A 57,671-nucleotide genomic window follows, 5' to 3' on the forward strand; every position below is an offset into this window, starting at 1 on the left:
GTTTTTTCGGATTCAGACTCGCACCCGAATCTTGAAAAATCATCTGGACATTGCGTTTGTGGGCTGACTTCCGCTTTCCTATCGCAGCGGTTACGTCAGTGCCTTCATAAATGATTTTGCCGGCAGTGATCCGTTCCAATCCGACGATTGCTCTTCCGACAGTTGATTTTCCGGACCCTGATTCGCCCACTAGACCGTAATTTTTCCCTTCTTCCAGGGACAGACTGATGCCATCGACGGCTGCAAGGCTCTTTTTGCTGGATAAGAAGCCGCTCTTAAGCGGGTAGTGAACCTTCAAATCTTTGATTTCCAAAAGTCCCATCCTATTCACTCTCCCCTTCAAAACGGAACGACTCATGGCACGTGCACCTGACAAAATGTCCCTTAGAAATCTCGTGTATTTTTGGTGATTGTTCATGAGCGGAAAAGGGAATCCATGGAATCCGTCCGGCAAAACGACAACCTTGCTTAGGCAATTGCTGCAAGGAAGGAACATCGCCTTGAATCACATACAGTTCCCCGGAATCCGAGTCGAGTGCGCTATTCGCTTGCGGCATTGAACGCAACAATGAACGAGTATACGGATGCTTCGGATCCGTGAATAGATCAACGACATCAGCTGTTTCGACAATCTGTCCCGCATACATAACGGCTACTCTGTCCGCAATTTCGGCTACGACACCCAAATCATGGGTGATCAGGATGATGCCGGCACCCGTGTCGTCCCTCACTTCGCTCAACAGATCCAATATTTGAGCTTGAACAGTGACATCCAAAGAGGTCGTCGGTTCATCGGCAATGATGATCGGCGGAGCACAGGCGACAGCAATGGCAATGCCGACCCGTTGGCGCGCTTCACCGGACAGCTCATGCGGGTAGCTTGCGGCTGTTCCTTCCGGATCCTCCACTTTAACTTGGACCAATAATTCGCTCACACGCAGTGAACGTTCCTCTTTTATCATCCTGGAATGGTAAAGCAGCACTTCTTCTATCTGTTCACTTACCGTCATCAAGGGATTGAGGGCCGAAAGGGGATCTTGAAAAACCATCCCGATATCGTTTCCTCTTATGCGGTTATAAAGAGCTTCATTCAGATCGATGAGATTCAGGTTCTGATAGATGATCTCTCCCGAAATTCGGGTATTCGCCTTGTTGTGGAGTCCGACGATTGTGGTTGCCAGTGTACTCTTCCCACAGCCGGACTCTCCGACAATCGCCAAAATTTCATTTTTTTCCAGACTGAAGGAAACATCGTCCACTGCATCGTAATAGTTCTCCTGCATCCGGAATGCGGTGTGCAATGCGTTTATCTCCAGCAAAGGTCTTCCAAGTCCCATCGTGCGCCTCCTTCCATGCTTATATAACTAACTTGATGAAATATCTCCTAACATTATACGTTTAAGCACATGCAAAAACAACCGCTATTTCATTCACTTTTAATGCATTTCATATTTCTGCCATAATCAGCCTTCTTGGCCTGAAAAAAAAGCAACATTGGCATTTGAAAACCGTCAACGTTGCTTCTGTCGTTAAATTATTGCGATCCTTTTTTTTGAGAATCGATGTAGTCGACTGCATCTCCTACTGTGATTATCCTCTCAGCATCTTCATCGGAAATCTGTACAGCAAAGACATCTTCCAGTTCCATAACGAGTTCAACAATATCCAATGAATCCGCCCCAAGGTCGTTTTGGAAAGTCAACTCTCTCGTAACTTTTGCTTCATCGACACCGAATCGTTCAATAACCATCTTGGCTACTCGCTCAAAAGTATTTGTATCTGCCAAGCGTTACACCTCCATTATCGTTCCATAACCAATTACATCACATTTACTGAAAATATTTTGTAAAGGCTCACATCTATTTTACCCATACGCTAATCTTTTGTCTATATTTTTTTATTCCTGCTCAGTTTTGCTTACAGGCTGGGCATTCATTTCATCAAAGTGCTTCACGACGTCATCGATGACGTTTGAACTGATGATTTTGCGGATTTGCTTCACTGTGTGGTAGACAGCGATTTTATCCGCAGATCCATGCGTCTTGACGACCGGCGCCCGCAGTCCGAACAGCACGGCTCCTCCGTGCTTCGAATAATCCATCGTATCTTTGATTTCCGAAAAGGAATCCTTGATCAGCATTGCGCCGATTTTTGTCTTCAGGCCGCCTGAAAGCAATTGGGCTTTGATCAACTTCAGCAAGGCCATTGCCGTTCCTTCCATCGTTTTCAGCACGGCGTTCCCGGTGAAACCATCTGTCACGACGACATCCGCAGCGCCCAACAAAATTTCCCGCGCTTCAACATTGCCTGTGAAATTGAGTTCGGAGTCCTCTTCCAACAACATATAGGCTTTTTTGGACAGTTCGCTGCCCTTCGTCGCTTCGGAACCATTGTTCAACAAAGCGATCCTTGGGTTTTCGATACCTTGCACAAACTTGGCATAATACGAGCCCAAAAGGCCGAACTGGTAGATGTTTTCCGGTTTGCAGTCAGCATTTGCGCCTGCATCCATCAACAGGAATTGTTCATTCTCCTTTCCGATGACGGGCAGAATCGGCATCAAGCCGGGTCTGTCGATCCCTTTGATCCGGCCGATGATCAATAATCCGGCTGCCAAAAGCGCACCTGTATTCCCTGCCGAAAATAATGCGTCGGCTTCTTTATTTTTGACTGCTTGTGCAGCAAGCACCATCGAAGCTTGTTTTTTCCTGCGGATTGCCTTCACGGGTTCGTCGTCGCTCTCGATCTTTTCGGTCGTATGAATGATCGTGATTTTCCCATCTTCGGCATATTGATTCCCTAACGCTTTGCGAATTTTGGCTTCGTCACCAAAAAGCAAAAATTCTAAATCATTAAATTCTTTGGCAGCCATTAAAATGCCCTCTACTATTGCTTGGGGCGCAAAATCCCCGCCCATCGCATCGACAGCGATTTTCATAGATTGTATACCTCACTTTTGTTAGTTTCACTGTAATCTCTTCAACTTCTCTTTTTCGCGTTCGACTGCTTCCCGCAAACTTTCGTAGGCAGGATTGCTTTCAAAGTCTTGTTCGCGCGTGATTTGGATAGCGTCATTGTGCGCAATATCCAAGATGACGGCATCCCGCACGATGTCTCCGGATTTGAAATCTGGCAAGCCTGATTGTTTGTTTCCGAAAAGATCGCCTGGTCCACGCAATTCCAAATCGCGTTGACTCAGGTAAAAACCGTCAGTCGACTCCACCATGATGCGCATGCGTTCCTTGCCGTTATCGGTTTTCGGATCGGCAACCAGCACACAATAGGATTCTATGTCTCCCCGGCCGACTCGACCCCGCAATTGGTGGAGCTGGGATAACCCGAATCGATCGGCATCCTGGATGACCATCACTGTTGCATTTGGCACATTAAGACCGACCTCGATGACTGTCGTCGATACCAGTACCTGCAGCTCGTTGTTTTGGAAACGGCGCATGATTTGATCCTTTTCTTCGGACTTGAGTCGGCCATGCAACAGACCAATTTGGTATTTCCCTTTGTAATAAGCCGTCACGGCTTGATGCACATCTTCCGCGTTCTTGACATCCAGCGACTCGGATTTCTCGATCAGCGGTGTGATGATGTACGCCTGTTGTCCATTATCCATCTGTTTCCGGATGAACTCAAGCACATTTTCGATTTTGTCCGATTTGTTCCAGACGGTTTTGATCGGTTTTCTGCCGTCGGGCATCTGGTCAAGCACCGAAACGTCCATTTCGCCCATCGTGGTAATCGCCAACGTTCTCGGGATCGGCGTGGCAGTCATATATAAAACATTCGGGTTGTTCCCTTTTTCGTTCAGCTTGTGCCTCTGTTGAACACCGAAGCGATGCTGCTCATCGGTGATGACCAAACCAAGGTTGGCAAAAACGACATCCTCTTGGATCAGGGCGTGGGTTCCGATGAGGATATCCAAGCCGCCTCCTGCAAGCCGGTTCAACAATTCTTTCCGGTCTTTTGCCTTCGTGCTGCCAGTTAGCAGGGCAACGGAGACATCAGTGTATTCGAACAGGCTCTGCAAGGTACGAAAATGCTGTTCCGCCAAAATTTCAGTAGGAACCATGAACGCCCCTTGGTACCCGCCCAGGACGGTAGCCATCAGGGCGACCACCGCTACGATCGTTTTGCCGCTGCCCACATCCCCTTGCAACAGCCGGTTCATTTCATAAGGTTTGCGCAGATCCCGGCATATTTCGTTGACGACCTTCTTTTGTCCATCGGTCAGTTCAAATGGCAAAGTCGCTATGAAACCCTTCAGCTTGTCCACATCATACAGGATCGGAATGCCTCGGTTATTGGTTTTCCGGCTCAACTGCAGCAATTGCAGGCGCACCTGGTAAAGGAAGAATTCCTGATAGATGATTTGCCGTCTGGCTTGTTCTGATTCTTCATCATTTTTGGGAAAGTGCATCGCTCGGATAGCTTCCCGATGGCTCATCAGATGATACGTCTGCAGCAAATGCTGCGGAAGAATCTCGGGAATGACCGGAGAATACAGCTCGATCGCCTGTTTGATCATATTCAGGACGGTCTGCTGCTTGATCGTCTTATTGACGTGATAAATGGCCGCATAATCATCCTGTCCGTTCGAACTACCGAGGATCTTCATCCCTGCCAAACTTTGACGTGCGCGTTCCCATTTCCCGAAGATTGCAACCTCATCCTCAAGCAGGATTTTTTGTTTCAGGTAAGGCTGATTGAAGAAGGTTACCGAGATGATGGCATCTTCGATGGCTAATTTGAATGATAGCCTGCTTTTTTTAAAACCGTAATGATGTACGACCGGAGCCGTCACGACTTGTCCTTTCAGCGTCACTTTGTCCGAATCCTCGATTTCGTCCAATGTTTTGACTTTTATGTCCTCATAACGGAAAGGAAAATGTGTGATCAGATCATAGATCGTATCGATGCCCAACGAATGCAGCGCCTCGACCCTCTTCGGTCCTACATGAGGCAACTCCCCGACTGGATCATAAATATCCAATTGCTTGTTGTCTTCCGTTTCCATCCGTTCGCCTCCTTTCTTCCGGGAGCAGGACAGTTTATCTGGCCAACCGTTTTTGAAAAAGAAAAGCCGAACAGAGAAACTCGTTCAGCTTTTTCAGATTATTCTACAGAAAGAAGATAACTGTATACCGGTTGATTTCCTTCTTGCACTTCCACTTCCAAAAAGTCATATTCCGCTTCAATGACCGACGCAATCTCTTTGCTTTCTTTCTCATCGCTGTCTTCCCCGAAGATGATGGTGACGATTTCGCTGTCATCCGTGATCATTTTTTTCAGGGTTTCTATCGTTGCAGCTTTTCTGTCCTTGTCGGCCGTCAGTATTTTTCCGTCGACGATTCCCATGAAGTCGTCCTTGGTGATGGCCAATCCGTCTATGACTGTGTCGCGCACGGCATTCGTGATCTGTCCGCTGACTACATTTTGCAGTTCAGCAGTCATGTTGGCTTTATTGGTTTCCAAGTTCTCTGATTCATTGAAGGCAAGCATAGCTGTCAGACCTTGTGAGATTGTCTTCGAAGCCACTACAACCACATCCGCATCAGAAACCTCGGCAGCCTGATCTGCGGCCATGAAAATATTTTTGTTATTCGGCAAAATGATTGTTTTTTCGGCATTTGTGCTTTCGATCGCTTTAAGGATGTCCTCCGTGCTTGGATTCATCGTTTGTCCGCCATTGATGATCGTGGAGACGCCCATGCTCTTGAACAGGGCATGCACACCTTCGCCGGCAGCAACAGCTATCACACCATAAGGAACTTTTTCAAGTTTCTTGGCGGACGCATCAGCTTTTTCAAGGACTGCATCATGTTGCATGCGCATATTGTCCACTTTGATTTTCATCAGAGAGCCGAATTTTTGGCCATAGTTCATGACTTCCCCTGGATACTCGGTATGCACATGGACCTTCACGATTTCGTCATCCGCAACGACCAATAGGGAATCCCCGATTTCGTTCAGATGATTACGGAATGTGTCGTAGTCAAAGACGTCCGTCACGGTTTCGCCTTCGCCTAGTTTGACCATGATTTCTGTGCAATAGCCGAATTCAATATCTTCTGTCGCAATGGAGTGCGAAACATTATGATAATTTTCTTGGTGAGCGATTTCGGTTACGTCTGCTTGCGCGGTGACTTTGTCGGCGGAAGGCACTTTTTCTCCAGTCAATGATTCCAGGAAACCTTCATAAATGTATACAAGTCCTTGTCCGCCACTGTCCACGACGCCTACCTCTTTCAATACCGGCAACAGATCCGGCGTCTTGTCCAACGCAATCTGCGCGACTTTGAGTACTGTCCCCATCAAATCAATGATATCATCCGTGTGTTCGGCTTTTTTCATACCGGCTTTGGCGGATTCACGTGCAACCGTCAAAATGGTGCCTTCCACAGGTTTCATGACCGCTTTATAGGCTGTCTCAACGCCGTGGGAAAATGCTTCAGCAAAATCAGTTGTATTCAAGGTTGTTTTTCCTTCGATCGCCTTCGAAAAGCCACGGAACAGCTGGGATAAAATGACGCCTGAGTTCCCTCTAGCCCCCATCAATAAGCCTTTAGCCAAGTCCGATCCTAATTGATCTATTTTTGTAGCATTCGACAGCCTGACGCGTTCGGCTCCGGATGTGAATGATAGATTCATGTTTGTGCCCGTGTCTCCATCCGGAACAGGGAACACATTCAAAGAATTCACATATTCTGCATTCTCACTAAGACGTTCGGCGCCGATTGCGACCATCGCCTTAAAGTCTTCCGCTGTTAATTCAGTTTTCTTCACCTTATAATCCTCCTTCACCACAAAGCATGGTGATCTGTAATCTTTAGTCCTTTAATACTCTAACGCCTTGGACGAACACATTCACTGTATTCGCGGAAAAGCCCAACATCATTTCAAGATTATATTTGACTTGTGTTTGAACATTCCGGCAAATTTCAGAAATTTTTGTTCCGTAGAGTACAATGATATAAACATCAACAGCTACTCCATTTTCTTCTTGGCGAATCACGGCACCGCGTGAATAGTTCTCTTTTTTCAATATTTCACTGATATTATCTCTGATTTGATTTTTGCTGGCCATGCCGACCACGCCATAATTATCCGTTGCGGCGCCGCCTACTACCGTAGCGATTACGTCGTTCGATAAGTCAACCATCCCATATTGTGTTTGGATTTTAACTGCCATTTATAATAGCCTCCTTAATGTATGCACACAATCGTTAATTACAAATTATGATAGCATATTTTATACAAAAGAAATAACTTTTTGCGATTAAATTTCTTATTTCCGATCGATTTACGGCAATTTTGACTTTTTTTCGAAATATTTTCAGAGTTTTCTCATATCCCGTTCCATCCTCTTTGAGGACGGCCAAATGCGAGTATTTGATGAGTGCATGATAAAAAAAAGAGCTGTCAAGTATTTTTCCTTTAAAACAGTTGCATTCACTTTTGAATTATGATAAATTAATCAAGTGTATGAATTGGAAAGAAGCTTTGCTTCTGTAACAGCAAAGGAGGAAAGAAAATGTCAAAAGAATGTTTCGTAACAGGACGTAAAAGCCGTTCAGGTAATAACCGTTCCCACGCTATGAACTACACTAAACGTACTTTCAAGCCTAACTTACAAAAAGTTCGTATCTTAGTCGATGGAAAACCTAAAAAAGTATGGGTTTCAGCTCGAGCTTTGAAATCTGGTAAAGTTGAAAGAGTATAAAAATATAGATGAGCCCCGGGACCATGCCATGATTCCAGCTCATCTTTTTTTATTGCAGTTTAAAAAATAAAGGAAAGAGGCCCCGGCAAAATCGCGGCTCCTTTCCTTTATTTGCATTTGTCAACACTTTGGATGACGGCCAAAAGACCTGATTCAAAAGAAAAGTGCATCTCAGCCTCTTCAAACTCATTGCTGACCAAAGCTACCGGATAATCGTAATCTTTTCCATTCAAAGGATAAGCTACTCCGGTCAGGGTCAATTTCTTGATTGGGGTCATGCCAATGAACGACAAATATTTTTTATCCGTTTCTTTTTCCAGCACATAACTGCCTGGCATGTAAAACCGCAAGGTATTATGCCGATCCATTAGGCTGATTTTGCCGTCCATCCCTTTCACGAGCGGATGGAACGCCAACCATAAATTGCTCATCAGATGGTCCAAACGCCCACCGAAGGCACCCAAAAGAATGATTTCCTCCGGCTTGAACGTTTGAATCGCATAGGCAATGGCAGCTTCAGTATCCGTTTCATCTTTTTGCGCCGGCAGAATGCGGCAGACGTGACTTTTCAGTTTGATGTTTTCCATTTCTGCTGAGCTAACGGAATCAAAATCACCGATGGCCGCATCGAAATGGGTAAGCAGTTCCGCAAGCGTCAACGCTCCCCTGTCCGCACCAATCAACCGATGGCTTTCCGAATAGCGGTGGACCAAGGCGGCGACATCCGTCTGGTCTCCGCCGACTACAATCACCACTTTCTCAGACCGCATTATGGCAAGCATCCTTCAATCGGCTGATGGCAGCTGCTGGATTTTCGTCGTCATAAATGTAGGAACCGGCTACGAATACATCCGCACCCGCCTGAATGCACTTGACGATCGTCTCATGTGTAATGCCGCCATCGACTTCGATTTCGTAATGATAGCCATGCTTTTCGCGCAAGGAAGCCAGCTCTTGGATTTTGTCCAGGGTGCTTTCGATGAAACCTTGGCCTCCGAAGCCCGGGTTGACGGTCATGACGAGCACCATATCGACATCGCCCAAAACAGGTTTGATGACGTCTACGCTTGTGCCCGGATTGATGACGACGCCCGCTGCAATGTTTTCATTTTTGATCATCTGGATCGCCCCATGGATGTGGGCAGTGGCTTCTGCATGAATCGTGATGATGTCGGCGCCGGCCCTGGCGAAGGCCGGGATCAGATTTTCGGGTGTGTTTACCATCAAATGGCAATCCAACGGTAATTTTGTGTGCGGACGGATTGCCTGAACAACATTTGGACCCAACGTCAAATTTGCGACGAATTGGCCGTCCATGGCATCGATGTGGATATAATCGGCGCCAGCTTGTTCGACCAACTTGACGTCCCGCTCTAAATTCGCGAAATCAGCACTTAATATGGATGGAGCAATTTTCATTTTCACACACACCTTATCTCTTATTTTTTTTTATGTACATCGGTTTGCGTCCGACGATTTCCTCATGGAACTGCAGATAGTGTTCGTACCTGTACGGGGCAACCTCTCCGGAGGCAACTGCCTCTTTCACCCGGCAATTCGGCTCATTGATGTGCATGCAACCGCCGAATCGGCATTGATCGCGTAGCGCTTCAAAATCCGGGAAAAAAGAAGGCAGATCGACCGCTTCAATGTCGATCAAGTCAATTGTGCTGAAACCGGGTGTATCGGCAATCAGAGCCTCCCCAACAGGATGCAACTCGACATGCCGCGTCGTATGGCGACCCCTACCCAAGGCGGTCGAAATTTCGCCTGTCAGCAAATCCAATTTGGGCATCAATTGATTCAACAATGTGGATTTCCCGGCACCGGATTGGCCCATAAACACAGCCATCCCTTTGCCCATGGTCGTAACCAACTCCTCCAAAGAGGAAGCTCCCTCGGGATAATCCGATAAAATCATCGTGTATCCGATCGATTCATAGTAAGTTTTGTACTGAAGCATATCCTTCTTGGCTTTTTCATCCAACAGATCTATTTTTGTAACGTAGATGATGGGACTGATGTTGTTTGCTTCCAGGTAAACCAAGAAACGATCCACCAAATAGGAAGAAAAATCGGGTTCGATCGCCGACATCACAATGACGCCAAAATCGACATTCGCCACAGTCGGACGAATCAATTCATTTTTCCTTGGGTAGATGTCCAACAGAACACCCTCCGTTAAGTTGTCACTTTCGAAATCGACAAAATCCCCAATAAGCGGAGCCATGTTTTTCACGCGGAAGTTCCCTCTTCCTCTCGTCTGATACGTTTGACCGTCCACATATATATAATAAAATCCGCTTATTGCTTTCCTGACTTGTCCTTTTTGCAAATCGACAACGCCTCCTAGTTTAGTTCTTTCTCTCTATTCTACACTGTTCTACAAAAAAATGACAAACCATTTTGATGTTTGTCATTTTTGTAGCCTATATATTTCTATTGTTTAAGTTCCGAAGCTTCGTTGATGACTTCGCCATCTCTTTCGATCCGGTAAGAAGCTGAGTTGCCTTCCAGAATACGGAAATTCAATGTCACGACCTCATCCGCTGCTATATCGAACTCACGGAAAACGTCACTGAGGACATGATCTTCGTCCTGCACATAAATGACGATGTGGTTGGGTTCGTTGGTGGAACTACTGACGGCCGCATTGCTGTTGGCATTTTCGCTGCCTTGACTGTTGCTGCTCTCAGAAGCGGGTTGCGGTGCGGCTGCCGCGAGATAGGGAATCGTGATGGTACGGCTGAAGGAAACCACTTGCGGCTCTTCAGGACCTATCGAAATCACCACATTCAAGGCATCCCCAGATACAAATGGAGACCCGCCTGCAAGACTTTGGCTTACGACCAAGCCTGCTGCAATCGTATCTGAATAAGCTTCAGTGACCGTCAACGCGAGCCCGTATTGTCCTGCATAATCCTCGACGCTCTTTCTCGTATATCCCGATAGATCGCGCATAGTATAGGATTCATTTCCGTCACTCACCAGAAATGACAGCGTAGTTTCGCTTGGTTTCACTTCCGCGCCAGGCTCTAAGCTCTGGCTGATGATGTCGCCTTCAGCGACTTCGCTGCTGAATTCATGTGTCCTTTCGATCGTAAAGCCTTCTTTACGCAAGTCTTCCAGAACACTGTCATATTCTTGCCCTTCATAGTCGAGAAGCGTGAACAATTCCTCGCCCAGACTGATGACCAGGTCGATTTCATCACCGGCTTTAACGGATGCACCGATTTTCGGCGACGTTTCAATGACAGCATCTTCTTCGACTTCATCGCTGTATTCTTCCGTTATATTCCCCAATACCAATCCCGCATCTTCCAATGCAAGCCGTGCACTGGCTTGATCCATATCGGACACATCCGGCACAGTCACTGCATCTGCTTCCTGGTTATTGTAAAAGAAGAAGAAAAAGCTGGCAATCAGACTCAGCAGCAACACCACGAAGAGAACGAATGTCCATTTCTTTCGTTTTTTCTTGCCTCCAGCGACCTCCCGCCCTGATTCGTATTCGTGGATCGGTTCAGCTTTCACGGTTGTTGGAGGTGAAACAATCGTTTTATCGCTGTCCGCTTTGGCTACGACTTCAGCTGATAAAGGTGTGAGTACTTTTGTTTCCTGCAACAGCGACACTGGCATAAAAGGTGCTTCGTGCAAGCGCTCCTCATTCAAGCAAGTATCGAGATCCGCCATCATTTCTTCACAGGTGGCGTAACGATCTAGAGGTTCTTTCGCCGTGGCCTTCATGATGACATTTTCCAAACTTTGAGGGATCTCCGGATGATTCTTCCGAATGAAAGGCATCGGTTCCTGAAAATGCTTCAGGGCGACGCTGACAGCTGATTCTCCATCGAATGGGACCGCCCCGCTAAGTAATTCGTACAGGACAACTCCTAAAGCGTAGATGTCTGATTTTGAAGTGGCCATACTTCCTCTGGCTTGCTCTGGAGACAAGTAATGGACGGAGCCCAATAGCGTATTCGTCTGGGTGATCGATGTTTCCGATAGTGCAACAGCAATTCCGAAATCGGTAATTTTGATGCGGTCCTGATTATCGATCAGAATATTTTGTGGTTTGATGTCCCTATGGATGATCCGATTTTTGTGGGCCAACGCCACAGCCGACAAAACTTGGTGCATGATATGGATCGACTTCTCCGGCGAAACCCTGCCTTGAATGTCGATATATTTTTTCAAATCCGTGCCATCGATGAATTCCATCACGATGTATTGCACTTCATCTTCTTCATCCACATCATATACACCTACGATGTTCGGATGGATCAATTGTGTGGCTGAGAGGGCTTCACGCTGAAAACGGCGCAGGGCATCCTTATTGTCACGGAAGTCAAAACGCAACACTTTGATGGCGACCGGACGATCTAAAATCAGATCATGGCCCAGATAAACGTTCGCCATCCCGCCGCTTCCGATATGACGGACGATTTTATAGCGCCCGCCTAATTTCTTTCCTGCCTCCACATCGGTTCCCCCTCTCTATCAGTAAAATCAGCCAAAAGTACTGTGATGTTGTCCAAGCCGCCAGCCGCATTCGCTTTATCGACCAAAGAAAGGACTTTTTCTTCAAGCGGAAGCCATTCCTTCAGCATCTGGGCAATTTCTTCATCATCCATCATGTTGGTCAAGCCATCGGAACAAAGAAGCAACAAATCACCCTGCACAAGCGGCATGGCCATGATATCGATATCCAGTTTCCTGGAAACACCCAAGGAACGCGTCAAAATGTTCTTTCTTGGATGATGCTGCGCTTCTTCCGGGGTTATTTCCCCTGACTTGATGAATTCATTCACCAAGGAATGGTCTTCCGTGATTTGACGGAGTTTATAATTTCTGTAGACATAAGCCCGACTGTCGCCGATATTGGCAATAATGATTTCCTTGCCTACGATGGCCGCAGCCACCAAGGTCGTCCCCATTCCATCCAGGTCACTGTAATCCAATGATTTTTGAAAAACCAGATCATTGACGCGCTGGATGTTGGCGATCAGCCAACGGGACAATTCTTCGCTGTTCGTGAAACGGGATCCCTTCCAAGCTGCACCCAGGTGGGATACCCCCATTTCGCTGGCGACATCACCAGCCTTATGGCCACCCATGCCATCGCATACGATCATGAGCGATTGCTGGGCTTCATTCACGAAATAACTTACATAATCTTGATTGATTGCTCTATTTTTGCCTCTATCACTTTTGAAGGCTATCTGCATTCTTTCCCCTCAATTCTTTCTTAATCATTTACCTTTTTACCATACAGCTGATGAAGAATCCATCAGTTCCATAATCATGCGGATATATCTGCACAAATCCTTCAGGAGTGAAAGATTTTTTATCCAAAGAATCGGAGTGTATCGGGACGATTGCAAATTCGGCATGATTTTCAATGAATGTCTGGACAGTCATTTGATTCTCTTCTTTAGTTAGTGTACATGTACTGTATACCAAACGTCCACCTTTTTTTAACAGGGAACTGACGGAGTCCAGTATCAAAAGTTGCTCTTGATGCAAGTCCAAAAAGTCCTGCATATTTTTCACATATTTGATTTCCGGCTTTCTGCGCATCAAACCCAACCCAGAACAGGGTGCATCCACGAAGATGGCATCAAAGGACTCCGGTGCAAATACTGTGCCTGCTTCTTTGGCATCCATCACGCGGGTTTCGATGCGATCGGCTACGTGCAGACGCTCGGCATTTTGGTTGATTAGGCTTATCTTGTGCTCATACATATCCAAGGCGATGACTTTGCCGTTTTCCGAAGCCGAGAGATAACTGGCCATGTGCGTCGTCTTCCCACCCGGTGCGGCACAACTGTCCAAAACCAGAAAATCCTTTTCCAGCTCTCCTACCGGCGCGACCAACTGGCTCGATTCGTCCTGAATCGTAAGGATGCCCTCTTTGAACAGCGGGGAGTCAACGATTTTCCCGCCGTGAATCCGGATGCCCGAAGCTGAAATCGGACTTGGGACCACATCGAAACCATCTGCTTGCAACAGCGCAATCGCCTCTTCCCGGGACATTGCCTGCGACTGCAATCGAACCGATACGAAGGGATCTTCCAATAAGGAAAACGCCATTTTTTCGGTTTCCTCGATGCCGATTTTTTCGATGAAATAGGCGACAAGCCATTTCGGCATGCTCGCCCCTACACTGATGCGTTTCTTAGCGTTGCTGATCGTTTTCCAGTCCCGCAGCCCATTCCGCTGCACATTCCGCAGGACGCCATTCACATAACTGGCGATGCCCGTATGGCCTTTAGCTTTCGCTATCTCAGCCGCATCGAAAAGGACGGCATGATCCGGAACCTTCGTCAAATAGACCATCTGATAAGCAGAGACGCGCAATAAATTAGTCACCCAAGAAAGTTGTTTTTTGGGATCCTTGATGTATGCCGAAAGGCCATAATCCAAAGTCATTTTTCGCTGGATGACACCATAGACGATTTCAGTCAACAAGCCGGCATCTTTCGGTGATAATTTCTCGGCTTGGATGACTTTGTTCAGCAGCAGATTGGAATACGCGCCTTCATTCTCTACGCTTTCCAATATATCGACAGCCAGATAACGGACTGTGTGCTTGATTTTGTTTTTGAGTTTATTGTCCATCCGTTTCGAACCTTGTACCTTCTTGGATTTCGCAGGCGCTGCCCCGCAAGTAGTCCGCCGCTGACATGCGTTTTTTCCCGGCAGGTTGGAGTTCCGTCATTTTGAAGACAGTGCGCTCCCCGCATGCCACATACAGAGCTTCCTTGTCTGTTGCAAACACCGTGCCGGGTTCATCAGCAGTGGTCAGCTCGACAGCCTGTCCAGCCCATACTTTGATCCTTTGCCCGTCCAAGAGCGTGTGCGCCACTGGCCACGGACGCATGCCTCGGACTTGGCAAGCCACTTGTGCGGCCGTTTCGGACCAATCGATGCGTTCCTCTTCGCGCTTGATGTTCGGCGAAAAGGTGGCTACGGACTCATCCTGTTCTGCTGCCACGAGTTTGCCTTGGAAAAATTCAGGCAATGTTTCGATCAAAAGATTTTTGCCCAATTCGCTCAACTTCAAGAACATCGTTCCGACATCATCTGCCTCGGTGATGGGTATGGCTTCCTGCGCCAACACAGCCCCGGCATCCATTTTTTTCTCCATGTACATGATGGAGACTCCTGTTTCTTTTTCCCCATTGATGATGGCGTAATGGACAGGAGCGCCCCCGCGATATTTCGGCAACAAAGAAGCATGCACATTGATGGAGCGGAAACGGGGAGCGTTCAGCAGCTTGACCGGCAGGAATTGTCCATAGGCCGCTGTCACAATCAGATCCGGCTCCAAGGCAATCAGTTCAGCCATTTCTGGTGAACCGGAAATTTTTTCCGGCTGATAGACCGGCAGACCATGCTTCAATGCGGCTTCCTTCACTGGGGAAGGCGTCAACAGTTTCTTTCTGCCAACCGGACGGTCCGGTTGTGTGACAACTGCGATCACATCATAATCATGCTGCAATAAAGCCTCTAAAATGGGCACTGAAAATTCCGGGGTGCCCATAAAAATGATTTTTTTCATTTATATACCTCCTAGAAGAAATTGACCGGTTCTGAATCGATCGAAATGTAGAGACCACGTGCATTTTCTTTTTGTGACTCATCCAATATCTGTTTCAATGCCGGATGTAGTTTGGTTTCCTGTTTGTATTTCACTAATATCTGAAAATAATAGCGATTGTTCACTCTCGCGATGGACCCTTTGGATGGCCCGAGCATGATCGTGTCAGCCTCAAGCTTTTTTTGAAGGATTTCATGGATTTCATAAATTTTCTTCTGGGCTTTTTTTTCGTCAGGGTTGCTTACCGTTATGAGCGCGGTATAAAAATAAGGCGGATAACCCGCTTTATGCCGCAGCGCCATCTCGGTACGGTAAAAGCCTTCGTAATTGTGCTGTTGGGCAAAAAGGATGGCGTAATGATCCGGATTATAGGATTGCACGACCACCTCCCCGGACAACTCCGCACGACCTGCGCGGCCACTGACTTGGGTCAGCAGCTGGAACGTCCTTTCCGAAGAGCGGAAATCCGGCAGCCCCAATGAAGTATCGGCATTGATGACGCCGACCAACGTGATGTTGGGAAAGTCCAATCCTTTTGCGATCATCTGTGTGCCCAGCAGGATGTCGGCCTCTCCTTTTCCGAATGCAGACAGGATAGCTTCATGGCCGCCTTTCTTACGGGTGGTATCCACATCCATACGCAAAATGCGTGCATCCGGGAAGAGCGCCTGCAGTTCTTCCTCGATTTTTTGGGTTCCCGTTCCGTAATAACGGAAATTGTGTCCCTTGCATTTGGGACAAGTATTGGGTATTTCTTCTTCATGGCCGCAGTAATGGCACTTCATCGTTTTGCTGTCCATATGCAAAGTCAGACTGATGTCGCAATTCGGGCACTCGAGGACGAAACCGCAATCCCGGCACATGATAAAAGAGGAATAGCCTCTTTTGTTCAGCATCAGCACAATTTGCTGTTTCTTCTGAAGACGGTCCGTGATTTTTTCCTGCAGGACCATGGAAAAACTGCTGCGGTTGTTCGCTTTGAATTCATCACGCATATCGACAATTTCGACTTGGGGCAGCGCGCGTTGATTGAAGCGTCCTTTCAATTCGACCAATGTGTAGACTTTTTTTTGTGCCCTGGCCCGCGACTCCAGCGAAGGCGTCGCGCTTCCCAGGACAACCGGGCAATGGTTATGCTGCCCGCGCCAAATCGCTATATTCCGGGCATGATACTTCGGATTTTCGTCCTGTTTGTAGGTGCTCTCGTGCTCTTCATCCATAATGATGATGCCGATATTTTCAACCGGAGCAAAAATGGAAGAACGCGCGCCAACTACGACATCGGCGTCGCCGCGGTGGATTTTGCGCCACTCGTCGTATTTCTCCCCCGACGACAACGCACTGTGCATCACTGCCACGCGGTCTCCAAAACGGCTCTTGAAGTGGTTGACCATCTGCGGAGTCAAAGCGATTTCGGGGACGAGCATCAAGGCAGTCTTGCCTTGTTTGATCACTTCAGCGATCAATTGAAGGTAGACTTCGGTCTTTCCGCTTCCAGTAACGCCTTGCAGCAGAAAAACCGCATGCCGTTCTTCCTTGATGCTGGCACCGATCGTCTGAAAAGCTACCATTTGTTCATCCGAAAGGGGCATCGCTTCCGTTTTTTTGAACAGCCTATCCTTAAAAGGATCCCGGAGTATTTCCCGGTCCGCTGCTTTTAACCATCCCTTTTCCACTCCGTTCCGGATCGTGCCTGAAGCGATATCGAATTGGTCCTTGTATTCCTTGGACGTCAACGGTGTTCCGTTCATGGACATGATTGCCGCCAACAAGGCTTGCTGTTGCTTGGCCGATTTTTTCAGGCTGCGGTATGCGTCTTCCAGACTATCCATTTCCAGATCGGAATAATAAACCTGCACCATTTTTGCTTTCGCCTGGTTTTTGAGGATGTAATTGACTTCAATCTTCCCGGCTCGCTTCAATTCGATCAGTTGCGGCAAAATGCCTTGATCGACGGCATTTTCCCAACTCATTTTGCTTTTCCCTTGAAAAAGTCCGTAGAAAGTCTCCTCATCCAATTCATCGACAATCTCTATTTCTTTTTCGTACTTCGCCTTCATCAAAGGCGGCAACATTGTCTGGTAACAATGGATCCGATAGGCATAAACGGTTTCCGCCATTTCCTCGCCCAACAGAAGCAGCTCTTCGGTCAAAGCCGGCTCGATATCCAAAGGTTGGATTATTTCCTTCAGTTCCCCTTCAAAATCGGTATAATCAGAAATTTCCGTTATGAACCCTTGGATGATGCGTTTGTTGAAAGGCACCTCAACGCGCATGCCTTTGCCTAATTTGTGCTCCATAGCAGGAGGGATCGCATAATCAAAGGGACGATTGGTCTGCATTGCAGGTATATCGACAATCACTTTTGCAATTTGCAAATAAAGCCCTCCCCTTCTTTTTCTAACAACTATATTACTAAATTATGCCGATAAAGTCTTGTCGGAGTTTTCGGCATCAAAAAAATAAAACTACTGATTTTGAAGTTCAAAAACAGTAGTCTTTTTTCATTCCTATTCTGTTATCTTTCAGGGATGATGGATTTCGGATCGATTTCCAATTCGCCGGCAACTACTTCTTCCAGCGCACGTCCGACATTCTTGAATGACTGGTAAGTGTCCAATAAAGGTTCGGAGCGATCATGTAATTGGTGCGCTCTTTTGCTTGAAAGAATGACCATTGAATATTTTGAATCCACTTGCTCCAACAATTTATCGATCGAAGGATATAACATCATAATATTTTACTCCCTTTCATCCGCACAGATGGTATCCAGAATCCGTGAAACTTTCAAGTGTTCGCTTTGGATGATGCCAAGCACTTTCTGTACCGCATTCTCTACTGTGTCGTTTTCTACCGCATAATCATAATAACGCATCAAACTGAGCTCTTCAATAGCCTTTTCCATTCTTTGCTTGATGATCGGAGACTCATCCGTACCGCGATTTACGATCCGTGATTCCAGTTCCGTCATATCAGGAGGCGTCAAGAAGATGAATATCCCTTCAGGCATCCGTTCCTTCACTTGCATGGCACCTTGAACTTCGATCTCCAGAAAAATATCTTTTCCCGTGTCCAACGTTCTTCTTACATAGTCGATTGGCGTACCATAGTAATTACCTACATACTCGGTATATTCCAACAGTTCATTATCGGCGATCATTCTCTCGAATTCTTCTCTTTCCTTGAAGAAATAATCTTTGCCATCCACTTCCCCTTCGCGCGCTTTGCGGGTCGTAGCGGAAATTGAATATATGAACTCCCGTTCACCACGAGAAAAAATTGCTTGTCTCACAGTCCCTTTGCCTACTCCCGAAGGTCCGGATAAGACAATCAACAATCCTTTTTCTGTCATTTAATGCCCACCATCCAATTATATTTTTACAGCATCGTACAGCCTAATGCGGCGTTCTGTTTATTATTTCATAGTTTAACACAATTTCGTCAAGGTTAAAACCTTTACTGGAGTCTTCCGCCAACATTTTGTTAGTTACCGTTTTCAGCGACGGAAAGACAAAAAAGAACAAGACAAGGATATCCCTGTCTTGTTCTGCGGCATCATGAAGCGCCCATGTCTTTGACTTTCATCATTCTGACAATGCTGGATCGCTCGTTCTCCTCGAGTTTCATTTGAATGTAACGGATCGTCTCCTGCAACTGCGGAATCATTTTGTATTCCAATGCATTTACGCGCCTTCTTGTCTTTTCGATCTCATCGGCAAGAAGTTGGCAGGTTTTTTCGATTTCCGATAATTTAAGCAATTTTGGAAGGATATCTTCGATCTTTTTGATCGCATCATCCAGTTCACCGTTTGAGTTTACGTAGCCGTACTGCAAATCCGTTGATTTTTCGTCTTTGTTGGCTATCGAAAAGTTCATTTGGGGAACGACGACACTCATGATATTTTTTTCTTGGATGTCCAATTCAACCGCAGTAGCGGGTACGGCGAACAATTCTTCGATGAAAGCCTCATTCAGAAGCGACTTCGCTACCACGAAAGAACGCATGGAGGCGGTCAGTTCTTTTTCGACTTCGTCCCTCAGGAGGTTGTTTTCGCGGATAAGCAAGATGAATTGACGCATCAGTTCATCTTGCTTATCCTTCAGCAGTTTATGGCCACGGGTGGACAGCACCAGACGCGATTTCAAATTGGACAGTTCCATCCGGGTAGGCTTCACATTCAATCTAGCCATGGACGATCACTCTCCCTTCGGCATAAACTCATCGATCATATCGCTCTTGATTCTCTTAAGTTCGGTTACCGGCAAGATGGACAACAGTTCCCAACCCAAAGCCAAAGTCTCTTCGATCGTGCGGTTCGTATAGAATCCCTGATTGATGTATTCTTCTTCGAATCGTTTCGTGAACTGCACATACAGTTTGTCTGTCTTGGACAAGGCGGACTCCCCTAGGATGACGGCCAATTCTTTTGCCTGTTTTCCTTTTGCGTAAGCCGCAAACAGCTGGTTCATGGTCGGAGCATGGTCTTTTCTTGTCTTGCCTTCACCGGTACCTTTGTCCTTCAGACGGGAAAGCGAAGGCAGCACGTTGATCGGTGGCTTGAAGCCGGAGTTGTTCAACTCACGCGAAAGGATGATCTGGCCTTCAGTGATGTACCCGGTTAAATCAGGGATCGGATGCGTAATGTCATCCTCCGGCATGGAAAGGATCGGGATTTGAGTCACCGAGCCTTTTTTGCCGATGATGCGGCCTGCACGCTCATACAATGCGGCAAGGTTCGTGTACAAATACCCTGGATAACCACGGCGACCAGGTACTTCACGACGGGCTGCCGAAATTTCACGCAAAGCCTCACAATAGTTGGTCATGTCAGTCATGATGACCAGGACATGCATGTCCTTTTCGTAGGCCAAATATTCCGCGACCGTCAAAGCCATTTTGGGTGTGGCAATCCGTTCGATGGCCGGATCGTTCGCCAAGTTGATGAACATGACGGAGCGATCGATCGCCCCTGTCTTGCGGAAATCTTCCATGAAATATTCTTTTTCTTCAAAAGTGATTCCCATGGCTGCAAATACAACCGCAAATTTTTCATCGCTGTTCAAAACCGTCGCTTGACGGGCGATTTGTGCAGCTAATTCTTTATGCGGCAAACCTGAGCCGGAGAATACAGGAAGTTTCTGCCCTCTTACGAGTGTGTTCAGATGGTCGATGGCGGAAATACCTGTTTGGATGAACTCATCCGGATAGTCACGCGCTACAGGGTTGATTGCCTGTCCATTCACATCCAAGTTCATTTCCGGGATGATTTCCGGGCCGCCATCAATCGGATTGCCCATCCCATCGAACACACGGCCTACCATATCCTCAGAAACAGCTATGGAAAGTGGTTTTCCACGGAAACGGACTTTGGTGTCTTTGATGTTGATCCCGCTTGGGCCTTCAAAAATCTGCACCATCGCTTTATCTTTGCTGACTTCCAAAACTTGACCATGGCGGATTTCGCCGTTTTGCATTTGGATTTCAACCAATTCGTCGAATTTGACTCCCTCAATCTGCTCTACAATCATCAACGGGCCTACAACTTCGGTTACTGTTTTATATTCCTTAAGCATGGTGCGTCATCCCTCCTTCCGCAACGATTTCATGCAATCTTTGCTTCATGTCTGCCTTGATGTTTTTCATTTCGGCAAGGTCTTCTTCCCTGATATATTTACTTCTTGCGATCCGATCGCGCAATGCAACTGTGCCTTCGATGATTTCATTGAAGTACGCGCCTAAACGCATCGCTTCACGGGCTTCTGTTTCGAAGTCCAGAATCATGTCCAGCATCGCCAATTGCTTGTTGCGGGAAGTGTACGTATCGACATCATCGAAAGCGTTCTGTTGCAGATAGTCCTCACGCAACGATTCCGCGACCGCCATTGTCATGCGGTCTTTTTCGGACAAGGATTCGATACCGACCAAACGGACGATTTCTTCCAATTCCGATTCTTCCTGCAGAAGGTTCATCGCATGCTGAACCATTTCAGACCATTTCGTCTGTAAGGCATTATTCAGATATTCCCCGACTTCGGTATTGTAAAGGGAATAGGAAGTCAGCCAGTTCATGGATGGGAAATGTCTTTTTTGTGCCAACGTGGCATCCAGCGCCCAGAAAACTTTAACGACGCGCAATGTATTTTGGGTTACCGGTTCAGATGTGTCACCACCAGGAGGCGATACCGCTCCAATGGCCGTAATGCTTCCTTCACGATCTTCCGACCCTAAAGCCAATACTCGTCCTGCCCGTTCGTAATACTCTGCTACACGGCTTCCTAGGTAGGCTGGATAGCCTTCATCACCAGGCATCTCTTCCAGACGGCCCGACATTTCGCGCAAAGCTTCTGCCCAACGGGATGTCGAGTCAGCCATGATTGCTACACTGTAACCCATGTCACGGAAATATTCCGCGATCGTGATGCCTGTATAGATGGATGCTTCACGCGCCGCAACCGGCATGTTGGAGGTGTTGGCGATAAGGATCGTACGCTCCATCAATGATTCACCCGTATTCGGATCGATCAATTCCGGAAATTCATTCAATACGTCCGTCATTTCATTACCGCGTTCGCCGCAACCGACGTAAATTACGATATCCACATCACTGTATTTTGCGATTTGGTGCTGTACGACGGTTTTCCCTGCTCCGAAAGGTCCCGGAACAGCAGCTGCTCCACCTTTTGTGATCGGGAAGAACGTATCGATGACCCGTTGGCCGGTAACCATCGGCGTGTGCGGGTTCATTTTTTGCTTGAATGGACGTCCGCGACGGACTGGCCATCTTTGCAGCATAGTCAATTCTTTCGGGCCATCTTCCGTTTCGATGACATAGGCCGTGTCATCCAAGGTGTAGCTGCCATCCTGGATGGCAGTCAGCTTACCGGAGATGCCGTAAGGAACCATGATCCGGTGCTCGATGACTTTCGTCTCCTGCACGGTACCGACAATATCACCGGCTATGACGTGATCGCCGACTTTCTTCGTGGCTTTGAATTCCCAGACGTTTTCTCTCTTCAATGGTGGGATATCCGTCCCACGCACCAAATAGTTACTTTGAGTAATTTCACGGAACGTATGCAAAGGGCGCTGGATTCCGTCAAACATCTGCGACAGGATCCCTGGTCCCAATTCGACCGACAAAGCTTCCCCTGTTGTGATTACCGGTTCTCCAGGACCAATACCGGAAGTCTCCTCATAAACTTGAATGGATGCGACATCATTACGCATCTCGATGATTTCGCCGATCAATCCTAATTCGCCGACGCGGCAAATATCTTGGATGTTCGCTTCTTCCATTCCTTCCGCCATAACTAAAGGTCCGGAAACTTTTATTATATTTCCATTTTTCAAAAAAGTCCCCTCCAAATTATAAGATATTCTGTCCAACTGCTTTTTCCACATTCTCCTGAATGCGGCTTTTCCCGATATTCAACGTACCTTTATGGTTCGGAATCAGGATGATGGCTGGTTGGACACTGCTGTCATACCTGCGCACTGTATCAGGTATTTCTTTTGCCATTTCTTCCGTCAGATAAATGATCCCATAATTTTCCATCGCCAGGCGATCTACCGTTTCACGGGCAGTCTGGGCATTATGGCATGCAAATACTGCGAAGCCCAAAATCTTAAAAGGAAGGATGGAATCTTTGTCTCCCACAACTGCAATATTATGAGCCATATACAGGTCGCATCCTCTCTCTCAAAATTTGTTCATCTATCTGATTGTCTTTGCCAACCAAAATCAAGCGAATATTGGTGACTTCCTTCTCTTTGGCAAACAGATAACCCAACAAGGGAATCGGACCGAATGGTTGGTACAAGCCTTCTGCAATCAATTCATAGGTCAGTTCATCCACAAGTTTATCCAGCTTCTGTGTGTCCACTTCATTTGTTGTCTCGGAAATCATATTGGATAAGCGTGTACCGTATTCTTTGCTGAAATAATATTTGCGCATGACCGCGCCTGGTCCGTTGATCGATTCTTCAATTAAATCACGTTTCGAAATCGAACCTGAACTGGATAAGACCGTATAGAGAAAACCGCGGGGCTTATTTTGTTTCAGGCTTCGGATCATGGTCGAAAGGTTATAGAGGTCGATCATGCCATCCACCATTTTCGTGATGCTCGGATGTTGGAGCTTGTCGCTGATGGAACGCAGATGCCTGAAATAATAAGTGTCCATAAAGATAGTGGCTGCTTCGATGCGATGACCTTCATCGAAATCGCGGATCGCCTCTTGAACACCATCTATCAGAATCGGATGTTCGTCGTTGCCGTCGCCGGTTTCGACCAATTTCTTCAGACTGGCTATGGAATATTTACCGATAGGGATCAACAGCTGCTCCAAATCTTCACCCGAAAAACGTTGTTTCAACAACACTTTCAGGTTGTGATAGGTATAGCGCAACGCGAATAATTCCACAATCTCAGCAACCGGCGTGATGCTGAACAATTCCTTATAGACTTCCGCCAGATGTTTCATGAGAAAACCTTCGAAATTTTTGTTCACCAGTGTTTCTTTCTCGTCAAACTCATAACCGGTACCTTTCAGAACATCCAAGGCATCTTTTAAAGAAGAGGCTTTCAGCATCCGATCGTAATCCGCTTCCGCCAATAATTTTAATTCGTAGGTGCGAAGTATCGTATTGACGCCTTTGTAATCAATCTCTTGCATAGTGCCCCTCCTTTACTTTTCGTCTTGGAATGCTAAATTCGCCAGCTCTGCTGCGAAGTCGTTCTTTACATCTTCGATCAGATCATCGAAGCAATAGTTGTAGTCGACTCCACTTTCCTGAAGGATGAATCCGGCTTTATTCGGAATGGTCTCCTCAGAAATCTTGACAGCGGGATATTTGACCAACAGCTGTTGTAGCTCTTTCCCCTTAAAGTGAGCGACCGATTTTGCGCCCGGAACAATGCTGTAGGCTTTCGAATCGTCAGCTTGGGATAGCACCCCGTTCAGGAATTGCGCAAAATGGGTTTCATCCCACGTGTTCATTTTTTCTAAAGCTTGCTGGAAGACCGATTTCAGGATGACCTGTTTCTCTTTCAAAACAGCATTGCGCTCTTTATTCTTCAAGGTTTGTCGCTCACGATCAAAATCGTTGGCAACTTTTTTCAAAATGGCAGCTTTGCGCGCCTTTTGTTGTTCAACCAGAGTCAATCTGCTCTCTTCTATCTTTGCGACAGAAATTTTTTCAGCATCCTCTAGTTTGCTTTGTCCTTTTGCTTTTGTCTTATTCAGGATCTGTTCAGACAAGGATTGTAGATCTTTCACGCTTTCTCATCTCCTTACTTTTTCCTTAATTCTTGTGGAGCTTTTGAGAATTAAGCGTTCAATACCAACAAGAATGATGTAACGAATCCTAGGATTGCATACGTTTCAACCATGGCAGCATAGATGATCCCTTTTGTGTTGTGCTCTTCTCTCTTAGCCAAAATCTGCAGACCTGCTGTAGATACACGGCCTTGTGCGATACCTGAAGTCAAACCAGTGATTGCGATAGGCAGACCGGCCATCAGATAATACATTCCTTGTGCAACGGTCATTTCAGGAGACATTTGCAGATAAATCAGGAATCCGATAACGAAACCGTACAAACCTTGCGTACCGGGCAACAGTTGCAGAATCAATGATTTACCGAATTTTTCCGGTTGTTCCTTGATCAATGCAGCAGCGGCTTCACCACACATACCGACTCCTTTTGCCGAACCCGTTCCCGCCAATCCGACCGCCAAAGCGACGCCTAAAGCTGCGAACATCATGCCACCGTTGTTATCGATGAAATATTGTAACCATGTCATATTTTCCATTTTATAATTCCTCCAATAGTTAAGCTTCTTTTTTATTTTTTAAGTAAATGTATTTCTCTTCTGTCTTCAATGGGTCCAAGGCTCTTCCGCCACCTTCGTAAAACTTGCCGAAAAATTCGACAAAAGCTAGACGAGCGCCGTGCACATAGGCACTCAGCATGGACAAACCGAAGTTGATGGTGTGCAACAAAACAAACAATACAGCACCGATAGTGAATTTTGCCCAAACCGGCAAGAAATCAATGATCATGTTAAAAGCGACCGCAATACTGCCCCCGGATACCCCTAAAGCCATCAGGCGGGTATAACTGACTATGTCGCCGATATAACCGGTGATCCCATAAAGATTATATAATCCGGCACCTGCCCCCAACGCTTTGTTATCCGATGCCATAGCTGTAGCAAGCACGATCGCGACAGCGCTAGTGATGGCGACAGCTGCTCCGACGGTCACAAGGACTTGGCTCGGGAAAAGCATCTTCCCGAACAGGATGAAGATGAGACCCACAAAAATCCCCAACCAGCCAATACTGCCGGAAATCGCACCCAGCGGATCTTTGTCGCGCAAGGATAAATAAGTCTTGATGCCCAGACCGAACATAATCTGAACAACACCGAACACTACCGATATCAACAGAATCGTATTGGCGTCGTTGCTCGTTGACAAGAGCACAAACGGCAATTCGAGTCCGAAGAAAGAGCCGTAGACAAGTCCCCACAAGATGGATGGATAGGACAGAATGTGAAAGAACAGCAGATTGGTGCGCATGCTTTTGTTGAAGTTCAGGAACTTCAATGCCAGTAATGTTCCGATAAGGAGCAACAGACCGTATCCGACATCCGCAATCATCATTCCAAAGAACAAGAGATAGAAAGGTGTCAATAGTGGTGTGGGATCTATTTCATCATATTTCGGCAAACTGTACATGGCAGTGATATTCTCAAAAGGAGTGATCAACTTATTGTTCTTCAAAACGGTCGGAATGACTGAAACATCCGATCCATCTGCATCGTCAATCGTCAATGCGTATTCATTTTCCGACACAGTCTCAGTCAATGTCCGCTTGATTTCTTTGACTTTATCTTCTTCAAGCCATCCCTGGATGACAAAGAGATGTTTCTCGTTGACAAGCAATTGTTGGCTTTTGATCCGCTGCAGTTTTGCATAATGGAACTCGGACAGTAGCATTAACTGCCACTCTTCTGCTTTCATGTCGGAAAGATCTGCCAGCAACTGCTTGTGCGCTTCGCGGTTATCTTGAATGCGACTTTGAACATCCACCAATGCCTCTGCAGGCGGTAAATCATATTCATAAACTAGTGGTTGGAAGTGATTGCTGTCCAACAAAGCGTTTACATCCTTAATTTGTGACGGATCATAGAAAATCACCGCCCCATATGATTCTTTGTTCTGGAATATTTCTTCCGCATAGACCAGTGGATTGGAAGTCACATTGGTGATGTAATCATTGGTAAGCGTCTGAGGAATCGTGCCCACTTTGACCGCGACATGTTCAAACGTTCCCGACTCCGTAGGGTTGAATGACAATTTTTTCCATAAAAGCAGAAAATCCTCTTGTTCATACAGATGTTTCTTGCCTTCCTCGAGTTTCTTCTGTTCGGCCTTCAGACCCAACACTTTATCCAGAACAGTATCCGAAGAAAATTCGCTCACAGCTTTTTCTAACTCTTCCAAAGACAGAGATTGTCTCGGGGTTGTATACTGTTTGATCAAAGACTCCTTCTTCAGATATGACTGTAGGAAAGATAAGGCTTCCGTGACATTTTCGAGATAACTTTCAGTCTTCTTGATGTTTTGTTCAATTGACTCTCGTTCTTTAGGCGATAAGGTTTGCAAATTTTCTTTTGCGGCAGGCAAATCGATGACCTCTAAGCTCTGCAACGTTTGGATAGCCGTCAATAGCTGCTCTTTTTTTTCGTGAAAAGAAATGAGAGTAATTTTTTTCATTTTAGCGATTGCCATATTTCCTCATCACCTCCCCAATTACGGCATTCACAAGTTCTTCTTCTTTCGCTTCAAACCGAGTCTGCAACTTCTCGATTTCCGATTTTTCACTTTCTGCGGAAGCGTTCTTGAGAATTGCCAGTTGCTCTGATTTTTTCGCAAGTTCTTCGGATTGAAAAGTAGCTAATTCTTTTTCGATATTCCTTTTCATTTCGCCTATTTTATCTTGCGTGTTCTGTTCCAGTTTGCGCAGTTTGTTCTGATAATCCAATTCCAGATCAGTTGCTTCCTGCTCAATCTTTTTTACTTCATCAAATATTTGCATCTTTCATTCCACCTCCGTCCCTCATTTGATTCTCCTTCGGAAAAATAATCTTTTTTCCAATCAGTAATTTCATTATACAGTTAATGTAAAGGCCGTTCAAATCTAATTGAACGCCATTTTCAGCGTTTTCAACAACCACCGCAGTTTCATTAATAGGAAGAAACTTTCTCAAATTCTTTCAAAATATTAAAATGAACATTTTGTGAACAAAAATCCCCAAGAAGCTGGCATCAAATGCAAGCCCTCCTCGGGGAGTCTCTTTTGCGGCTTATTTTTTACGGTGATTCCTCCAAGCAATGAAAGTATCTTTTTTCCTCCTTCACAATTAATGTGTGGCCAACACGTTTTTTTCATGACTCTACTTTACTTGATAACGAGGGAATTTTGGGCCATTTGCAGCCGAAACGACAATACTGCAGGTTGAATTGCATGCCTACTGTCGTGAAATTTTGTTGAGCGCAAAATAAATAGCTTGCAAAAAAGAACAGATGTTCTTATAATAGGAATACAAGACAAACACACGTTCGGAGGAACCAACATGCAAAATTACATCTATCCGGTATCCAATAATAATCACACTCCTTCCAAAAAAACATATCTGCGCCCACTCTCATCCGTCCAATCCATTAATGAAGCCATTCTGGACAAAGTAATGCCGATTCATCAAGTTGTCCGTTTCGCTAATCAAGCCTTTGAAAACCACATCCCTGTGTATGTTGTGATCGAAGAAAAACATGGACCGAAATCATACACAAGAACATTGGTTTGGGGCATATTCAATTCCCGCGTAACCCCGAAAAGACAAGTCATGTTCACAACCGCTGACAAAAAAGTGACTTACCTGCTGAATATCAGTCAAATATTGGCAATCCAACTTGGTTAATTCTTATCAATCGATGGTATATTCATATATAAAAAGGAGTACAAGGCACCCGTCTTTGACGGCATGTCTTGTACTCCTTTATTCGTTTCAAGTACGCTTGAGGTCTAAAGTATCGGTGACAGCAATCTGGAAAAAGCTTGCTTGAATTTCCGACCCCTCGATTGTTTTGCGAAATAATCATGGGTTGCACGGATGCACTTTTCCTGGTCTTCATCAAAATTCGCGATCAATTCTTCAGCCACTTCACGATCATAAATAAAGGCATTGATTTCAAAATTCAGTTTGAAGCTGCGCACATCCATATTTGCCGTGCCTACCGATACAATTTCATCGTCGACCACCATCACCTTTGAATGCAGGAAACCGTTCTGATACATATAAACTTCGGCACCATACTCTATGATGTCTTTGGAAAAATATTCCGTTGCCCGATAGACGAAAGGATGATCCGGCTTCGAAGGGATCATGATTTTGACTCTTACACCGGATAAAGCCGCAATCTTGAGCATTTCATGCAGACTCTCGTCTGGTATAAAATAAGGTGTCTGTATATAGATTGATTCTTTCGCTTGGCTGATCATCTTCAGGAAACCCATTTTGATTGTCTGATCTTCATCATCCGGTCCACTTGCTACAATCTGCATGGCTGTATCGCCTTTTTTATCGGCAATCGGGAAATAGGCCTCTGCATAATCTTTTCGATTCTTAGGCTTAGCAACCGCATTCCAATCCATGAAGAAACGACTTTGAAGTGTCAGGACCGCATTGCCTTCTATTTTCATATGCGTATCCCGCCATTCGCCGAGTTCCCCTTTCCCCAGATACTCATCACCGATATTGAATCCCCCAAGATAAGCAACTTTCGCGTCAACCACCATTATTTTCCGATGGTTACGATAGTTCATCCGCAAATTGACGAAAGGTATTTTTGATCCAAAAAACACTTCCGTCTTTCCACCTAATTTTTCAAGGTTATTGAAAAATTTTGAATCATTCCCTCTGCAACCCATCGCGTCGTAAACGACAAGAACTTCCACTCCGGCTGCCGCCCTATCTTCCAATGCCGCCAGAATGCGTTTACCCAAATCATCTGAGCGAAAAGTGTAATAAAGCATGTGCACATGATCTTCAGCTTTGTAGATGTCCTGCACGAGCGCATCAAACACACCTTCACCCGTCTTGAATATTTCAAGTTTGTTCCCCTTAGTCAAAATGGATTCATCACTTTCCAGGAACAGGATAGCTGTTTTCTGTGCATAGTCGGTTTCGACCAAACCTTGCGCCAGATCTTCATCCTCCAACATCTCAATTTGGACCTTCGCCAACTGGGACATTCCCAAGCTTTTTTGCGTCCGCATATCATAGATGTTTTCTTTTGAAATCTTTTTGCCTATAAAGAGATAGATGATGAAGCCCACTACCGGCAGGAGGTTTAACGTCAGCAACCATGCCCAAGTGGCTGCGACATCTCTCTTTTCTTTAAAGACAGTGATGATTGCACCGATTGTATTTAAAATGATGATTGCTGTAAATATCATTGACCAAATACTCATATGACCACTCCAAATCAATAAAATGACAAAATATGTTACCCACTAATGATAGCACACGAGCCCATAAAAACAGAAAGACGAAGTCCGGATAATTAAAATCCGTCCTTCGCCTTCCATTTTTTAATCATTCAACAGTTTCGATTTTTCTTTTCTGCTCAGGAAACGGCTGCCTTTTGGGATGTACGCTTTAGGCGCGAATTTTGCGATCAACACCAGAACGACTGCGTTAAAGGCAAAAGTTGCCGCAAACGATAGCGCCTGTTCCGGAAGAAAATGCGCAAAGGCAGAAACACCAGCAGGAACTGCTTCCTCGCTTAGGAATATGTCCGAAATCAGTGCCCAAACAAAATAGACAAGCGTTCCGAAAAAGGATGCTGTCAATATATTCAAGGCGGCATTCGGAAAACGTTTATTGTTCAATGTGCGTTGCGTGAATTTCGCGAAAAAACCGGCGATGCCCACAAAAACGAACGGTGCCGCTTGGGTCAGGATATCTGCACCAACATCCGCTCCCTCTCCTTTGAGCGCAAATAAAGCAAGGCCAGTCAGTGTTCCTGAAACCAGTCCAAGCAATATTCCTCTGCGGAGAGAAATGAAAAGCAACGGCAACAAAACAAGCACAATAGTGTATTCTCCCAATGGAATGGCCACATATGCCAAGGCGATTGCGAGGACAGCAAACAGAGCTGCCTCGATCCAAGCCTTCATACTATTAGAACCCATAAAGATGAATCTCTCCTTTTCAACAACGATCCGTTTTATTGCCTTTACGGCAAACGGACATCAGCTCTTCTTCTGATAATTGGATGCTTCCATGATAATTGGTAAAATAACCGGTTTGCGCTTCGTCTTTTCAAAAAGATAACGACTCAACGAATCACGTATCTCTTGTTTTAACTTGGCCCAATCAAAGTCTTTTGTATGCAAATTATCTTCTACTACTTCCCTGACGATATTCGAACTTTCTTTGACAAGTTCTTCGCTCGCTTTCATATAGACGAAGCCACGCGAAACGATTTCCGGACCCGACAAAATTTTGTTCAATCTTCTGGAAATAGTCACAACAACAACATAGATGCCATCTTCCGACAACAGCTTGCGGTCGCGCAAGACTATGTTGCCGATATCGCCAACGCCGATACCATCGATCAGTACATTACCGGCTGGGACCTGTCCCGTCATATGCATACGGCCTTTTGCAAATTCGATGACGTCGCCTTTGCCTGGGATGAATATGTTTTTGAACGGAATACCGACTTCATTCGCCAACTGGGCATGTGCAGCCTGCATCCGGTACTCCCCTTGGACAGGCACGAAATACATAGGTCGAAGCAAATTGATCATCAATTTCAAATCGTTAGGCGAAGCGTGTCCGGATGCTTTGTACGTTCCCGATATTTCCCGCACGGATGCACCGGCTCGGTAAATTAAATTTTTGGTTTTTGCGACTGTTGTTTCCATCGCGGTCGAAGGTGTAGTCGTGATGTAAACCAAATCGCCTTCTTTAAGATTCACTTGTTTGTGTCTGCCTTTGGACATCCGCTGCAATGCTTCCAACGGTTCCCCGCTGTTGCCTGTTTCCAGTACCAAAACTTGACCATCTCGGTAATCATTGATGTTCTTTACATTTACAAGCAGATCAGGAGTCGGCAAGACTAGTTTTCCTAGTTTCATGGCAACATCGACAGTCTCAACCAAAGTCGGTCCTGTCAAAAAGATTTTACGGTTAGCTCGGAGTGCGACATCAAAAACTTGCTGAATGCGCAAAATATTGCTTGCCACACAGGATACAATGATTCGTCCTTCAGCATTGATGAAGGTATCAAGCATTTCTTCCTCAATCTTGCGGTCACTGACATTTTCCGTAGTTGACTCGGCATCTCCGGAATCGCTCAATAGCGCCAAAACTTTGCCTTCGCCGATATCCGTAATTTTGCCGTAATCAGTGCGATACATCGGAGATGCGCTTTGATCAAACTTGAAGTCACCGGTATAGACGACGCTGCCTTCTTCCGTCTTCACACAAATCCCTACAGAATCCGGGATCGTATGTGTAGTTCTGAAGAATCGGACGCTGGTATTTTCAAATTCAATTTCGGTGTTCTCGTCGATGACATGGTAATCCTCAAAGCCAGTAGCCAATCCGGTTGATTCAACCGCCAGTTTAGCCAGTGCAATCGTCAAACCAGTACCGAATACAGGTGCATCGATATTCTGCAATAAATAGGGCAATGCTCCTACAGCATCCGCATGTCCATGCGTCAAGAAAATACCCGCTATCTTATTTTTGTTTTCCTCCAGATACGTGAAATCAGGAATGACCACATCAATTCCCAACAATTCGTTTTCCGGATAGAGCAAACCGCAATCCAATACAAAAATTAAATCGTCCACTTCCACTAAATACATGTTTTTACCGCTTTCTCTCACACCTCCGAGAGAAATTATTCTTACTTTACTCATTGTACCACCTCTTATTTTTCAGCTTTCTATGCTGTTATCTATTTTGATCGTTTGAATGCCTTTCTCCGTATTATCGTCCCTGAAAATCAGCACTGCTGCTTTGCCGAACTGCCTTCAGGGTCTACAAGCGAATGCGTTTTCTTCACATTCGGCTAAACGTGACCGATATCCTCTCTGTTATATTATACATGATTATTGGCAAAATTGTAGCATTTGCTTCAGTTTCTGTTTTGGTTTTCTGAAAGTGAAAAAAAAAGGCCTCTCAAAAAGAACGGACCGGGAACGATGTTTAATCAAACACCCTTTTCGGTCCACCCTTTGACAGGTCCTGTCATATTCATTTTCTTCAGATGGTACGGACTACTTCATTTGCATTTAAAAATTCTAGAGAAGGCCCATTTCGATCATTTTTTCGGCGATCTGTACAGAATTCCAGGCAGCGCCCTTCAACAGGTTATCGGAAACAACCCACATATGGAAACCATTGTCGACATCCACATCCTTACGGATACGTCCGACAAATGTTTCATTCTTACCGACTGATTCGCGGGCGGTAGGATAGACTTGATTCGCTGTATCATCCTGAAGGACAACTCCTGGAGCATCTTTCAGCACTTCCCAGATATCTGCGACAGAAACATTTTTGTCGTCAACTTCAAAATAGACGGATTCCGAGTGTCCGGACATCACGGGGATGCGCACACAAGTTGCAGAAACTTTGATGTCCTTATCACCCATGATTTTTTTGGTTTCGTTGATCATTTTCCACTCTTCATACGTGTAGCCGCCTTCGCTGAACACATCAATTTGCGGTAAAGCGTTGAATGCAATCGGGAAATGCTTCTTATCGCCACCACAAGGTAAAATATTCGCAACTGGTTCTTCACCGTTCAGGACCGCTTGGGTTTGAGCTTTCAATTCTTCCAAAGCATGCAGGCCAGCTCCACTTACCGCTTGATACGTGGAAACGATGACGCGATCCAAACCAAATTTTTCGCGGATTGGTTGCAAAGCCACCACCATCTGAATAGTCGAGCAGTTCGGGTTAGCGATCAGCCCTTTGTGTTTGCGCAAGTCTTCCGGATTCACTTCCGGAACAACTAACGGCGTTTCCGGATCCATACGAAAAGCACTCGTATTGTCGATGACGATGGCTCCAGCTTTGATGGCTGCAGGGGAGAATTGTTTCGTGATGCCGCCCCCAGCGCTGAATAAGGCAATATCGATGCCTTCAAATGAGTCGTCGGTCGTTTCTTCAATCTCTAGTTCCTGTCCGCGGAAAGTCTTCACTTTGCCTGCAGACCGTTTAGAAGCCAACAACTTCAAACTTTTTATCGGAAAAGAAGCATTTTCCAACAAGCCCAGCATTTTTTCTCCGACAGCACCTGTAGCACCTACAATGGCAACATTATACTCTTTCATCATTGATCCCTCACTTATTCATTTTCTGTATTATCTATTTTTTAGGATTTGAACATCCTTCACTTAAGCATTTTACCATACTTTATTAGAATTTTTTAATCTATTTTTTAATTACAATAAAAAACATTCCTAGCAGAAACCCTGTCCGGGATCTCTGCTTGGAATGCTGAATGTTGACTATTTTATTGTTTTCGATGATTTCGCGGATTTTCTGGATAAGGTTTCTTAATCTAATCGGACTCTTCCGTCCTCTTGCAGTATGGATTCGATTTTTTTCTGGATCTCGTCCCTACTATGCACATTCGCATTTTCGCATTCGAATGCTTCATCCCCACAAACCATGCACGTTCTCGGTTCATAGCCTATTTCCATTCGCTGCACCTCGATCATCTTGCCTTCTTCCAGATAAAACACGCTGATCGTGAACAGCTGGCCGAGCAAACTGCCGTCTTCTATCATGATGGCGGCTTGCTTCACGGCAGTCGGATAGGTATCGACGACGACAAAGTATTCCGGACCCGTATCTAAGTCCATCAATTTTTCATAGGTGACTTTCCATTTATTTGTTTGAATCGCATTTTTTACTTCTTGGATGCCGATTTCGGAAATCTGTCTAACGATGGCATTATATTTGACTGGTCCAGGAATATTGCATTTAAGGGAAATCAAAGTCTGGTTTGCGTTCGTTTTGCTGATTTCTTCTTCAAAAAAGGCACGTTGTTCCCTTGAGGCCAACACTTCCTTGAGCGTCGGCATTTGACCTTGTGAGAAAATAGATTCAGGCAGCATTGCACTCATCCTTTACTGTTTTATTTTGTTCTCTGATGATACCATTATTTGTAACAAAATCTTACATGGAAGCTTCGCGATATCCACAATTTTAATATAAAAGAGTCTTGGAGGCGAAATTTGAGCCATTATTTGACTTTGCTGTCGATTGCACAGAGAGAATCATGAGGTCACAAAAATATTTAAAGCGCTTACAATAACGAAGACGATATACGCAGAGAATATATCCATAAAATGTTGCCGTAAAAATTTGTTTCTCTTTACACCATAATAACGCTTTTATGGAAAAAATTCATTGATTTAATATTAAAATCTATTATTAATCAATATTACTCTATTAGTCAGGATTATTAGAATAATTGGGAGCAGCTTTCTTTCGGGCACGGATCTTAACTACAATCAGCAAAAAAACAGCCATCGCCTTCTTTTGTGAAGGTTATGCCTGTTCTTTGCGTATAGTATTATTCTGTTATAAGCAGTTTACTTTTCTTCTTTAGTCAATAGTGCTTTACGGGACAGATTGATTCTGCCTTGTCTATCGACTTCAATGACTTTGACTTTGACTTTGTCGCCGATTGCTAAGACGTCTTCAACTTCTTTGACACGCTCGTTAGCCAATTCGGAGATATGGACCATGCCGTCTTTGCCTTTTGTGATTCCGACGAATGCACCGAATTTTTCGATACGTTTTACAGTACCTTCGTAGATTTCGCCGACCTTCACTTCATGCGTCAATTCTTCGATGATTTGTTTCGCGCGGGCAATCATCGCCGTATCAGCTGAAGCGATGCTCACGTTACCATCTTGATCGATGTCGATCTTCACGCCGGTTTCTTCGATGATGCTGTTGATTGTATCTCCGCCCTTACCGATGACGACTTTGATCTTATCAGGTTTGATTTGCATCATTTCGATCTTCGGAGCATATTGGGACAACTCTTCGCGAGGAGCTGCAATCGTGCTTGTCAACTCAGCAAGGATTTCCATACGCGCTTTTTTCGCTTGCATCAACGCTTCAGTCAGGATTTGTTCGGTGATTCCTTGGATTTTGATGTCCATCTGCAGCGCAGTGATGCCTTCACTTGTACCGGCAACTTTGAAGTCCATGTCGCCCAAGTGGTCTTCAAGACCTTGGATGTCCGTCAAGACTGTGTAGTTTTCGCCTTCCATCACTAAGCCCATTGCGATACCCGCTACCGGTGCTTTGATCGGTACACCCGCATCCATCATTGCCAACGTGCTGGCGCAGATGCTTGCTTGTGAAGAGGAGCCATTGGATTCCAATACTTCCGAAACCAAACGGATTGTGTAAGGGAACTCGGATTCAGTCGGAATGACTTGTTTCAATGCACGTTCACCCAAAGCACCATGACCGATTTCACGGCGTCCAGGACTTCCTGCTCTGCCGGTGCTGCCGACCGAGAATTGTGGGAAGTTGTAATGGTGGATGAATCGTTTGCTGTCTACCAGGCCCAGGCCATCAATGATCTGATGTTCGCCCAGCGGAGCCAATGTACAAGTGGACAATGCTTGCGTCTGTCCACGCGTGAACAAGCCGGAACCATGTACGCGCGGCAACAACCCGATTTCTGAAGCCAATGAACGGATTTCGTCGATTTTACGGCCATCAGGACGGATTTTGTCGACTGTGATCAAACGGCGCACTTCGTCTTTTTCCATATCTTCCACGATTTGGCGGACTTCTTTGGAGATTTTTGCAAAGTTGGCGTCATCGAGATACTTTTCGTTGAAGAACACGATTGCTTCTGCTTTCACATCTTCAATAGCAGCTTCACGAGCCAATTTCTCTTCTGTCATGATGGCTGCCGTCATTTTTTCGCCATAAGCAGCGGTAACTTCAGCTACAAGTTCAGGATTCAAAGATAAAAGTTTGACTGTCATTTTTTCCTTGCCGATTTCGGCTACGATTTTATCTTGGAAATCGCATAATTCCTGGATCGCTTTGTGGCCGAACATCAATGCCCCAAGCATATCTTCTTCATTAACTATTGCTGCACTGCTCTCAACCATGTTGATGGCAATTCTCGAACCGGCAACTGTCAATTCGATATCGGATGCTTCATTCTGTGGAGCGGTTGGATTCAAAACATATTCGCCATCCACACGGCCAACATTCACTCCAGCGATCGGTCCAAAAAATGGAATGTCAGAAATCGCCAACGCCAAAGAGGAACCGAACATAGCAGCCATTTCAGGTGCGCAATCCTGTTCAACGGACATGACAACGTTTGTGATCTGCACTTCGTTGCGGAATCCTTCAGGGAACATCGGGCGGATCGGACGGTCGATCAAACGCGCCGTCAACGTTGCGTTTTCGCTTGGACGGCCCTCACGCTTGATGAATCCTCCAGGTATTTTACCGACTGAATACATTTTTTCTTCATAGTTTACAGTCAAAGGGAAGAAATCGGTATCTTTTGGTTCTCTTGAACCTACAGCAGCCGTCAATACGACAGTATCTCCGTATCTCACCAATACCGCACCGTTGGCTTGCTTAGCCAATTGGCCGATTTCGACTTGCAGCAAACGACCTGCCCAGTCCATTTGGAACACTTTTTTTTCTGACATGTTATCATTCTCCTTTTGCGATGCTTCCCATCTACCAACTACTAAACAAATGTCAACCTACTGATGCTGATAAGCTCACATTTGTATAGTAGCGGTCTGTAGAGCGGGAGCCTCATTCCATTATAGCTGATTGCTCAACATTTTTGCACTCATTGTCCAAAAAATCCCAAAAAATAAGCGAGATTCACAGTGGAATCTCGCTTCATATATCTTAGCCACGAAATTAACGACGTAAGCCTAATTTTTGGATTAGTTCACGGTAGCGGGGAACGTCTTTGTTACGCAAGTAAGCCAACAAATTACGACGGTGTCCAACTTTTTTCATTAAACCACGGTAAGAATGGTGGTCTTTTTTGTGAACGCGTGCGTGCTCGTTCAAGTGGTTGATTTCATACGTAAGAACTGCGATTTGCACTTCAGGGGATCCAGTATCTCCTTCGTGAATAGCGTATTCTTTGATGATTTCATTTTTAAGTTCTTTTGAAATTGCCATTTTTTTCACCTCTTTCATAAAGTTACCTTTAACTGAGTAAAACGTTGGTGATTCGCTTAACCAAGTTGAAGGTCGTATATATAATACATGGAACAGTTTAACGTAATTTCTTACCGATTGCAAGTGAAAATCGTTTTTTTATAAACCTTTGTATTCGGCTTTCAGCTCCAATACCATGTCACGGATTTCAGCAGCTTTTTCAAAATTGAGGGCTTTGGCTGCTTCCCGCATTTCCCTATCCAGTTGATCGAGCGCTTCGCGGCGTTGTTCCATCGTCATCGCTTTATAGATGCTCAACATGCTGACATCCCCTTCTGCATCATCAGGTGTATGCGAGATGCTGATGCGGTCACGGACTTCTTTGATGATTGTTTTCGGTGTGATGCCATGCTTAATGTTGTAGGCTTCCTGTGTCGCACGGCGCCTGTTCGTTTCAAATATGGCCCGCTCCATGGAATCCGTTATGCGGTCCGCATACATGATGACTTTCCCGTTCTCGTTCCTTGCTGCTCTTCCGATTGTCTGGACAAGCGAGCGCTCGCTCCGCAGGAAGCCTTCTTTGTCGGCATCCAAGATGGCGACAAGCGAAACCTCGGGAACATCCAACCCTTCCCGTAATAGGTTGATGCCGATCAGCACATCAAATTCTCCCAAACGAAGATTGCGGATGATTTCCGCGCGCTCCATCGTTTTGATTTCGCTGTGCAGATAATTCACTTTGATGCCGACTTCCTTCAGATAATCGGTCAAGTCTTCCGACATCTTCTTCGTCAAAGTGGTTATGAATACCCGTTCATTGCGTTCGACGCGCAAATTGATTTCGCTGATCAGATCATCGATCTGACCTTTGATCGGACGCACTTCCACAATCGGATCCAACAAGCCCGTCGGACGAATGATTTGTTGGGCAACATAAGGGCTTTGTTCATATTCGTAAGGGCCCGGTGTCGCTGAAATATATAGGATCTGGTTGACCCGTTCCTCGAATTCCTTCAACATCAACGGGCGATTATCCAAGGTGCTTGGCAGACGGAAGCCGTATGCCACTAGCTGTTCTTTCCGCGAGCGGTCACCGTTGTACATGCCGCGTATTTGCGACATCGTGATGTGCGACTCGTCGATGACTGTCAAATAATCATCCGGGAAAAAATCAAGCAGCGTGTACGGAGGCTCACCAGGAGCTCGCCCATCCATGTGTCTGGAATAGTTTTCGATTCCGTTGCAGTATCCCATTTCCATCAACATTTCCATGTCGTAGTTGGTGCGCTGTTCCAAGCGTTGGGCTTCCAGCAATTTGTTTTCTTCACGCAGCACTTTTAGACGATCTTTCAATTCTGCCCGAATCATGTCGACTGCATGCAAAGTCTTTTCTTCATTTGCCACGAAGTGAGTGGCCGGGAAAATGGGAAAATGTTCGACGTCGTTCTTGATTTCTCCGGTCAGCACATCGACTTCCCTGATCCTATCGATCTCATCCCCAAAAAATTCCACACGGATGGCCTCGTTGTCGCGTGATGCCAGAAAAATTTCGACCACATCTCCGCGCACACGGAACGAGCCGCGCCGAAAATCGATATCATTGCGTTCAAACTGCATTTCCACCAACCGGCGCAGCAGTTCATTGCGTTCCATCTCCATCCCTTGCCGCAACGATAAGGTATGCTCTTTATAGTCCAGTGGATTCACCAGACCATAGATGCAGGATACGGAAGCCACAACGATGACGTCCCGTCTTTCCAGCAAAGAACTGGTGGCGGAATGACGCAGTTTATCGATTTCATCATTTACGCTGGATTCTTTTTCTATATAAGTGTCACTGGAAGGGACATACGCTTCGGGTTGATAATAGTCATAGTAACTCACAAAATATTCGACGGCGTTATTCGGAAAAAATTCCTTCAATTCGCCGTACAATTGCCCTGCCAACGTTTTGTTATGTGCGATGACAAGCGTCGGCTTGTTTACTTCCTGAATGACGTTCGCTACCGTAAAAGTCTTACCGGTCCCAGTCGCGCCCAACAAGGTTTGCGCCCGTCTGCCCAGATTCAACCCGTCGACTAGTTCTTTGATGGCTTCCGGTTGATCACCGCTGGGCTGGTAGGGGGAAACTAATTCAAAATGATCTTTCATATGGATGATTCACCTCTTCACTTACTGTTGACATTATTCTACCACCCAAACATACTTTCGTACACTTTGGAGCTTTCGACATCGCCTGGCCCGATTTTGACCCAAAAATTTCAAAATTTGTATCTCAAAATTCCAGGTCGCTGGGATTAAAAAAGGAATCTCTTTCATTTTTTATTGCACAACCCTCCAAAATTATGTATAATATGGCATGTTGGCAAAACAGCCTAATAGTTATAGAAATAAGGAAAGAGGGGTGAACCCAATGCCAAATATCGATTCAGCAATCAAACGCGTTCGCACTAGCGAAAAAGCTAACCTAAAAAACAACGCTCAAAAGAGTGCTATGCGTTCAGCTATCAAAAAATTTGAAGCTGCAGTAGCAGAAGGCGCTGAAAATAGCGAAGAATTATTAAAGGCAGCAGTTAAATCTATCGATTCAGCAGCTTCTAAAAACTTAATTCATCAAAACAAAGCGTCTCGCGACATTTCTCGTTTAACTAAAAAATTAGCAAAATAATTTTTTGATTTAAGAGACTTCAAAACGTAAGGCCGAAGACAGACCAGCTTAGCTGGTCCGTCTTCGGCCTTTTTCGTGCGATTATTTTATTTTTTGGGGATTGCGTTTGCATAGCGGATCAGAAAAAGTTCGAATTGGATCTCCTTCAAGCCTTGCCCTGTCTTCATGTTGTATTCCGTCTCGACCAATCCCTGAAAAGCATCCCCCAGGACCTTTTCGGAAAGGTTCCTCACTTGTTGGAAAGCAAGTTTCACACGATAAGGATGGATCTTCAATACTTTGGTGATGTCGGTTTGTTGATAGCCATTTTTTGAAAGCAACTTCACTTGCAACAACAGCCGAAATTGTCCCAAGAGGATAGCGTTTATTTTGATTGGCTCCTCTTTTTGGAGCAACAGATCCCGATAAATCTGGATGGCCTGATACGTGTTCTTGTTCAGAACCTGCGTCACCAATTCAAAAATATTTTGTTCCAGATTACGCGGAATCAAGTCGATCACCATCTGTTGGGTGAGTTTCTTGTCTTCAGATCCGGCGAGAAACAGCTTAGGCAGCTCTCTCATTCCCCGCGACAGTTGATTTTCGATCCGCTCGAAAAATAATTCCAGTGCGTCGCGGTTCATCTGATAGCCTTCATTTTTTATCATGTCGCCTAAAAATTTGCGGGCATCCTTTTCCGCTAAAGGGGAAACATCCACAGTGACGGCCTTCTTAGCCAAGAGTTTCGACAATTTTTTTCTGCTGTCCAATTTTTCATAAGGCGCAAAAATAGCCAGAATTGTTGATGTCGAAGGGTTCTCCAGATAACTCTCCAGCCAATCAAGATCATGCTCCAGCCCATTTTTTGGTTTTTCGGCCGTCAAAAACAGCGGGTTTTCGACGATGACCAAACGTCTTTCCCCAAAAAACGGCAGCGACTCCGCATCTTCAAGAGCCCGATCCAACAGTGTCCCATCCATATTGAATATGCCTACATTCAGATCCTTGTCGGCTTCGTCAACCACCGTGTGCAGCAACAATTGCTTCGCTTCTTCTATAAAAAAATCTTCTTTGCCCAAAAATAAATAGACCGGCTGAAGCTGACCTTTTTTTATTTTGGACATTTCCGTTGTATAATTCACGTTTGGACCACCATTCATCATTTTTATTTTTTGTTCACCAAAATGGTTCGCCATTCGGTTTCCCTTGACCCAAACAGGAAGTGGATAGCGCCCTGTTGATCCGTACGAAATACAGGGATATTCCGCAATTTCAGACGTTCCAGTATTTCCGCATCCGGATGACCATACCGGTTCTGTTTCCCAGCGGATATCAAGGCCAATTTAGGTTGGACATGATCCAAGAAACTTTCCGAACTGGATGTCGCGCTCCCGTGATGACCTATTTTCAGGATATCGGTTTTCAAATCCGGATAATTGCGTATCAGCAAATCTTCCCCTTCTTCACCGAGATCGCCCGTGAACAGCCAGTCCAAACCGCCTATGCTTGTTTGGATGACCAATGAATCTTCATTTCCGCCTTCACCCGGAGATAACGGTGCCAGGATGTGAAAAATAAAATCAGCATCCATCTTTAAATCCATGTTCCCTAATACAGGGTAGAGACCCACTTGATGCTGACTTTGCAGTTCAAGGAGCACTGCTGCGAATGCCGCATTCCCTTCGGCTCCTTTAGGGAAATAAATCGCCTCGATCGGCAAGCCTTCGGCGAGTTCACGCAACGAACCGACATGATCCTGATCGGCATGCGTGAGAAAGACCCTGTCCAATTTTTTGACGCCTTCGGCTTTTATGATCGACACAAGCTTTTCGCCGGCGGTGGTCGCTGTTTCCCGGACTTGCCAGGCTTCTTTTTCAAAAGTCAGCATGCCGCCCGTATCTATCAGGACGGCCCGACGATGAAACGGCGTTATGATCAGAATGGCATCCCCCTGCCCCACATCAAGCATGACGACTTTTCCGGTAGGATTAAGTTGGTGGGCGAACGAAAACAAACCGACCGCAGCCACTAGGAAACAGAGCACACGGATATCCCTTTGTTTTTTTTCAACACTCAGCAAGATCAGCACCAAGGCGATCCAGACCAGCGCAAAATAAAAGGCGGGCGGTCTTCCTGTAACCAATGACGCAAAATCCAAATCCGCGGCTGCTCCAGCGAAGTTTTCCAGCAAGGTGAGCAACTTATCGGACACGGCGCAAAGCAATCCCAGCAACGGGGTTTCCGGGAAAAAAAGCACTGCAAAGAACAACAACCAAAACAGCGGAAAAAGCAACCAAGAAAAAAAGAACGAAAAGATCACATTCACAAAGACCCCGAGCCACGAGACCTCAAAAAAATGATAGGCGACGACCGGAAAGGATGCCAATGTCATCAGGGCCGTCAAGCAGATATCCTTCAACAGCCCATTCATTTTCCATTCCGCACTTGCTGGAGCCACGAAATACAATACCCCCGCCAGAAGATAGCTCAATTGAAAACTTGCCGAATAGATCAGCAGCGGATTATATAAAACAGCAATCATCAGAGTAAGCGCAAAGGCATCTTTCGCTTCAACCCGATGGCCGGTGTTTTTCCCCATCAAAAGGATAAAATGTGTACAGATAGCCCGGAAGACACCGATTCCCCACCCAGTCAACACACCATAAGCGATCAAAAACACAACCAACAGCTTATCCGTGGTCTCATGGCTGACTTTCATCCGCAGCAGGATAAAGCGCATCTGGGACAGCAACAGCTGGATATGCATTCCGGAGATGGAAAAAAGATGCACTAAACCGATCCCACGATAGGCATCCAAAGTATCCCCCGCGATAGCATGCGACTGATTGAATAACATGGTTTGAATGTAGTCGGTCGTCTGGACAGCAGGCAACTTTTCCAACATCAAAATGATGGATCTCCTGATGCTGCTGGGCCAGGACCAGAAAGAACGACCCTCGCTCCGGAGCTGCAGCGCTTCGATCGTGACGACCCAATGGATGCTTTTGGCATTCAGATAATCTTCAAAATCAAATTGGTACAGATTCCGCTCAGCTTCCGGCTCCTCCAAGCGGACTGTGGCAACGACCCACTGGGGAAATCGCTGTTGTTCCCAGTTGAACTTTTCTTCTTCCGTTTCGATCGTGTAGTAGAAATAAACTTTTTCTTCCTTGCCTTCCGATTGCAGCAAGGCTTCTCCTGTCAACAAATCACCGTTGATCCGCATGTCGTTCGGATCCAACTGCAGCGCAGCTGTTCCCATCGATTCCGCCTCCTGAGCAGTAAACTCAGACGCACCTGACCAATGGTGGATAAGCAAACTTAAAAGACTTGCGGTCACCACCGCGGCAGCAATGACGTTCAAAACCTTGGATTGCATAAAGAAAAGACGTGCCAAAATGGCAATGAGTATTACCCATGCAAAAAAATTGTTTTTGTCGAACCCGATAATCGTTATCGGGAAGACGAGCAAGGCAGGCAAAAGCAGGTAGCCTTTAATGGTCAGTCGTCATGATGACCACAACAAGCAGCAGAGCCATCATCTGATTGTTCTTTTCGTTTCAGTAATTGAGAAAAATAATCCGGATCGAGGGGGACTTGTTCATACGGAATGTCCATTGCATCCAAAAGATGGACGGCGTAAGAGTCATTATGATAGTCTTCCAAATAGTAGATTTTTTTGATACCGGCCTGCAAAATCATTTTCGTGCATTGCAGGCAAGGGAAATGTGTCACATATATTTCCGCTTTCTCGGTCTGGGCGCCGAATTTTGCGCACTGCAGGATTGCATTCATTTCCGCGTGGATGGTGCGGACACAATGCCCGTTCACGACGTAGCAGCCCTCATCGATGCAGTGGACGTCGCCGGAAACACTCCCGTTGTATCCTCCGGCAATGATGCGTTTGTCTCTGACGATTGTGGCACCGACCTCCAACCGTTTACAAGTGCTCCTCAGCGAGAGCAGCACGCTTTGTGCCATAAAATATTGATTCCAAGGAATTCTTTCCATGCAGTAACCTCCATCCATATATAAATTTAAGTATACAAGAGCCGCTCTCTTGATTCAATTTTATTTTGCTCCGACCACGATTAGATCTTTAAACCCCTCGAAGGTTTTTTCACCGATTCCTGAAACTTCCATTATTTCCTCGATCGTCTGGAAAGAGCCGTTCTCCTCACGGTACGCAATGATGAGCGCAGCTTTTTTTTCACCTATCCCGTTCAATGTCTGCAGCAACACCGCATCCGCCGTATTGATGTCCACTTTATCGGTTTCAGCCTCTTCATTTTCAGTTTCTTGTCCAGTCAGCGTGTTTTCCGGCGCCGCAATCGGACGATTGGCTTCTTCCCCGACCGCAGGGATATAGATCACCATCTGATCCGTCACGCGTTGGGACAGATTCACTGTGTCGGCATCAGCCGTTTCACTCAAGCCACCCGCCAAGTCGATTATGTCAATGACGCGCATATCAGCTTCAGCCTGGTATACACCTGGATTTTCTACGGCTCCTTTGATGTCGACGATGATGATTTCCTGGATTGGCTCCGACTCTTCCGGGTGCTCTGGCGGCTTGTTTGACTCAGCAGAGCTTGCTGCCAGATAGGTATCATCCAACTGCAGTTCCCCCGTGCCGGTTTCTGATGTATTGCCGTATATCAATCTACCTACTCCAAAGAGACCTCCAGCAAGAAATAAAAACAATACGGCAAATCTAATCACTTCCTGCTTATGGCAAGCAAACCATTCCCGAATAGCATCCAAGCTATCCCTCCTTTCGCATCCATTAATAACATACGCGAAAAGGCACAGAAATATTCAGCATTCCGAAAATATCTCTCCACTTGGCCAGCAAAATAAAAAGGTTAGGAAAGGAACCAGTGGCCCCTCTCCTAACCTTATGCAAATGTTTGGTTCATTCCGATATTTTTTTACCCTTGAATACGCTGTTCTTGAACTTCTGAAGGATAGCGGTGTTGATGTTGTCCGGCACCAAGGTGGATACATCCCCGCCGAACATCGCGACTTCTTTGATCAGGCTGGAGCTGAGGTAGCGATAATTTTCCGAAGAAAACAGAATCACCGTCTCCAGATCTGGAGCCTGCAGTTTGTTCATCGAGGCAATGCTGTGTTCATACTCGAAGTCCTTTACGTTTCGCACTCCGCGCAAAAGCGCGCACGCACCCACATCCCTTGCCATTTCGATCGTAAGCCCACCGGTATGGCGGATGACATGGACCTGTGGAAGGTCACGCAAAGCTTCGGAAACCAACTGAATTCTTTGTTCCCCGTCAAATAAAGATTGCTTGGATGTGTTGGTCGACACGGCAACAACGATTTCATCGAAAACAATGGCTGCGCGAGAAATCGTATCGATATGCCCGTTTGTCAAAGGGTCAAAACTCCCCGCAAATAGCGCTGTTTTTTTCATGGGATCAACCTTCCTGATTGTAGTCGAACATTTCGATAGCGATGGTTCCATAAACGGCACGCTTCCATTTTCCGTATGGCCCGATCTGTTCAGGCAAGGTGTTTTCTTTTGCCATTTCACAGACAAATACCGTTTCTTCGTTGACCAACTGCAAGGCGATCATTTCAGTGATATCAGCCACCGTTTTTTCTTCAGCATAAGGCGGATCAAGAAAAACCAAAGAAAATTGTGTGTTCGGATTTTCCGAGGCGAAGACACGAAGATTTTTTCGCGCATCCCCTGCATAAATAGTGAATTTTTCCTCTTCCTTCGTTACGGCGATGTTTTCCCTGATCGTATCAAGCGCTTTGCGGTTTTTTTCGAACATTACCGCTCTGTCGATCCCGCGGGAAACCGCTTCAATCGATAAACCACCGCTGCCCGCAAACATATCCAGGCTGATTCCGCTATCAAAGAACGGACCGATGATATTGAATAAGGATTCTTTGACCTTGTCGGTCGTCGGGCGTGTATTGCTGCCAGGAACGCTCTTTAATCTGCGGCCTTTGTATTCTCCTGCGATAACTCGCATCTGTCCTCACCTACAAACAAATATTTTTTATTTCGGTATGCATTCTAAAAAGAATAAGTCTTCGTTTCAAAAGCGGACACGTTGTATTCCGCTTCAGGATTACTGCGATCTTTCCTGTCAGGAAGTGCGTTCTTCAGGGTCATGTCGATTTCAGGACGATGAGACAATTCCACTTTCCGGACAAAATGCAGACTGTTCAATTTTTCTGCTGTGGCCTGCGCCTCTTCTTGATCGACGTACAATAAGACATATTTCATCCTATTGGAAACATAATGGATATAACCATATCTTTTCAAATTCTTGATCTGTCTCAAGGTATAAACCCAGACAACGATTCCCTGCCTTTTGGTCACTTCTAAGCTCATATGTTTACCCCCTACTGGAAATATGTATCTGACAAGCTGCAGGCATGTTTGAATCCCCTGATTGAAAAAATGGGTCCCCTGCAGAAACCAATATATTCGGTGAAATGGCATGCGCCAATCTCTCGGAAACTTTGTCCAAAAGCACTTGTAATTCACGTTCTGCTGCACGAAAGCGATAGACGGATTCATCCAAGTCCATGATTCTCTTCGCTTGGTAAACGCGTTGTTTGATTTCCGCATAATCCGGCGCAAAGTCAGGGTAGGCTTCCACCCGCTCGAATGCCTCTTTCGCTTCATTAAATGCCCTTATCTTAGCGTTAGCCTCTTCATTTTTTGCCAGTAGACGCTTCGTTTCCTTATAAGATGACATAATTTCTCCGCTACAAATTGCTTCCACAAGCCGGAACGTTTGGTCTTCCAACGCAAAGTACGCTTCATTTATGATCATCTGTTTCCCCTGCCTTGTGTGTTTTGATGATGTCTACTTTGTAGTATAGCTTGAAATAACGGGCGACTCAACCGTTTTTTATCGGTCTGCACACTCTATTCGCTCAAAAGGATCAATTGGTAATGTTCATTTCCTGCAACAGCGTAGCGCGTCAGATAGTCATCAAAAATGACATTATCCTCTTGCAACAGTTTCAGGAAGAGAGCGGGAACACTGTAACATTCATCGTCAAAGACAAAGCCAGTTCGCGCATCGGGGACAACTTCCGCTAATTTTTTATCGATACGTTGATCCGATAAAGTGAAGGCTGCCGTAAAGTCATTGATGCCTGCTTCACTCGGCATAAGGTCACCCGCAGCTGCAATCAACTCTTCAGATTCCTGGAACATCGTCAACCCTCTACGTTCCCGCAGTGCGCCTAATATGCTTTTGATTTGCAGGAGATTTTCCTCGTCCGCAGCAACGCTTCGTTCCCAGTCGTCACGTTCGATTTCATAGGTTGCTTCTGAGACGACAGAATAATATCCCAAATCCAGCAGCGCCTCATTCGAAAGGAAGTACATCCCATAAACCGTTTCTGTCACGTCGTCAAACAGCAAAATCACAAAGCTTCCGTTCTCGAACTGAATCAACGGCGTCAATTTTTTTTGCTTTTTAGATAATGCCAGTTCATAAGGCGTATCGTCGACAGTAAGCTGAAAGTTCCGTGCCAAGTAACCCTCATCGAGTACATTCTCATGGGTCATGCCAATCGTGTACATGCCCGTTTCGATTTTGTTTCCCAAAATATAGAGGGAGCGAATGATATCATCCTTGACACCGATTTGGATGTAGTCGACAGCATTTGTTCCGAATACCCACCACTCACTACCTCCATAGGCTTTGCCGATGCGAATCGGATCGCCATGCTTGGCCGTGTAGGCGGCAATGGGCTGACCGATGTAGGATTCATAACCCGTCACTGGCAAAGGATACCCTTCATTTTCATCAATGGAAGCTTGCTCGTTCCTCGCGATGCTTGCAGGCGGTGTGGTTCGTTCTCCATTGTCCACATAGAGAGGGAGCGTATAGGCAATAAAAGTGAACAAAATGAACAGTGACACTACTTTGATGGAAAATTTCATCCCTATCCCTCCTTGTGATTTTTGAACGTAAGATGGCAAAGAATACCACGATAAATCCTATTATACTCTATTTTTGCTTCATACGAAAAGCTTTCCGGCAGCTGCTGTTCGGAGGTACCCACAGATTGCGGAATCGAAGCCACCATTCAAAAAAAGAGCCGGTTTTCCGGCTCTTTTACTATGCTTATTTTGGTTGTTTGGAAATCTGATCGTTGATGTGCATATTGTTGACCAGACCGATCGATACGGCGGATACCAATAAGCTGGATCCCCCGTAGCTCACGAACGGAAAGGTGACTCCGGTCAAGGGCATAAGGCCGGTTGCACCACCCACATTGATGACTCCTTGAGCCAGGAACATAGTACCGATTCCGATACAGACCAGTTGGGCAAACGGATCTTTGATTTTGATCGCATTCTTAAAAATACGATAGACCATATAGAAAAACAGCACTAAAACGAATGCAACACCCACCAAGCCCAATTCTTCCCCGATGATGGACAATATGAAGTCGGTGTGGGGTTCCGGCAAATACCCGGACTTCTGGATACTTTCACCGATGCCTACACCGAAAAGGCCGCCCCTGCTTAAAGCGTAGTAAGAATTCACCACTTGGTAACCGGAATCCTGTATGTCGGCAAACGGATCGATGAATGATGTGATCCTTTCCATCTGGTAGGACTGGATGAATGGGATGCTGCTCCCGAGTGTTTTCACCATTACAATAATCAGCGCGTATGTCGCTCCGATTGCCCCAAAAATCATTACCCCATATTTGACCTTGACTCCACTGTGCAGGAACAACACGAGGCAGATGAAAGCAATGATGGCAGCCCCACCGAGATCGGGCTGTAAGAAGACCATTACCACTGCTGCCGCCGCTATTAGGAGCGGTTTCTTCATCGTATCGTAAAAAACAGCATTGATGCGGGATTGGTGTTTGGAAATGAACCAGGATAAGTAAAGGATAAGGTTCAATTTCATGAACTCGGCGGGTTGGAATCCGAAAGATCCAATGTAAATCCACCCGCGCGCCCCTTTTGTCGCCGTACCCGGCCAAAGTAAAAGGTAAGTCAAGATAACGAAAAGACCAAACAAAACATACGTAAGCAGCTTTTCATCTTTCAGCAGACGTTTTGAAAGAAATGAAACAAACAGCGCACCGAACAAACCCAGGACTGCGAATAACATTTGCCTGTAAAAGAAATGTTCCGAATTATTGTAATCCGTCATGGCACGATAACTGCTGGAACTGTAGACCATCAGTATTCCGAAACCTGACAGGATGATGTATGGGATCAGAAGACGCCAATCCATATAGGAGAATTTTTTCTTGATTGTATTTTTAATCATGTAGACAACTAAACCCCTTTGTCGGCGGAATCGTTTTTCGATTGATCAAAATAGTTCGTGTACATGGCGTTCAAAGAAGACTCCAAATCACTCAATATCTTGTGTCCTTCTTCTTTCGAGATGATCCCCAATTTCACGGCATAATCAACTTCACGGGAGAATCCGTACATTTGCGTATCCACCACATCCTCAAAGGCTGGACAGTTCGCAAAGCAGAGGTGTTCTTTTTGGCTATTGATTAATTTGTAGATCTTTTCAGCATCCTGCATCAAGATTTCCAAAGCAGTCGTTTTGTTGATGCTATCCATTTTAATTCCTCCCCTCAAAAGTTACTTCATTTAATCTCAAATTACCCCGCATTCTTTGCGGTTGACACAAAAAACGTATGGTCTTTCAAGTTTATTATACCAAATAAATAGGCTGACGCCTACCGCCATTCATCCCCTAGCGGATTGCGGAGAATGGTAGAGAAAAAGGCCCGAGGCAATGGTTGCCAAGGACCCTTTTTCAGAACTTACTGTCGGATTATTCTGCTTTTTTCTTGCGTTTAGCAGATTTTTCGCGCTCATTTTTGTCTAAGATTTGTTTACGCAGACGGACGCTTTCAGGCGTTACTTCGCAATATTCATCTTCTCCCATGAATTCAAGCGATTCTTCCAGCGTCAATGAACGTGGACGTTTAATCACGTTTGTAGAATCTTTATTTGCAGAACGGATATTTGTCATTTGTTTCGCTCTTGTGATGTTAACAGCGATGTCAGTGTCGCGGGCATTTTCGCCGACAATCATACCTTCGTAGATTTCCACACCAGGTTCGATGAAGATCGTTCCACGATCCTCTACGCCCATGATGCCGTAGGTTGTTGTTTTGCCTGTTTCAGTAGAGACAAGCGCGCCTTTGCTGCGTCCGCCGATTTTGCCTGGCAACTCTGGCAAGTACGCTTCAAACGTATGAGCCATGATACCATAGCCGCGTGTAATGGATAAGAATTCAGTAGAGTAACCGATCAGTCCACGTGATGGAACAAGGAAGATGATACGGACTTGGCCATTGCCACTGTTTTGCATATCTTGCATTTCAGCTTTGCGTTGGCTGATTGTTTCGATTACGGAACCCATGTATTCTTCAGGGGTGTCGATCTGAACACGTTCAAACGGCTCACATCTAACGCCATCAACTTCTCTGATGATAACTTCTGGACGGGATACTTGCAATTCGTAACCTTCACGACGCATGTTTTCAATCAGGATGGACAAGTGCAATTCGCCACGTCCGGAAACGATCCAAGCATCAGGAGAGTCGGTAGGATCAACACGCAAAGATACGTCCGTATGCAATTGTTTCATCAAACGCTCTTCGATTTTACGGGAAGTGACCCATTTACCTTCACGGCCTGCGAAAGGAGAGTTGTTTGTAAGGAAAGTCATTTGCAATGTAGGCTCGTCGATATGCAGAACCGGCAAAGCTTCACGGTGATCAACCGGAGTCACTGTTTCACCAACAAAGATATCTTCCATACCGGAAATGGCAATCAAATCGCCCGCTTTTGCTTCTTCGATTTCGATACGGTCCAAACCAAAGTAGCCGAACAGTTTTGATACACGGAAATTCTTGGATGTGCCGTCCAATTTAAGTAAGGATACTTGGTCCCCAACTTTGATTGTGCCACGGAATACGCGTCCGATACCGATACGGCCAACAAAGTCACTGTAGTCAAGTAAAGCTACTTGGAATTGCAATGGTTCAGCAGAGTTGTCGATTGGAGCTGGAATGTGTTCGATGATTGCATCAAAAACGTTATCCATTGTATCTTCTTGTTCAGTTGGATCATCTGACATGCTTGAAGTACCATGCATTGCAGAAGCATAGACAACCGGGAATTCCAATTGTTCGTCATCAGCGCCCAATTCGATGAATAATTCCAGAACTTCATCAACAACTTCAGCTGGTCTAGCAGTCGGTTTGTCGATTTTGTTTACTACGACAATAGGAATCAGTTTTTGCTCCAAGGCTTTTTTCAATACGAAACGCGTTTGCGGCATCGTACCTTCGTAAGCATCGACAACAAGCACTACACCATCAACCATACGCATGATACGTTCTACTTCTCCACCGAAATCCGCGTGGCCTGGTGTATCCATGATGTTGATGCGCGTACCTTTGTATTGTACGGCTGTATTTTTCGCCAAGATCGTGATTCCGCGTTCTTTTTCAAGATCGTTGGAGTCCATTGCACGTTCCATAAGCTCAGTTCTAGCGTTCAATGTATCCGATTGTTTCAACAATTCATCTACTAATGTTGTTTTACCATGGTCAACGTGGGCGATGATTGCAACATTACGAATATCTTTTCTAAATTCCATTTGTTGTTTTCCTCCAAAATTTTACTTGTTTTTCACTGCTGTTTGATATGCCAACTGCTACTGCCATTATATAGTCGATCACAATTCTGAATTTGAACTTCCCATCAGTTTTCGTTTGCGGAGTAGGTGAAAATCCGCTGAAAACTCATGAAGACAACTATCAACTTATCCAGTCTATCACCTCCGGAACCATTTGGAAAGAAAAAAGTTCAATGTAACGGCTTTCTTGGAAAAGTTATTCTTTCTGTTGTCCCTCCGCCTTCGATGCCCCTGGCCAGCACGGATTCAGGCCCCTGCCTTCTTTATGGATTTATCCGCAAAAAGAGACATAATCCAGAATGATTATGTCTCTGATTTTTTGATTGGTTCCTACATGTTTTTGATGACCAGTTCCGCGAATCCGGAGCAGCTTACTTTTTGAGCAGCTTCGTCCTTCATCAGATAATAAAAATCGCGTGTGACCGTTTTGTTCGCTATCGTCTTTTCGATTCCACGAGTAATCAAGTCGCTGACTTCATTCCAGCCGATGTAATCGAACAACATAGCGCCTGACAACAACACCGACGAAGGATTCAATTCGTCCAAACCGGCATATTCCGGTGCAGTACCGTGTGTAGCTTCGAAAATGGCATGCCCAGTGTCCTCATTGATGTTCGCACCCGGTGCAATCCCGATTCCGCCCACTTGAGCAGCCAACGCATCAGAAATATAATCACCGTTCAGATTCAATGTAGCGATGACGTCATAGTTTTCTGGGTTCATCAAAATCTCCTGCAGGAAGATGTCAGCAATCCGGTCCTTGATGATCAACTTGCCTGCCGCTATAGCGTCTTCATAAGCTTTATCCGCTGCCGCTCTGCCATCCGCAGCTTTTACGGCATCGTATTGGGCCCAAGTGAAGACTTTATCGCCAAATTCGCGTTCCGCAAGGGCATAGCCCCACTTCTTGAAGCCACCCTCCGTGAATTTCATGATGTTGCCTTTGTGGACCAACGTCACGGAAGTGCGTCCATTTTGCAACGCATACTGGATGGCGCTGCGGATCAAGCGTTCCGATCCTTCGATCGAAACAGGTTTGACCCCGATTGCTGATGTCTCAGGGAAGCGGATTTTGTCCACACCGAATTGGGTCTGCAGAATCTCGATGATTCGTTTTGCCTCTTCGCTTTGCGCTTCGAATTCAATCCCTGCGTAGCAATCTTCAGTATTTTCACGGAAGATGACCATATCGGTTTTTTCAGGTTCTTTCAATGGTGTCGGCACGCCTTCAAAATAACGGACAGGGCGCAGACAGACGAACAGATCCAACGTCTGACGCAAAGCGACGTTCAAGGAACGGATTCCTCCGCCGATTGGTGTCGTCAGTGGTCCTTTTATGGCCACCAAATGCTCACGGATGACGTCCATGGTCTCATCAGGTAACCAAGAACCGGTCAAATCGAATGCCTTTCCACCTGCCAGAACTTCTTTCCAAACTACTTTCCGGGAATCGCCGTAGGCTTTTTCAACTGCGGCTTCAAATACTTTTTTGGATGCTTGCCAAATTTCTGGACCGATGCCATCCCCTTCGATGAAAGGGATGATCGGAAAATCAGGTGTATGCAACCCTGTTTCATTCATAACAATCTTTTCGCCAACTGTCATTGTGCAGTACCTCCAATAGTTTCTTTTTCAGTCAAAGGGATGTAAGTAAGATTAACCGCTCCCACGTATTTTGAACGTGGACGGATCAAGGTAGCTTCACGTTTTTGCTCAAATACATGCCCTAACCACCCGGAAACACGACTCATTGAAAATAACAGCGTGAAGAGGTCATGTTCTATACCGAAGCAGTGATAAACAGTGGCAGAGTAGAAATCGACATTCGGAATCAATCCTTTTTCCTTCAATAGATAATCCTCTACCTCGCAGGAAAGGTCATATAAATCTTCTTTTCCAAATTCCTGGGTCAATTCCTTAGCCATGCGTTTTAAATGTTTTTTGCGGGGATCTTCCGTTTTGTAGACACGGTGACCGAATCCCATGATTTTTTCTTTATTGTCCAATTTTGATTTCAAATAGCCTGGAACATCTCTGGTTTCTGATTCAGCGATTTCGGAGAGCATATCGAATACGCGCTCATTTGCGCCACCGTGCAAGGGACCCTTGAGAGCTCCGATGGCGCCAGTGATGCAAGAATAGACATCCGTCAGTGTGGAGGCTGCAACGCGTGCAGTAAAGGTTGATGCGTTAAGATCGTGATCGGCATGGAGTACCAAACAATGATTATACGCTCTGACCAAATCCGGATTCGCCTCTTCGCCTGTCAACATATACAGGAAATTGGCTCCGAACGACAAGTCCTCGCGTGGCGCGATCGGATCCAAACCTTTGCGTAATCGCGCGAAGGCGGCTACAATCGTCGGAATTTTTGCTTGTATCGAGATTGCTTGAATATAGACAGAACGTTCGTCCATGTCTTCCGCATAAGGATCGAATACACCCAATAGTGAGACAGTCGTGCGCAATACACTCATCGGGTGCAAATTTTGGCGGCACTGGATTTTCAGGCAAGCAATGACACTTTCAGATAAGGCCATATGCGTGTGAAGATCGTGCTTCAACTGTACGAATTCTTCCCGATCAGGCATTCTTGAATTCCACAACAAAAAGATGATTTCCTCAAACGATGCATCCTTTTCCACTAATTCGTCGATATTATATCCTGAATAGGATAATTGTCCCTCAACAATTGCGCTTAGGGAGGTTTCTGATACGACAACGTCTGCTAATCCTTTATGTACTTCCATGATTTTTCTCTCCTCTCAAAAACCTCTCTTCAGCAAATTGGATGGCTTGCTGCTTAATAGGCAAGCCCCATTTTTTTACGGATCACCATCGGCAGGATGCCTCCGTTACGGTAGTAAGTCATATCGACTTCAGAATCAAAACGGGCAATGGTCGTGAATTTGATTTCTTGGCCATCCGATTTGACTGCTGTCACCGGAATTTCCGCATGGATGCCGACACTATCGTTCAAATCGATCGTGATTTTTTCCGATCCGTCCAGTCCCAAACTTTCAGCATCTTGGCCTGTTTGGTATTGCAAAGGCAATACGCCCATCATCACAAGATTCGAACGGTGAATTCTTTCATAACTCTTGGCGATGACTGCTTCGACTCCAAGAAGTTTGACACCTTTGGCAGCCCAATCGCGGGAAGAACCCATTCCATAATCGTCACCTGCAAAAATCACTAATCCTGTTCCGTTTTGACGGTATCTTTCTGATGCATCAAAGATACTCATTTCTTCGCCGGTCGGCCAGTAAATCGTGAAGCCACCGTCTTTGCCGGATACCAGTTGATTGCGGATTCGCATATTCGCCAACGTACCGCGCATCATCACTTCATGATTTCCGCGTCTTGCGCCGTATGAGTTGAAATCACGGACGCCCACGCCTTTAGAAGACAAATATTGTCCAGCAGGTGTGCTGATGTCGATGCTTCCTGCAGGGGAAATGTGATCGGTCGTAACCGAGTCACCGAATTTACCCAATACCGATAGCCCATTCAAAGATACGATTGGTTTCGGTTCAGGCGATAAATTCTCGAAGAATGGCGGATTTGCGATGTAAGTCGACCCTTCTTCCCACTGGTACAAAGCGTCATCATTCGTTTCGATCGCATTCCATTCCGCATTGTCATCAAATACATGCAGATATTCCTCTTTGAATATCTCAGGTGTCACAAAATCACGGATCATCGCTTCGACAGCGTGTCTTTCCGGCCACAGATCAGCTAAGTAGACAGGTTGACCATCTTTGCCGTTACCGATTGGCTCGGTTTTCAGATCGATGTTCATCGTACCGGCCAACGCATAAGCGACTACCAATGGCGGTGATGCCAAGTAGTTGGCTTTGACTAATGCGTGGATCCGGCCTTCAAAGTTACGGTTTCCACTCAATGCGCTTGAAACCAATAAGTCGTTGTTTTTGATTGCTTCTTCCACTTCAGGCAAAAGCGGTCCTGAATTTCCGATGCAGGTCGTACAGCCATAACCAACAGTATTGAAGCCCAACTCTTCCAGATAAGGCAGTAAGCCGGCATTATCCAAGTAAGCAGTAACCACTTTTGATCCGGGTGCCAACGAAGTCTTGACGTATTTTGGAACGTTCAGTCCCAACTCGACTGCTCGTTTCGCTAATAATCCGGCACTCAACATTACGTATGGATTGGATGTGTTCGTGCAGCTTGTGATGGCCGCGATCGCAATGTCACCTGTTTTCATCTTCACTTCTTCTCCATCGAGGATCAGCGAGACTTCTTTTTCTTTTTCATCTTCGGATAATCCAAATCCGGCATTGCCTTTCGGCGCAACCAAGGATCTTTGGAAATCTTCTTTTAATTTTGATACCGGCACCAAATCTTGAGGACGTTTTGGTCCTGCAACGTTGGCCTCGATTGTGCTCAAGTCGATTTCAACGACTGTGGTATATTCCGGTTCCGGATCCTCAACACGATAGTAAAGATCATTTGCCTTAACGTACTCTTCTACTATAGAAACATGCTTTTCATCTCTTCCTGTCAACGTCAAGTAGTTAAGCACTTCATCGTCAACCGGGAAGAAGCCGCAGGTCGCACCATATTCAGGTGCCATGTTGGCGATGGTCGCACGATCCGCTAACGTCATGGAAGATAATCCAGGACCGAAGAATTCGACAAATTTTCCGACTACTTTCATTTCACGCAATTTCTGTGTGACTTTCAATGCCAAGTCGGTTGCGGTAGCTGCTTCCTGCAATGAATTGATGAAGCGTACACCGACGACTTCAGGAACAGGGAAGAAGGAAGGCTCGCCAAGCATGCTAGCTTCCGCTTCGATTCCGCCTACTCCCCAGCCCAATACGCCAAGCGCATTTGCCATTGTCGTATGCGAATCTGTCCCCACCAAAGTGTCTGGGAAAACTAAGCTTCTGTTTTCATCGATCACTTTTTCGGTGACGACTGATGCCAAGTATTCAATATTGACTTGATGTACGATACCAGTAGCAGGTGGTACAGCACGATAGTTGTCGAATGCTTTTTGCGCCCAGCTCAAAAATTGATAACGTTCCTGATTGCGTAAGAACTCCATCCGCATGTTAGCCAACAAAGCTTGTGGAGATCCGAAGTTATCGACTTGTACGGAGTGATCGATGACCAGATCAACAGGCACTTCCGGATTGATGATTGCTGGATCTCCGCCTAAATCAAAGACTGTTTTTCTCAAGGAAGCCAAGTCAACGACTGCCGGTACTCCCGTAAAATCCTGCAGAATAACGCGGGAAGGTTTGAAGGGTATTTCGCCTTCATTCGTTTCCGTTGCACTCCAGTTAGATAAAGTGACAACATGTTCTTCCTTGATGCCGCTCTCTCCGACTTGACGTAACAAGGACTCGAGAAGCACTCGGATTGAGTAAGGCAGTTTAGCGATTTTTATTTTTTCATTGTTTTCTAATTTTTTTAATTTATAGTACTCATACTGATGACCATTTAAACTAAAAGAAGCTATGGCATTTTGATTAAAATCTGACATTGTATAACCCCCATTTATCATCTGTTTCACATTCAACTCACTGAATACGAAAATTATAACCATAATTTAATCAAATGTAAATGTTTTAAAGAAAAAAAATACCGCAAGTACGCAAGAACAACCGGAAAAACCTTACATGGATTTGTAAGGTTTTTCATTAGAAAAAATGAGAGAGCCTTTCCGATTGCCTCGAAAATGAGA

Annotated in this window: 52 protein-coding genes (1 of these 52 cut by a window edge); 3 read left to right on the forward strand and 49 right to left on the reverse strand. The window is 45.6% G+C overall.

Translation table 11 applies throughout. The features are described from left to right. The 7 genes from AC0J5I_RS13620 to AC0J5I_RS13650 all read right to left on the reverse strand — a co-directional run. Nucleotides 1–322, reverse strand: the 5' portion of a protein-coding gene (locus AC0J5I_RS13620; protein ID WP_107995814.1) for an ATP-binding cassette domain-containing protein. It extends 620 nt beyond the left edge of the window; 322 of the gene's 942 nt are visible here — the first part of the coding sequence; its start codon is at nt 320–322; its stop codon lies off the left edge, out of view. A 1-nt stretch (nt 323) separates the two neighbouring features. Further along, nucleotides 324–1,337, reverse strand: coding sequence for an ABC transporter ATP-binding protein (locus AC0J5I_RS13625; protein WP_475300984.1), 1,014 nt, complete (start codon nt 1,335–1,337; stop codon nt 324–326). A 197-nt stretch (nt 1,338–1,534) separates the two neighbouring features. Next, entirely contained in the window at nt 1,535–1,786 is a 252-nt protein-coding gene (locus AC0J5I_RS13630) for an acyl carrier protein (protein WP_107995816.1), read from the reverse strand. Nucleotides 1,787–1,897: 111 nt separating this feature from the next. Continuing rightward, nucleotides 1,898–2,938, reverse strand: a complete 1,041-nt coding sequence (gene plsX / locus AC0J5I_RS13635; protein WP_475300990.1) for a phosphate acyltransferase PlsX — start codon at nt 2,936–2,938, stop codon at nt 1,898–1,900. A 27-nt stretch (nt 2,939–2,965) separates the two neighbouring features. Continuing rightward, the gene (gene recG / locus AC0J5I_RS13640) at nt 2,966–5,026 is read right to left on the reverse strand and encodes an ATP-dependent DNA helicase RecG (protein ID WP_475300994.1); all 2,061 of its coding nucleotides are present in this window, start codon (nt 5,024–5,026) and stop codon (nt 2,966–2,968) included. Between the two features lie 98 nt (nt 5,027–5,124). Then, a complete protein-coding gene (locus AC0J5I_RS13645) occupies nt 5,125–6,795 on the reverse strand; it encodes a DAK2 domain-containing protein (RefSeq protein WP_475300997.1) in 1,671 nt (556 codons plus the stop codon). Nucleotides 6,796–6,838: 43 nt separating this feature from the next. Beyond that, on the reverse strand, nt 6,839–7,201 hold the full coding sequence (locus tag AC0J5I_RS13650; RefSeq protein ID WP_086941655.1) for an Asp23/Gls24 family envelope stress response protein: 363 nt from the start codon (nt 7,199–7,201) through the stop codon (nt 6,839–6,841). Between the two features lie 342 nt (nt 7,202–7,543). Here AC0J5I_RS13650 and rpmB point away from each other — a divergent pair, with 342 nt between their 5' ends. Next, a complete protein-coding gene (gene rpmB / locus AC0J5I_RS13655) occupies nt 7,544–7,732 on the forward strand; it encodes a 50S ribosomal protein L28 (RefSeq protein ID WP_068562155.1) in 189 nt (62 codons plus the stop codon). 107 nt (nt 7,733–7,839) lie between these two features. Here the strand turns inward: rpmB and AC0J5I_RS13660 are convergent, their stop codons facing one another. The 19 genes from AC0J5I_RS13660 to AC0J5I_RS13750 form a co-directional block, all read right to left on the reverse strand. Further along, entirely contained in the window at nt 7,840–8,502 is a 663-nt protein-coding gene (locus tag AC0J5I_RS13660) for a thiamine diphosphokinase (RefSeq protein ID WP_475301008.1), read from the reverse strand. After that, nucleotides 8,492–9,151, reverse strand: a complete 660-nt coding sequence (rpe, locus tag AC0J5I_RS13665; RefSeq protein WP_424899849.1) for a ribulose-phosphate 3-epimerase — start codon at nt 9,149–9,151, stop codon at nt 8,492–8,494. The genes AC0J5I_RS13660 and rpe overlap by 11 nt, the downstream gene beginning before the upstream one ends. A gap of 13 nt (nt 9,152–9,164) precedes the next feature. Next, nucleotides 9,165–10,067, reverse strand: coding sequence for a ribosome small subunit-dependent GTPase A (rsgA, locus tag AC0J5I_RS13670; RefSeq protein WP_475301013.1), 903 nt, complete (start codon nt 10,065–10,067; stop codon nt 9,165–9,167). Nucleotides 10,068–10,171: 104 nt separating this feature from the next. Next, nucleotides 10,172–12,214, reverse strand: coding sequence for a Stk1 family PASTA domain-containing Ser/Thr kinase (pknB, locus tag AC0J5I_RS13675; RefSeq protein WP_475301017.1), 2,043 nt, complete (start codon nt 12,212–12,214; stop codon nt 10,172–10,174). Further along, on the reverse strand, nt 12,193–12,960 hold the full coding sequence (locus AC0J5I_RS13680; RefSeq protein WP_107995823.1) for a Stp1/IreP family PP2C-type Ser/Thr phosphatase: 768 nt from the start codon (nt 12,958–12,960) through the stop codon (nt 12,193–12,195). Before AC0J5I_RS13680 ends, pknB begins: the two co-directional genes overlap by 22 nt. Before the next feature lie 28 nt (nt 12,961–12,988). Further along, on the reverse strand, nt 12,989–14,353 hold the full coding sequence (gene rsmB, locus AC0J5I_RS13685) for a 16S rRNA (cytosine(967)-C(5))-methyltransferase RsmB (protein WP_475301021.1): 1,365 nt from the start codon (nt 14,351–14,353) through the stop codon (nt 12,989–12,991). Beyond that, nucleotides 14,343–15,296, reverse strand: a complete 954-nt coding sequence (gene fmt, locus AC0J5I_RS13690) for a methionyl-tRNA formyltransferase (protein WP_475301023.1) — start codon at nt 15,294–15,296, stop codon at nt 14,343–14,345. The genes rsmB and fmt overlap by 11 nt, the downstream gene beginning before the upstream one ends. Nucleotides 15,297–15,307: 11 nt before the next feature. Continuing rightward, nucleotides 15,308–17,713: a primosomal protein N' gene (priA, locus tag AC0J5I_RS13695; protein WP_475301025.1), complete on the reverse strand. Its 2,406-nt coding sequence runs from the start codon at nt 17,711–17,713 to the stop codon at nt 15,308–15,310. Nucleotides 17,714–17,853: 140 nt separating this feature from the next. Continuing rightward, complete coding sequence (rpoZ, locus tag AC0J5I_RS13700) at nt 17,854–18,069, reverse strand: DNA-directed RNA polymerase subunit omega (protein ID WP_086628158.1); 216 nt, start codon at nt 18,067–18,069, stop codon at nt 17,854–17,856. Between the two features lie 6 nt (nt 18,070–18,075). Next, on the reverse strand, nt 18,076–18,687 hold the full coding sequence (gmk, locus tag AC0J5I_RS13705) for a guanylate kinase (protein ID WP_068562164.1): 612 nt from the start codon (nt 18,685–18,687) through the stop codon (nt 18,076–18,078). Nucleotides 18,688–18,890: 203 nt separating this feature from the next. Beyond that, on the reverse strand, nt 18,891–19,526 hold the full coding sequence (locus AC0J5I_RS13710; protein ID WP_107995826.1) for a V-type ATP synthase subunit D: 636 nt from the start codon (nt 19,524–19,526) through the stop codon (nt 18,891–18,893). Nucleotides 19,527–19,532: 6 nt separating this feature from the next. Continuing rightward, entirely contained in the window at nt 19,533–20,909 is a 1,377-nt protein-coding gene (locus AC0J5I_RS13715) for a V-type ATP synthase subunit B (protein ID WP_107995827.1), read from the reverse strand. Then, entirely contained in the window at nt 20,902–22,686 is a 1,785-nt protein-coding gene (locus tag AC0J5I_RS13720) for a V-type ATP synthase subunit A (RefSeq protein WP_107995828.1), read from the reverse strand. Before AC0J5I_RS13720 ends, AC0J5I_RS13715 begins: the two co-directional genes overlap by 8 nt. 16 nt (nt 22,687–22,702) lie before the next feature. Next, complete coding sequence (locus AC0J5I_RS13725) at nt 22,703–23,014, reverse strand: V-type ATP synthase subunit F (RefSeq protein WP_107995829.1); 312 nt, start codon at nt 23,012–23,014, stop codon at nt 22,703–22,705. Beyond that, nucleotides 23,004–24,011 carry a V-type ATPase subunit gene (locus tag AC0J5I_RS13730; protein ID WP_475301035.1) on the reverse strand — a complete coding sequence of 336 codons (1,008 nt, stop codon included), beginning with the start codon at nt 24,009–24,011 and terminating at the stop codon, nt 23,004–23,006. Before AC0J5I_RS13730 ends, AC0J5I_RS13725 begins: the two co-directional genes overlap by 11 nt. Nucleotides 24,012–24,023: 12 nt before the next feature. Next, a complete protein-coding gene (locus tag AC0J5I_RS13735; RefSeq protein ID WP_107995831.1) occupies nt 24,024–24,614 on the reverse strand; it encodes a V-type ATP synthase subunit E in 591 nt (196 codons plus the stop codon). Nucleotides 24,615–24,664: 50 nt separating this feature from the next. Further along, entirely contained in the window at nt 24,665–25,141 is a 477-nt protein-coding gene (locus AC0J5I_RS13740) for a V-type ATP synthase subunit K (RefSeq protein ID WP_407701483.1), read from the reverse strand. Nucleotides 25,142–25,169: 28 nt separating this feature from the next. Then, entirely contained in the window at nt 25,170–27,134 is a 1,965-nt protein-coding gene (locus tag AC0J5I_RS13745) for a V-type ATP synthase subunit I (protein WP_475301039.1), read from the reverse strand. Next, the gene (locus tag AC0J5I_RS13750) at nt 27,121–27,441 is read right to left on the reverse strand and encodes a hypothetical protein (protein ID WP_106448726.1); all 321 of its coding nucleotides are present in this window, start codon (nt 27,439–27,441) and stop codon (nt 27,121–27,123) included. The genes AC0J5I_RS13745 and AC0J5I_RS13750 overlap by 14 nt, the downstream gene beginning before the upstream one ends. Nucleotides 27,442–27,979: 538 nt before the next feature. Between AC0J5I_RS13750 and AC0J5I_RS13755 the strand changes: the two genes are divergently transcribed. Further along, nucleotides 27,980–28,324 carry a hypothetical protein gene (locus AC0J5I_RS13755; RefSeq protein ID WP_475301042.1) on the forward strand — a complete coding sequence of 115 codons (345 nt, stop codon included), beginning with the start codon at nt 27,980–27,982 and terminating at the stop codon, nt 28,322–28,324. Between the two features lie 104 nt (nt 28,325–28,428). Here AC0J5I_RS13755 and cls read toward each other — a convergent pair whose 3' ends face one another. The 8 genes from cls to uvrB all read right to left on the reverse strand — a co-directional run bounded on the left by cls (nt 28,429) and on the right by uvrB (nt 39,763). Further along, the gene (gene cls / locus AC0J5I_RS13760; protein WP_107995835.1) at nt 28,429–29,877 is read right to left on the reverse strand and encodes a cardiolipin synthase; all 1,449 of its coding nucleotides are present in this window, start codon (nt 29,875–29,877) and stop codon (nt 28,429–28,431) included. Nucleotides 29,878–29,997: 120 nt separating this feature from the next. Next, nucleotides 29,998–30,600, reverse strand: a complete 603-nt coding sequence (locus tag AC0J5I_RS13765) for an energy-coupled thiamine transporter ThiT (protein ID WP_475301044.1) — start codon at nt 30,598–30,600, stop codon at nt 29,998–30,000. Nucleotides 30,601–30,660: 60 nt separating this feature from the next. Beyond that, entirely contained in the window at nt 30,661–32,340 is a 1,680-nt protein-coding gene (locus AC0J5I_RS13770) for a ribonuclease J (protein WP_107995837.1), read from the reverse strand. Nucleotides 32,341–32,724: 384 nt separating this feature from the next. Further along, the gene (locus AC0J5I_RS13775) at nt 32,725–33,765 is read right to left on the reverse strand and encodes an aspartate-semialdehyde dehydrogenase (RefSeq protein ID WP_107995838.1); all 1,041 of its coding nucleotides are present in this window, start codon (nt 33,763–33,765) and stop codon (nt 32,725–32,727) included. Nucleotides 33,766–33,987: 222 nt separating this feature from the next. Further along, nucleotides 33,988–34,551 carry a citrate lyase holo-[acyl-carrier protein] synthase gene (gene citX / locus AC0J5I_RS13780; RefSeq protein WP_159072188.1) on the reverse strand — a complete coding sequence of 188 codons (564 nt, stop codon included), beginning with the start codon at nt 34,549–34,551 and terminating at the stop codon, nt 33,988–33,990. A 480-nt stretch (nt 34,552–35,031) separates the two neighbouring features. Further along, nucleotides 35,032–37,140 carry a polyribonucleotide nucleotidyltransferase gene (gene pnp, locus AC0J5I_RS13785; RefSeq protein WP_107995840.1) on the reverse strand — a complete coding sequence of 703 codons (2,109 nt, stop codon included), beginning with the start codon at nt 37,138–37,140 and terminating at the stop codon, nt 35,032–35,034. A gap of 223 nt (nt 37,141–37,363) precedes the next feature. Further along, on the reverse strand, nt 37,364–37,633 hold the full coding sequence (gene rpsO / locus AC0J5I_RS13790) for a 30S ribosomal protein S15 (protein ID WP_086628176.1): 270 nt from the start codon (nt 37,631–37,633) through the stop codon (nt 37,364–37,366). A gap of 138 nt (nt 37,634–37,771) precedes the next feature. Next, on the reverse strand, nt 37,772–39,763 hold the full coding sequence (gene uvrB, locus AC0J5I_RS13795) for an excinuclease ABC subunit UvrB (RefSeq protein ID WP_107995841.1): 1,992 nt from the start codon (nt 39,761–39,763) through the stop codon (nt 37,772–37,774). Nucleotides 39,764–40,025: 262 nt separating this feature from the next. On the opposite strand from uvrB, the gene rpsT reads away from it, so the two are divergent. After that, nucleotides 40,026–40,280: a 30S ribosomal protein S20 gene (gene rpsT / locus AC0J5I_RS13800; protein WP_068562182.1), complete on the forward strand. Its 255-nt coding sequence runs from the start codon at nt 40,026–40,028 to the stop codon at nt 40,278–40,280. A gap of 86 nt (nt 40,281–40,366) precedes the next feature. Here rpsT and holA read toward each other — a convergent pair whose 3' ends face one another. The 15 genes from holA to acnA form a co-directional block, all read right to left on the reverse strand. Continuing rightward, complete coding sequence (gene holA, locus AC0J5I_RS13805; protein WP_475301050.1) at nt 40,367–41,401, reverse strand: DNA polymerase III subunit delta; 1,035 nt, start codon at nt 41,399–41,401, stop codon at nt 40,367–40,369. Between the two features lie 23 nt (nt 41,402–41,424). Then, nucleotides 41,425–43,521 carry a DNA internalization-related competence protein ComEC/Rec2 gene (locus AC0J5I_RS13810; protein ID WP_475301053.1) on the reverse strand — a complete coding sequence of 699 codons (2,097 nt, stop codon included), beginning with the start codon at nt 43,519–43,521 and terminating at the stop codon, nt 41,425–41,427. 239 nt (nt 43,522–43,760) lie between these two features. Next, a complete protein-coding gene (locus AC0J5I_RS13815) occupies nt 43,761–44,270 on the reverse strand; it encodes a ComE operon protein 2 (RefSeq protein ID WP_107995843.1) in 510 nt (169 codons plus the stop codon). Between the two features lie 60 nt (nt 44,271–44,330). Continuing rightward, nucleotides 44,331–44,921 carry a helix-hairpin-helix domain-containing protein gene (locus tag AC0J5I_RS13820; protein ID WP_475301057.1) on the reverse strand — a complete coding sequence of 197 codons (591 nt, stop codon included), beginning with the start codon at nt 44,919–44,921 and terminating at the stop codon, nt 44,331–44,333. Between the two features lie 253 nt (nt 44,922–45,174). Then, entirely contained in the window at nt 45,175–45,690 is a 516-nt protein-coding gene (coaD, locus tag AC0J5I_RS13825; protein WP_107995844.1) for a pantetheine-phosphate adenylyltransferase, read from the reverse strand. 4 nt (nt 45,691–45,694) lie between these two features. Further along, complete coding sequence (rsmD, locus tag AC0J5I_RS13830) at nt 45,695–46,261, reverse strand: 16S rRNA (guanine(966)-N(2))-methyltransferase RsmD (protein WP_107995845.1); 567 nt, start codon at nt 46,259–46,261, stop codon at nt 45,695–45,697. A gap of 44 nt (nt 46,262–46,305) precedes the next feature. Continuing rightward, the gene (locus tag AC0J5I_RS13835) at nt 46,306–46,626 is read right to left on the reverse strand and encodes a YlbG family protein (RefSeq protein WP_107995846.1); all 321 of its coding nucleotides are present in this window, start codon (nt 46,624–46,626) and stop codon (nt 46,306–46,308) included. Between the two features lie 4 nt (nt 46,627–46,630). After that, entirely contained in the window at nt 46,631–47,074 is a 444-nt protein-coding gene (locus tag AC0J5I_RS13840; RefSeq protein WP_107995847.1) for a YlbF/YmcA family competence regulator, read from the reverse strand. 95 nt (nt 47,075–47,169) lie between these two features. Next, nucleotides 47,170–48,198 (reverse strand): CAP-associated domain-containing protein, encoded by a 1,029-nt coding sequence (locus tag AC0J5I_RS13845; RefSeq protein ID WP_107995848.1) that lies wholly within the window; start codon nt 48,196–48,198, stop codon nt 47,170–47,172. A 184-nt stretch (nt 48,199–48,382) separates the two neighbouring features. After that, complete coding sequence (gene ftsW, locus AC0J5I_RS13850; protein WP_475301062.1) at nt 48,383–49,552, reverse strand: putative lipid II flippase FtsW; 1,170 nt, start codon at nt 49,550–49,552, stop codon at nt 48,383–48,385. A gap of 8 nt (nt 49,553–49,560) precedes the next feature. Next, nucleotides 49,561–49,860 carry an Fpa/YlaN family protein gene (locus tag AC0J5I_RS13855; protein WP_086985336.1) on the reverse strand — a complete coding sequence of 100 codons (300 nt, stop codon included), beginning with the start codon at nt 49,858–49,860 and terminating at the stop codon, nt 49,561–49,563. Between the two features lie 217 nt (nt 49,861–50,077). Continuing rightward, entirely contained in the window at nt 50,078–51,916 is a 1,839-nt protein-coding gene (gene typA / locus AC0J5I_RS13860) for a translational GTPase TypA (protein WP_107995850.1), read from the reverse strand. A gap of 369 nt (nt 51,917–52,285) precedes the next feature. Further along, nucleotides 52,286–53,560: an NADP-dependent isocitrate dehydrogenase gene (gene icd / locus AC0J5I_RS13865; RefSeq protein WP_107995851.1), complete on the reverse strand. Its 1,275-nt coding sequence runs from the start codon at nt 53,558–53,560 to the stop codon at nt 52,286–52,288. After that, the gene (locus AC0J5I_RS13870) at nt 53,557–54,705 is read right to left on the reverse strand and encodes a citrate/2-methylcitrate synthase (RefSeq protein WP_107995852.1); all 1,149 of its coding nucleotides are present in this window, start codon (nt 54,703–54,705) and stop codon (nt 53,557–53,559) included. The genes icd and AC0J5I_RS13870 overlap by 4 nt, the downstream gene beginning before the upstream one ends. A 53-nt stretch (nt 54,706–54,758) precedes the next feature. Next, nucleotides 54,759–57,470, reverse strand: coding sequence for an aconitate hydratase AcnA (gene acnA / locus AC0J5I_RS13875; RefSeq protein WP_475301071.1), 2,712 nt, complete (start codon nt 57,468–57,470; stop codon nt 54,759–54,761). Between the last annotated feature and the right edge of the window lie 201 nt (nt 57,471–57,671).

The sequence above is a fragment of the Trichococcus sp. TS_SC_9 genome (assembly GCF_056156325.1).

Excerpts from the sequence above, each read along its gene's own strand:
- AC0J5I_RS13855 (WP_086985336.1), bottom strand. The coding sequence starts at position 49,860 with ATGGATAGCATCAACAAAACGACTGCTTTGGAAATCTTGATGCAGGAT.
- icd (WP_107995851.1), bottom strand. The coding sequence starts at position 53,560 with ATGACAGTTGGCGAAAAGATTGTTATGAATGAAACAGGGTTGCATACA.
- cls (WP_107995835.1), bottom strand. The coding sequence starts at position 29,877 with ATGAGTATTTGGTCAATGATATTTACAGCAATCATCATTTTAAATACA.
- acnA (WP_475301071.1), bottom strand. The coding sequence starts at position 57,470 with ATGTCAGATTTTAATCAAAATGCCATAGCTTCTTTTAGTTTAAATGGT.
- AC0J5I_RS13815 (WP_107995843.1), bottom strand. The coding sequence starts at position 44,270 with ATGGAAAGAATTCCTTGGAATCAATATTTTATGGCACAAAGCGTGCTG.
- plsX (WP_475300990.1), bottom strand. The coding sequence starts at position 2,938 with ATGAAAATCGCTGTCGATGCGATGGGCGGGGATTTTGCGCCCCAAGCA.
- AC0J5I_RS13765 (WP_475301044.1), bottom strand. The coding sequence starts at position 30,600 with ATGGGTTCTAATAGTATGAAGGCTTGGATCGAGGCAGCTCTGTTTGCT.
- gmk (WP_068562164.1), bottom strand. The coding sequence starts at position 18,687 with ATGACAGAAAAAGGATTGTTGATTGTCTTATCCGGACCTTCGGGAGTA.
- AC0J5I_RS13730 (WP_475301035.1), bottom strand. The coding sequence starts at position 24,011 with ATGCAAGAGATTGATTACAAAGGCGTCAATACGATACTTCGCACCTAC.
- rpsO (WP_086628176.1), bottom strand. The coding sequence starts at position 37,633 with ATGGCAATTTCAAAAGAACTTAAAAATGAAATCATCAAAGAATACGCT.
- AC0J5I_RS13725 (WP_107995829.1), bottom strand. The coding sequence starts at position 23,014 with ATGGCTCATAATATTGCAGTTGTGGGAGACAAAGATTCCATCCTTCCT.
- AC0J5I_RS13660 (WP_475301008.1), bottom strand. The coding sequence starts at position 8,502 with ATGCGGTCTGAGAAAGTGGTGATTGTAGTCGGCGGAGACCAGACGGAT.
- rpoZ (WP_086628158.1), bottom strand. The coding sequence starts at position 18,069 with ATGATGTTATATCCTTCGATCGATAAATTGTTGGAGCAAGTGGATTCA.
- AC0J5I_RS13845 (WP_107995848.1), bottom strand. The coding sequence starts at position 48,198 with ATGAAATTTTCCATCAAAGTAGTGTCACTGTTCATTTTGTTCACTTTT.
- AC0J5I_RS13625 (WP_475300984.1), bottom strand. The coding sequence starts at position 1,337 with ATGGGACTTGGAAGACCTTTGCTGGAGATAAACGCATTGCACACCGCA.
- rpsT (WP_068562182.1), top strand. The coding sequence starts at position 40,026 with ATGCCAAATATCGATTCAGCAATCAAACGCGTTCGCACTAGCGAAAAA.
- AC0J5I_RS13810 (WP_475301053.1), bottom strand. The coding sequence starts at position 43,521 with ATGGGAACAGCTGCGCTGCAGTTGGATCCGAACGACATGCGGATCAAC.
- AC0J5I_RS13835 (WP_107995846.1), bottom strand. The coding sequence starts at position 46,626 with ATGAGCTTAGAAGTGACCAAAAGGCAGGGAATCGTTGTCTGGGTTTAT.
- AC0J5I_RS13740 (WP_407701483.1), bottom strand. The coding sequence starts at position 25,141 with ATGACATGGTTACAATATTTCATCGATAACAACGGTGGCATGATGTTC.
- AC0J5I_RS13710 (WP_107995826.1), bottom strand. The coding sequence starts at position 19,526 with ATGGCTAGATTGAATGTGAAGCCTACCCGGATGGAACTGTCCAATTTG.
- pnp (WP_107995840.1), bottom strand. The coding sequence starts at position 37,140 with ATGTCAGAAAAAAAAGTGTTCCAAATGGACTGGGCAGGTCGTTTGCTG.
- typA (WP_107995850.1), bottom strand. The coding sequence starts at position 51,916 with ATGGAATTTAGAAAAGATATTCGTAATGTTGCAATCATCGCCCACGTT.
- AC0J5I_RS13870 (WP_107995852.1), bottom strand. The coding sequence starts at position 54,705 with ATGGAAGTACATAAAGGATTAGCAGACGTTGTCGTATCAGAAACCTCC.
- recG (WP_475300994.1), bottom strand. The coding sequence starts at position 5,026 with ATGGAAACGGAAGACAACAAGCAATTGGATATTTATGATCCAGTCGGG.
- rpmB (WP_068562155.1), top strand. The coding sequence starts at position 7,544 with ATGTCAAAAGAATGTTTCGTAACAGGACGTAAAAGCCGTTCAGGTAAT.
- coaD (WP_107995844.1), bottom strand. The coding sequence starts at position 45,690 with ATGAAAAAAACAGCGCTATTTGCGGGGAGTTTTGACCCTTTGACAAAC.
- AC0J5I_RS13755 (WP_475301042.1), top strand. The coding sequence starts at position 27,980 with ATGCAAAATTACATCTATCCGGTATCCAATAATAATCACACTCCTTCC.
- AC0J5I_RS13650 (WP_086941655.1), bottom strand. The coding sequence starts at position 7,201 with ATGGCAGTTAAAATCCAAACACAATATGGGATGGTTGACTTATCGAAC.
- rpe (WP_424899849.1), bottom strand. The coding sequence starts at position 9,151 with ATGAAAATTGCTCCATCCATATTAAGTGCTGATTTCGCGAATTTAGAG.
- AC0J5I_RS13715 (WP_107995827.1), bottom strand. The coding sequence starts at position 20,909 with ATGCTTAAGGAATATAAAACAGTAACCGAAGTTGTAGGCCCGTTGATG.
- uvrB (WP_107995841.1), bottom strand. The coding sequence starts at position 39,763 with ATGAAAGATCATTTTGAATTAGTTTCCCCCTACCAGCCCAGCGGTGAT.
- AC0J5I_RS13750 (WP_106448726.1), bottom strand. The coding sequence starts at position 27,441 with ATGCAAATATTTGATGAAGTAAAAAAGATTGAGCAGGAAGCAACTGAT.
- AC0J5I_RS13775 (WP_107995838.1), bottom strand. The coding sequence starts at position 33,765 with ATGATGAAAGAGTATAATGTTGCCATTGTAGGTGCTACAGGTGCTGTC.
- AC0J5I_RS13840 (WP_107995847.1), bottom strand. The coding sequence starts at position 47,074 with ATGATCATAAATGAAGCGTACTTTGCGTTGGAAGACCAAACGTTCCGG.
- AC0J5I_RS13770 (WP_107995837.1), bottom strand. The coding sequence starts at position 32,340 with ATGAGTAAAGTAAGAATAATTTCTCTCGGAGGTGTGAGAGAAAGCGGT.
- ftsW (WP_475301062.1), bottom strand. The coding sequence starts at position 49,552 with ATGATTAAAAATACAATCAAGAAAAAATTCTCCTATATGGATTGGCGT.
- citX (WP_159072188.1), bottom strand. The coding sequence starts at position 34,551 with ATGCTGCCTGAATCTATTTTCTCACAAGGTCAAATGCCGACGCTCAAG.
- AC0J5I_RS13680 (WP_107995823.1), bottom strand. The coding sequence starts at position 12,960 with ATGCAGATAGCCTTCAAAAGTGATAGAGGCAAAAATAGAGCAATCAAT.
- AC0J5I_RS13745 (WP_475301039.1), bottom strand. The coding sequence starts at position 27,134 with ATGGCAATCGCTAAAATGAAAAAAATTACTCTCATTTCTTTTCACGAA.
- rsmD (WP_107995845.1), bottom strand. The coding sequence starts at position 46,261 with ATGCGAGTTATCGCAGGAGAATACAAAGGCCGCAGATTAAAGAGCGTT.
- fmt (WP_475301023.1), bottom strand. The coding sequence starts at position 15,296 with ATGAAAAAAATCATTTTTATGGGCACCCCGGAATTTTCAGTGCCCATT.
- rsmB (WP_475301021.1), bottom strand. The coding sequence starts at position 14,353 with ATGGACAATAAACTCAAAAACAAAATCAAGCACACAGTCCGTTATCTG.